Here is a 54,707-nt window from a genome sequence, read left to right on the forward strand (position 1 = left end):
CGCCAACGACAATGCGCCGAAATGGTACGATGCCTCGTGGGTTTCGATCGCTGCGCGCAACGGTTCGGCCCTGCTGATCGCGCTGCTCGTCTTCTTCGGCATCGCCAAGCCGCTGATGAAGCGCGGCGGCGTGGGTGGCGGCAAGGCGGCCAAGGGTGCGAAGGCCGCCAAGGGCGCGGCCGGCTCTGCAGCCGGTGCCGGCGGCACGCTCGACACGTCGACGCCGCCGAGCCCCGAAATCCAGCGCGAGATCGCCGCCGCCATCGCCTCCGAGGCGGCCGGCGACCCCAGCCGCCCGGTGACGCTCGACATGATCGAATCGGCCCCCGGTTACTCGGATCGCGCCGCCCTGATCCGCAACTTCGTCCGCCAGGATCCGGCGCGCGCCGCGCTCGTTGTTCGTGATCTCATCCGCGCCGACATGCCCGGCGCCGCGCAGAACGGATAAGAACGATGGCCGAACCCCAGGGACAGCCGCTCGCCTTCGGCTCCGACAAAGGCACGGGCCCCGCGCCGGCCAACACGCCGACCGGCAGCCAGGCCGCCGCGATCCTGCTGATGCTGCTGGGCGAGCAGGAAGCCGCCGAAGTTCTCGGCCGGCTCGATCCGCCCGAGGTGGAGCATCTGGGCGGGGCGATGTTCCACGTCGCCGACGTCTCCGAGCGCGAAGTGAACGGCGTGCTCGACGAATTCGTGAACCGCGCCAAATCGCGCACCACGATCGGCTATGCCGCCGACACGCAAATCAAGGCGATGATGGAGCGCGCACTCGGCCCCGAGCGCGCCGGCACCATCCTCGACCGCATCACGCCGCCGACGCGCGGGCCTTCGCTCGACGCGCTGAAGTGGATGGATCCGATGACGATCGCCGCTCTGATCGACGGCGAGCATCCGCAGCTGATCGCGGTGGTGCTGGCGCATCTGGAGCCGCCGATCGCGGCCGACGTGCTGCAGCAGATGCCGGAAGACATCCAGCCGCAGCTGATCCACCGCGTCGCCACGCTGGGGCCGATCAGCTCGGAAGCATTGGAAGATGTCGAGCGCCTGCTGCTGCGCCCCGTCTCGCAGCCCAAGTCCGGCGCCGCCACGCGCCGCGGCGGCACCAGCGAGGCCGCGCAGATCGTCAACAACAGCCGCAAGGCCGCCGAGAGCCGCATCCTGAAGGCGCTGCAGAAGCTGGACAAGAATCTGGCGCGCGTGATCGAGGACGAGATGTTCGTCTTCGACAATCTCAACGCGCTGGACGACAAGAGCCTCGGCACGCTGCTGCGCTCGGTCGACAGCGACATCCTCGTCGTCGCGCTCAAGGGAGCCGAGGAGCGGCTCAAGGCCAAGATGTTCGGCTGCATGTCCAGCCGCGCGGCGCAGTCGATCCAGGATTCGATCGCGGATCGCGGCCCGATGCGTCTGGCCGAAGTGCAGGAAGCGCAAAAGGAAATGCTCTCCATCGCCCGCCGCCTCGCCAGCGACGGCACGATCAACCTGGGCGGCAAGGACGACGATTATGTCTGATCTGGCCGGTCTGTCCGATCTGTCCGGGGCCTTCGGCGCCTCCTTCTTCGCCGACGCGCAGGCCGTGCCGGTGTGGACCAAGCCCAAGGCGACGCAGTTCGTCGCGCGGCCGACGGCGATGGGCGGCACCTTCTCCGCCTGGGCCAGCGAACCGGCGGCGCCGTCGCAGACGCCCGAGCCGCAGGCGGGCAGCGACATCGACGAAATCGAGGCGATGCGCGCGGAAGCCTATGCGGCAGGCTTCGAGGAAGGCCATCGCACCGCGCTGACCGCGTATGAGAGCGAGCATGCCGCGTTCGATCGTCTGGCGGCCGCGCTCGCCGGTATCCAGCCCGAGGCGCCCGCCGATCTGGCGGCTCTGCTTTCCGAAACCGTCTCCCGCCTCGTGCGGCAGGTGGTGGGCGAAGCGGCCGCAATCGACGGCGAGCTGCTGCTGGAGCGCACCCATGCGGTCGCCGCGCTCGTCACCGAGGATAGCGGCCCCGCGCGCCTGCGCCTGAACCCTGCCGACGCGGCGCGCATCGACGGCCTGCGCCCGGACCTGAAGCTGATCGCAGACCCCGCCATCGCCGAGGGATCCGTCGTGGCGGAGACCGCCAGCGGCTGGATCGAGGACGGCCCCGCCATCCGCATGGAAAAGCTGCGCACCCTGCTGGATGCGATGAGCAGCCGCCGCTGAGTGCATCGGTGCGGCCCGGTTCGAGCAAAACACCGGACGGTTCGTGGCGATGCCCCCACATTTTTCATCCTATAATAGGCTCACGTTAACCGCCTACTAGTCAGGAGCGGGGTAATCTGGTTCGCGCTGGGATCGTCAGCCTGCCTTGGATTATCGCCCAAAATGTTGCCGCAAGCCGTTTTGCCCCTGCTGATGAACACATTGCTCGGGGCGATGTTCGCGGCGAGCTTCCTGGTGATCGCCTATCTGAACCCTTCGGTCCGCGGCACCCGGTGGATGGCGCTCAGCTACGGCTTCGGCATCATGGAGCCGGTGTCGCATCTGGCGGTGGTGCTGGGCGCCGATGTCGCGACGATGAAGATCGTGGCACCCTGCACCTTCCTGACCGGCCTGGCCTTGATGGCGCCGGCCTTGTCCATCTTCCATCGCAAGCGGCCGATGTGGCGGATGTGCGCCGCGATCATCCTGTGCGGCCTGTTTTACTACGGCTTCGTCCCGAGGGGGCCGACGGACTCGTTCTGGCATGAGCTCTCGTTCCAGTCGTTTTGCGCGGCCAGCATGTTTCTGTGCGCCGCCACGGTGCGACGCGACGCGCCCGGAACCCGGATGAACAAGGCCCTGACGATCGTGTTCATCGTCGCCGGGCTCCATTTCCTCGTGAAGCCGGCCGTTGCCGCCACCGTGGGAACAGACGGGATTGACGAAAATTACGCCGCGTCGCTCTACGCCGTCTTCTCGCAGTCGAGCGGCGGCGTCTTGCTGGTGGCGGCCGGATTGCTCATCCTGATCTCCGTGCTGCAATCGGTCGTGCAGGCGAACCATGCTCAGGCGCACACCGATCCATTGACCGGACTGCCCAATCGCCGGGCGCTCTACGAAGCGTTCCAGTCGCTGAGCGGAAAACCCGATGTGCCAGCTCTTTCGATCGCGATCGTCGACATCGATCGCTTCAAGGCGATCAACGATCAGCTGGGCCATGATCGGGGCGATGAAGTGCTGCGATCGGTTGCGGACTGCCTTCAGAGGACCTGCCTTTCGCCGGCCATCCCGGCCCGGCTCGGCGGCGAGGAATTCGTGGTGCTGCTGCCCGGCTGCGATGGGGAGAAGGCCATGCTGGTCTGCGAATGCATCCGCCTGTCCATCTTCCGCCTGTCCATCCACGATCTGGCGGCCATCTCCGTCAGCATCGGCCTGACGGGCGTGTTGAAGGGCGAGGATCTGACGGACGCCCTGCGCCGGGCCGATCGGGCCCTGTACGACGCGAAACATTCAGGCCGGAACCGGTGTGTCTCCGTGCCGATGGAAGAGAAAGACGGGGATCGCATGCCCCCCGCCCTCCGGAAGACCCTGCGACCGGTGTGACGCGCTTTCGCATTCCGGGTCCCGAACGCTCGGAAAACCAGCCTTAATTCGCCTTAACCCTCTTTTTAAGGATTTGCCGTCACAAGCGAATCCGCATGCAAAGCTCCCTCGCCCCCACCGGCCCCGCCCTCACCGGCATCGCCGCCAAAGCCGCCCAGATCCTGGAAGGGATCGACATCGGCCATATGAGCCCGCGCCGGATCGGCCGGCTGGCTTCCTATGACGGGCTGATGCTGGAGGCGACGGGCTTTCAGGAGCCGGTCGGCTCCAACGCCCGCGTGATCGATGCGGACGGCCGCGCGGCTCTGGCCGAAGTGGTCGGCTTCCGGGGCGACCGCACCCTGCTGATGGCGCTCGACGCCGACGCCCCCCATTCGGCCGGCGCACGCGTGGAGCCCGATCGGCGCGGCACGACGGTGGACGTGGGCGAAGGCTTGCTCGGCCGCGTCGTCGATGCGCTCGGCAATCCGCTCGACGGGATGGGCCCGATCATCACCAAGGGCCGCTGGCCGCTGGCGGGCACGCGCGCCAATCCGCTCGACCGCGCGCGCGTGACCGAGCCGTTCGACACCGGCGTGCGCGCGATCAACGCCTTGCTCACGGCGGGCGTGGGCCAGCGTATCGCGATCGTCGCGGGCTCGGGCGTCGGCAAGTCCGTGCTGATGGGCCAGATCCTCGCCGGCGCCGAAGCCGACGTGATCGTCGTCGGCCTGGTCGGCGAGCGCAGCCGCGAAGTCTCCGACTTTCTCGAAACCAAGCTGGGTGGCGAAGTCCGCAAGAAGACCGCCGTGGTCGCGGTGCCCGCCGATCATCCGCCGATCCTGCGCCTGCGCGCCGCGATGCGCGCCACCGCCATCGCCGAATATTTCCGCGATCAGGGCAAGCGCGTGCTGCTGCTGATCGATTCGCTCACGCGCGTCGCCCATGCCCAGCGCGAGATCGGCCTGTCGCTGGGCGAGCCGCCGACGATGAAGGGCTATCCGCCCTCCGCGCTCGGCCTGATCCCGCGCCTGTGCGAACGCGCCGGCGCGGATTCGCGCACCGGCGGATCGATCACCGCGCTTTACACCGTGCTGGCCGATGGCGACGACACAACCGACGATCCCATCGTCGATACCGCGCGCGCGATCGTGGACGGGCATATCGTGCTGGCCCGCAGCCTGGCGGAGCAGGGCGTGTTTCCGGCCATTCATGTCGGCAAGTCACTGTCGCGCGTGATGTCCGACATCACCCCGACCGAACAGCAGGAGGCCGCGCGCACGCTGCGCCGGCTGTGGTCCACCTATGACGAGAATCGCGACCTGATCCTGATGGGCGCCTATCGCCAAGGATCCGATCCGATGATCGACGCGGCGATCGCGCACATGCCGCTGATCCTGGAATTCATCCGGCAGGGGCAAAAAGAACTCATTACGCTTAACGACTCGGTTACTACATTGACGGCAAACTTCGGCTCATGAGCTCCCTAGCCGATCGCCGCGCCCGAATCGCCCGAGTCCGTCGCGTCCAGCACCTCCAGGCCGTCGGCGCCGCCGCCACCGCCGAGAGCAAGCTCGTGCAGCTGGAGGGCAATGCCCAGCGCCTGCAGGGCCTGCGGAACAGTCTGTCCGGCCAATCCGGCCACACCAGCGGCGCCGCGCTCAGCAATGCGGGCGAGCTGGCGATGCGGCTGGATGATGTGCGCCACGGCCTCGATCGCGCGATCGGATCGGCCAAGGAAGCGGTTGAGTTGCGTAGCCGGGAGCGGATCGGCGCCCACATCGCGCGTGAAAGCGCCGAACGGCTGCAGGTGCGCGCCGTCGCCGAAATGCACAAGATGATCGAGGAGCGGATGGCCGCGAGCTTCCGCCCCCGCCGCAAGGAAGCCGACAATGCCTGATATCGCCGCCGCCCTCGCTTTGCCGACCGCTGCCACGACCGCCGCCGCCAAGCCCGGTGCGATCGCCGGCGTTCTGGGAGCCGCCGCCGCGAAGACGGAAAGCGACGCCGCCGCCTCCGATCCGTTCGCGGCGCTGCTGGCCGCGATGACGCCCGGCAAGGATGCGGAGACGACGACGACGCCCGTGCCGACCGTCGTCAATCCGGCTGCAGCCGCCGCTGCGGCCGCAGGCGCCCTCGCCACGAATGCCGCCGCCCCCACCGAGGAAACGGCCGTTGCCGAACAGGATGGTGACGGGACGGGGGACGCGCCCAAGGACGAGGACGGCGGCGATACGGACAAGAGCGAGGATCCCGTTCTGGCGATTATGCTCGCGCTCGCCCCGCCGCCGGCCCTGCCGACGCCGGTCGCGCTGACGGCGACCGCCGCTTTGCCTTCCGATCCCAAAACGGCTGACGCGCCGGTCGCGGCCGTCGGCACGGGTACGGTCGCTCGGCGCGCCGCCAACGCGGCCGCTCCCACCGAGGCGCAGGAGCCCGAAGCCGCTGCCAGACAAGCCGGCGACGCCGCGCAGGCCACACAGGCCGCCCCCGTCTCATCCCGCTTCGCCTCGCTGGCCGCGCGCCTGTTCGGCAGCGCATCCCCGGCCACGCCCGCAACCACCGACGCGGCCACGGCCAAGCCCGCGCCCGATGCGACACAGGGCACCGCCACGGTGATCCCGCAGCATCTCGCCGCGCTCCGCAATGCGGCGCAGCGCGAGGCGACGGCGGCACCCGCCGCGCCGTCGCTGCAGGAGGCCGCGATTGCGATCGATCGCCCGCGCGCCCGCACCGAATCGACCGATCCGATCGCCTCGCTGCTCGCCACGCCGGCCACGCAGCACGCGGCGCAGACCCAGGATGCGACGGCGGCCACCGCCACCGCCACCGCTCCTGCCGCCGACGCGCACGTGACGCGCGAGCTTTCGATGGCGCACGACGGCCAGTGGCTCGACACGCTGGCGCGCGACATCGCCGCCACCGCCGGCAAGGACGGGCAGCTGAGCTTCCGCCTCGATCCGCAGCATCTCGGCAGCCTCACCGTCCATATCAGCCACTCGGCCGAGGGCGCCTCGATCCGCATGACCGCGGACACCGAGTCGGCGCGCGCGATGCTGGCCGACGCACAGCCGCGACTCGCCGCCGAAGCGCGCGCCCAGGGCCTTACCCTGCGCGATTCGAGCGTGGACATGAGCGGCTCCAACACCGGATCGCAGCAGCAGCAGGCGCAGTCTTTCGCGGGTCTGGCCCAGGGCCAGTCGCAGCATCGCAATCCGGCGCCGGATCAGACATTTGTTAACCTTAATGCGCGAGAAGCGGAGGATGCGGCGCGCGGCCCGGAGGCCGACGCCAGGTCCGATCTTTACGCGTAAGGGGTTGATCGATGAGCGATGCGGCGGCTGAGCCCGCGCCCAAGAAGAAGGGCGGTCTCGTCAAGAAGCTGGTGTTGTTCGGCGTGTTGCCGCTCCTCCTGATCGGCGGCGGCGCCGGGGCGGGCCTGTGGGCCGCCGGGCGCGGCATGGCCGGCAGCGCGCACGAAAAGAAGGAAGATCCGAATCGCCCGAAGCTGATGCTGAAGAGCGAGGACGGCCATGGCGAAGCCGCGGCCGAAGGCGGCCACGAAGGCGGCGGCGAGAAGAGCAACATCTCCGGCGGCGGCGGCACGCCCGATACGGGTCCCGAGCCGTCCAATCCCGATCCGTCGCAATATCAGGCCACCTATTACGCAATGGAGCAGCCGTTCACGTCCAATCTGGTCGATACGGACGGCTTCCTTCAGGTCGGCATCGGCGTTTCCACCTTCTATGACATGAAGGTGATCAACAATCTGAAGGCGGCGGACATGCCCGTCCGCTCGGCCATCCTGCAGGTGCTTTCGCAGCAGCAGGCGGAAGTGCTGAACACGCCGCAGGGCAAGACCGAGCTGCGCAAGCAGCTGCGCGACGCGATCAACACCTCGCTGAAGCAGAATCAGGGCTTTGGCGGCGTCGGCGACGTCTTCTTCACGAGCTTCATCATCCAATGACGGGAGCCGACGCCGGCGATCCTTCGGGACTCGAAAGCGGCGACATCCTGAGCGAAGGCCTGGAGCAGGCGATCGCGGCGGCCACGGCGGCGCGTCCGGCGGCGGAGGTTCGCGCCTTCGCACTCGGCAGCGACAGCTTCCGCCCGGCCGAGCGCCTGACCGGACTGGAGCGGATGGGCGAGAAGATCGCCCGCTCGCTCCGCACCGTGATCGAGCCGTTCGTGCAGGTCCGCACGCAGGTGACGGCGGTGCCGCTCTCGACGCGCTCGTTCGACGACTGGCTGGAGGCGCAGCCCAACCTCATCAGCCTCAGCCATTATCGGCTGCAGCCGATGAAGGGCGGCATGCTGATCGCCGTGCCCGCCGATTTCGTGGCGGCGCTGATCGAGCGTTTCTATGGTGGCCAGAGCGGCCCGCAGCCCAATGCCGGCAAGCGGCTGGAATTTTCGGCGAGCGAGGAATTGCTGCTCGCCCGCCTGCTGGAGAAGGTCTCCTCGATCATGGTCGAGGCATGGCGCGACGTGATGCCGGTGGAAGCCAATCTCGCCCAGCGCGAGACGAGCCGCTTCCACATCCGCTTCGTGCGGCCGGACGATCAGGTGGTCATCCAGAATTTCACGATCACACCGACCGAGGGCACGCCCGCCACGATCACCGTCCTCTATCCGCTCGCCATGCTGCGCCCGATCGAGGAACAGATGTCGAAGCGCGTGGTGGACGAGGCGCCTTCGGGCAACAGCGCGTGGAAATCGATGCTGGCGGCCTCGCTGGCCGAGGTGCAGCTGCCCGTCCGCAGCATCCTCGCGCGGCCGGAAATCTCGCTCGCGCAGCTGATGAGCCTGAAGGCCGGCGACGTGATCCCGATCCAGATCCTGCCGCGCACGCCCCTGCTGATCGCGTCGCGCACCGTCGCGGAAGGCCAGATCGGCGAACAGGACGGCCGTGCGGCCATGTTGATTGAAAGAGTAGGCTGAACCCGATGAGCGACATGATGGAAGCCCCGATGCTGAGCAGCGACACCAATCTCGCGGGCCGCAACTATCGGCTGCTGGCCGATATTCCGCTGCGCCTGTCGGTGGAGGTCGGTTCGACCAGCCTGAAGCTGGCCGAGCTGATGGATCTGGCCGAGGGCTCCGTGGTGGAGCTGGACCGCGCCGCCAACGAGCTGCTCGACATCCTCGTCAACGGCACGCTCGTCGCGCGCGGCGAGGTGGTGACTGTGGGTGGCAAGTTCGGCATAAGGGTCGTCGATGTCGTGGCCGCCGAGGCGCGACTGGGAGGACTCGAACGCCGGAAATGATGCTGGAATACCTGGCCCGGCTGTTGCTGCTGGTGCCTCTGGTCGGCGGTCTCGCCTTCCTTTCCTTGTGGCTTTACCGCCGTTTCCAGCCGGGCCTGCCCTTCGGCCAGCGCGAACGCGCGATCCGCGTGGTGGATGCGATGCCGATGGGGCCGATGAGCCGGCTGGCGGTCGTCGAATTCGCCGGCAAGCGCTATCTCCTCGCCGTGTCGCGCGGCCGCGTCGACAAGATCGCGGAAGTCGAGGCGCCCACCTTCGTGGTGCCGGATGGGGAATAGAACCCTCCGCTGGGTTCGAGCAGCATCGAGCGAAGTCGAGATGCGACCGTCGAGAACTCTTCTCGACTACGATCTCGACAAGCTCGATCTCCGCTCGAAGCGAACGGTTCGATACTGTATCGGGATCGCCCTCGCCTTCCTTCTCGCGCTGATCCTCGCGCACCCCGCCTTCGCGCAGGCCGCGCCGGCCGCCGCGCCCGTGCCCCCGCCAACCCCTCGGGCGGGCTCGATCGCGCGATGCGGACGATCGGCGGAACGGGCCAGCCGCTGTCGCTGAGCCTCCAGATCCTGCTGCTGATGAGCCTGCTGACGGTGCTGCCGTCGCTGGTTCTGATGATGACGAGCTTCACGCGCATCATCATCGTGCTTTCGATCCTACGCCAGGCGCTGGGCCTGCAGCAGACGCCGCCCAATCAGGTGCTGGTCGGCCTCGCCCTCTTCCTCTCGCTCTTCGTGATGCGGCCGGCGGTCGATCAGATCACGGCGACCGCCTATCGCCCCTATGGCGCGGGCCAGATCCCGATCGAGGAGGCGATCGCGCGGAGCGCCAACGTGTTGCACGGCTTCATGATCAAGCAGACCCGCCAGACCGATCTCAAGCTGTTCGCCGACATGGCGGCCGCCGGCGATCGCCGCGCGGGCGCGCCGGCGGGCCCCGTGAAGTTCAACCGGCCGGAGGACGTGCCCTTCTCGATCCTGCTGCCCGCCTTCGTCACGTCCGAGCTGAAGACGGCGTTCCAGATCGGCTTCATGATCTTCCTGCCCTTCCTGATCATCGATCTGGTGGTGGCGTCCACGCTGATGGCGCTGGGCATGATGATGCTGTCGCCCTCGATCATCTCGATGCCGTTCAAGCTTCTCCTGTTCGTGCTGGTGGATGGCTGGGCGCTGACGATGGGCAGTCTGGCCGCGAGTTTCCAGACGTGATTGTTGGCCTCTTCTCCCCTCCCGCATGCGGGAGGGGTCGGGGGTGGGCTTCCGCGCTCGCCCCTTGGATGTTGCCCTCGTTTGCACGGTCGCTGGCCCACCCCCAGCCCCTCCCGCAAGCGGGAGGGGAGCAAGGCTGATGGAATCCGCATCGCCCGATTATTTCATCGGCGTGGCCCAGCAGGCCCTGTGGATCCTTGCGCTCGCGGCCTCGCCGATCCTGATCCCGGCGTTGGCGGCGGGGCTGATTCTCGGCATGATCCAGGCCGCCACCTCGATCAACGAGCAGACCCTGTCCTTCGTCCCCAAGCTGATCGTGGTGGGCGTGTGCCTCACGCTGTTCGGGGGGGCGATCCTCTATCTGATCGCGGACTTCACCCGCGACATCTTCGCCCGCATCCCCGATCTGGTGCGATGAGGGCGCTCGGCTCCCTTTCCTCTGTGCGCCTCATATACCCGTTCGTCCTGAGCGAAGTCGAAGGACGTGTTTCACGCGCTCGGCTCGCCTCCCGTCCTTCGACTTCGCTCAGGACGAACGGGGAAATTGACTATCCCGCGCGCGGCTCCCGCTAGCCATGTTCCCCGCAGGCTTCGAACATGTCGAGGATCAGCTCTGGCTGTGGCTGGTGGCGATGATCCGGCCGGGCGCGGCCTTCTTCGCGGCGCCGATCTTCGGCATGGCGGCCGTGCCGGTGCAGTTGCGCCTGATCGTCAGCCTCGCGGTGGGCATGGCGGGGCTCTCCGCCGTGCCGTTCCAGTTGCCGCCGGACGGCGTCACCTCCGTGGCCGGCATCGTGCTGGTGCTGGGCGAGGTGATGGCCGGGATTGCGCTGGGCTTCGCCGTCCAGATCGGCTTCTCTTCGGCGCTGCTGGCGGGCGAGACGATCGGCAACACGATGGGCCTCGGCTTCGCGCAGATGATCGATCCGCACTCGGGATCGTCCAGCCCGGCGCTCGGCCAGTTCCTCTCGATCATCGCCACCTTCCTGTTCCTCTCGATCGGCGGGCATCTGAGCCTCGCCACGATCATCGTCGACAGCTATCGCGCGCTGCCCGTGGGCGCGGCGATGCCCGCTTCGTCCAGCATCCGGGGCCTCGTGATGTTCGGGGGCGATCTGTTCGCGGCGGGGCTCGCCATCGCGCTGCCGGTGGGATTCGCGCTGATCCTCGTGCAGATCGTGATGGGGATGCTCTCCCGATCGGCGCCGGCGATGAACCTGTTCGCGGTCGGCCTGCCCGCCACATTGCTCGCGGGCCTCGTCCTGATGGCGATCGCCTCTCCCAGCATGGGCGACGGCATCGTCGCGTCGATCAATGCGGGTCTGGACGAAGCGCGGCGGATCGCGGCGGGGAAATAGACGCTCCGTTTCTTACAGAGCCCTTTAGCCCAAAGGCCCGTAATACTCGCCGTTCGTCCTGAGCGAAGTCGAAGGACGGGCTTCAGGCGCAGCGCTTGCCTCCCGTCCTTCGACTTCGCTCAGGACGAACGGGGCCTTTTGGATAGTCCTCAGGATGAACAGGCCGGGACACAAAAAAGGGGCGGCCCGGAAGCCGCCCCCTCTTCTGTTTCCATCGGCCAGCCGATCAGGCGTCGACGGTCGCCGTCTCGGCCTTGGGCTTGCGCGGCGCGCGGGTGCGGCGCGGGCGGGGTGCCTCGACCTCGCCGGTCTCACCCTGCTCCGCGACGGCGGGCTCGGCCGGAATGGTCGAGAAGCCCAGCGGCAGGCGATCCGCCTCGATCCGCTCCGCAACCTCCTCGGCCGCTTCGGCGCGCGGGGTGCGGGCGCCACGGCCCTCCCCGGCAGCGGCACCGCTGGTGCGCTCGCGACGCGGGCGACGCTCGGCGCGGGGCGCGGCGTCTTCGGTCGCGGCGGCGGACTGGTCCGCGCCCTCGGCCTGCGGCGCCTGCTCGGCGCGCTCCTGACGCTCGAAGCGACGGGGGCGCTCCTGCCGGTCTTCGCGGCGCGGGCGCTCCTGGCGCTCCTCGCGGCGGCTTTCCTGGCGGGGCTGCTCGTCCTCGCCTTCGTTCCAATTGCCCTGGCTCTCGCCGCGCGGATCGAAGCCGTTCTGGCCGTCCTGCTCGTCGTCGCCATCCTGGCCGAATTCGTCGCGGAAATCGTCGCGGCGCGCCGGCTGCGGGCGCTGCTCCTCGAAGCGGCTGCGGCTCTCGGCCAGAACGCGGAAATAATGATCCGCGAACTGGAGATAATATTCGGTGTTCACGCGGTCGCCCGCCATCTGCGCGTCCCGCGCAAGGCTCTTATACTTCTCCAGAAGCTGGGCGGCGTTGCCGCGCGCGCGATTGTCGATGCGATTGCCGCGATCCTGGCTACCCGGCTGACCATTGCGCGTCTGCTGACCGCCACGGCCGCGCCGGCGACCGTTCTGACGATTATTCATCAACTTGGTCTGATCCTTCAGTCACTGGTGATTGATCACCACTCCACTCCGGGCCCTTCCCGGACGATCGGAACCGGGCATCCCGCCCGGATTGAAACCCCAAAACCCAACCGGTGGCGAACCCAGAGGCCACCACGATCTCTCATACTGCCGAGACGCCGGTATGACGGCCTAGCCTGAGGTTTGGGGTTGAGGAGAGCGGCGCTGCACGCTGCCAGCTCACCTATGTCCTGCCCTTCCATGTAGTGGCTCATAACAGCTCTGCCAAGGGGAAACAGGGTTAACGCTGCGTAATGTGCAACGATTCGCCGCAATGCGGCAGGAATGGATCAGCGCGTGACCACCAGACAGCGATTTCGCCCCTCCAGATCACACCGCACCGCAACGATGAAGCCACAATCCCGAAAAAGAGCCGCTGCCGATTCGCCCTGCCCCATGCCGATTTCGATCACGGCGACGCCGCCGGGCGCGAAATCCAGCAGCGGCGCGATCGCGCGATACGCGTCCAACCCGTCCGCTCCGGCCCAGAGCGCGCCCGCCGGTTCATAATCGGTGACGCCCACGGGAAGCACTTCGTCCGTGCCGATATAGGGCGGATTGCACAGGATCAGATCCGCCTGAGGATCCCCGCGCCAGCCGCCCTCGACGAAGGACGCGCGCGCGCCGAGCCCCAGAGACTCGGCATTGCCCCGCGCCACCGCCAGCGCGGCGGGCGAGATGTCGACGCCCACGCCCTCCGCCTCCGGCCATTCGGACAGGGCCGCCAGCAACAGCGCGCCCGATCCGGTGCCGAGATCGAGGATATGCTTCGGCGCATCACGGCCCGCGAAGTGATCCAGCGCCGCCTCGATCAATGTCTCGCTGTCCGGCCGGGGAATCAGGACATCGGGTGTCACGCCGAGCGTGATCGTCCAGAAATCGCGCTCGCCGGTGATGTAGGCGACGGGCTCCTGCGCGAGCCTGCGGTCGACCAGCGCGGCGAAGCCTTCGGGCGGGGGCCCGCGCCGATCGCCCAGCAGCAGGGCTTCGCGCCCGACGCCCAGCGCGTGCGCCATCAGCATCTCGGCATCCAGCCGCGCGGTCGGGCTCATGCCGCTTAGTCGGGTGGCGGCGGCGCGCAGCGCCTCGTCGACGGTGAGAGGCGGCGTCACCGGCCGGACGCGTCGGCTTCCGCCGCCTCGCGCAGCGCCCGCTGGCGGCGCTTCCAGTCCCCCCAGGCGCGATAGTCGCGCATCGCACAGCCCGTGCCCGCGCCGATACCGACCGCGCTGCACGATCCGAAGCCCCCGTCGCCCGTGCCCTCGAACGCGTCGGCGGGCTTGCGGAGCTTCGGATCCGATTGGGCGAAGCGCGGATCGAGCTTGGGCAGGCGAAAAGATTCGGCGATGCCGCGATCCTTGGAGCAGACCACGATCTCGTCGCCCTTGGTTTCTGGGCAGTTGCGGATCGCGGTGACCACCTTCTGGTGGATATCGGCCGCCCCGGCGGCGGCGGCGGCCTCCGCACTGGGCGGTTGCTCCGCCGGAGGCTCCGCCAGCGCCAGCGCGAGGATCAGGAAAAGAGACACGGTCCCGTCGCTTTCACGCCACCGTGTTCCCGCGAACGCGGGAGCCCAGAGCTGCGGAGCGAACCGCATGCGGCCCTGGATTCCTGCGTCCGCAGGAATACGGAAACACGCTCACGCTCATTCCGACAGCAAAGCCAGCCGCTCGGCCTCGTCCTCCGCGATCAGCGCGGAGACGAGTTCCTCCAGCCCGCCGCCCTCGAGGATTTCGGGCAGGCGATGCAGCGTCAGGTTGATGCGATGATCGGTCACGCGGCCCTGCGGGAAATTGTAGGTGCGGATACGTTCGCTGCGATCGCCTGAACCCACCATGGATTTGCGGGCCCCCGATCGCTCGTTCGCCAGCCGCTCGCGCTCCGCCTCATACAGGCGGGCGCGCAGCACCTTCATCGCCTTTTCCTTGTTCTTGTGCTGCGATTTCTCGTCCTGCTGGATCACGACCGTGCCGGTGGGCAGATGGGTGATCCGCACCGCGCTGTCGGTGGTGTTGACCGACTGGCCACCGGGACCGGACGAGCGATAGACGTCGATCCGCAGATCCTTGTCGGCGATCTGCACATCGACCTCCTCGGCCTCCGGCAGCACGGCGACAGTGGCGGCGGAGGTGTGGATGCGCCCGCCGCTTTCGGTGACGGGTACGCGCTGCACGCGGTGCACGCCGCTTTCGAACTTCAGCTTGGCGAACACGCCCGCACCCGTGATCGCGGCGACCACTTCCTTGTAGCCGCCCATTTCGGCGGCGGAGGCGGACATCAGTTCCACCCGCCAGCCGCGATCGTCGGCATAACGCTGATACATGCGGAACAGGTCGCCCGCGAACAAAGCCGCCTCGTCCCCGCCCGTGCCGGCGCGGATTTCGAGGATGGCGGAACGCTCGTCGGCCGCATCCTTGGGCAGCAGCGCCAGCGCCAGCCTGCGGTCGGCGGCGACGAGCTTGTCGCGCAGATCGGCCAGTTCCTCGCCCGCCATCGATTTCAGCTCGGGATCGGCTTCCTCATCCTCGATCATGTAGGAGAGGGCATCCAGCTCCTGCCGATAGCGCCGCACTTCGCCGGCGGCCTGCGCCACCGGCTCCAGCTCGGCATAATCCTTGGAGAGCTTCACGAACTGATCGGCCGCGAGATCGCCGCGCGACATCTGCGCCGCGAGTTCGTCGCGCCGCGCCTCGATCTGGCGGATGCGTTCGAGTGGGATGGTCGGCGTGCTGCTCATCCGGCCACGACGCCGTTCAAAAGAACTTCGTCATCCCGGCGAAAGCCGGGATCCATGGAGGCGACGCAGCCAGTGGCGCACGCACCCTCCAACGAATCGAAACCATGGATCCCGGCTTTCGCCGGGATGACGGGAGAGGGTGTCATGCGTTGCTCCCGCTCGCAGCGAAGGGAAATGCACCGCGGAAGGCAGCAATAACAGCAGAACGAACTTCGTCCTGCGCTGAAGGGTCGGTATCGAAATACGAAACGTGCGTACCGCCATCCGCTTCGGGCTCACCACGCACAATCACTGCGGCACGAAGGCCTCGCTTTCTAGCAAGCTCGACCTGCCGCTTGGCATTCCCCTTGTAGGCATTGTCGATAGCGATGCCAAAAGCGCGCAGCCGCTGCGTCACCCGTACGGCGGCGTCAGCCAGTTCTGGCTTATCAGGCACGACAGCCAGCACGAGCGGCTGCACCGGCGCCTCGATCAGCATCGCCAGCCGCTCGATCCCGGCCGCCCAGCCGACGGCCGGCGTGTGCGGGCCACCCAGCGTCTCGATCAGCCCGTCATAGCGGCCGCCGCCCAGCACGGTGCCCTGCGCGCCCAGCCGATCCGTCACGAACTCGAACGCGGTGTGGCGATAATAATCGAGCCCGCGCACCAGCCGCGCATTGCGCTGGAACGTCACGCCGGCCGCATCCAACCCCTTCGTCACCGCCTCGAAGAAGGCGCCCGCCTCGCTCGACATATAGGCGTCGATCTCGGGCGCCGCGTCCGCCACGGGGCGGTCGCGCGGATCCTTGCTGTCGAGGATGCGCAGCGGATTCTTCTCCAGCCGGGCGACGCTCTCTTCGGACAGCGCATCCTTCGCGCCCTCGAAATGCGCGACCAAAGCCTGGCGCCACGCATCGCGCGTCGCCGAATCGCCCAGGGTGTTGAGCTGCAGCGTCACGCCGTCCGCCACGCCCAGCTCGTGCAGAAGCTGGTCCGCGAAGGCGAGCAGTTCGACATCGGCGGCGGGCTCGGCCGCGCCGATCACTTCGGCGTCGAGCTGGTGGAACTGGCGGAAGCGCCCCTTTTGCGGGCGCTCGTAGCGGAACAGGGGGCCGTGTGTGGCCACCTTCAGCGGCGCATATTGCTGCCAGCCCTCGGTGAGGAAGGCGCGCGAGATGCCCGCCGTGAATTCCGGCCGCAGCGTCAGCGAATCGCCGCCGCGATCCTCGAACGTGTACATCTCCTTGGAGACGACATCGGTGGTTTCGCCGAGGCTGCGCGAGAAGACGGCGGTCGCCTCGAACACGGGCACTTCGACCCGGCCGAAGCCATACAGCCGGCGCACGCGCTCGAACGTCTCCACCACTTTGGTGAAGCGCTGCGCCTCTTCGCCCAACATGCTCTGGGTGCCGCGAACGGCCTTGGGTGTCTCGATCTTCGCCATAAACGCGCGCGCTCTAATGGATACGGGGGCGAGCGTCACCTGCCCAGCCGCAAACATGGTTACCAGCCCGCAACAGAAGCGGCTTGCTCCTGTTGCGGCGCACCATTACGACCCGGTCTGCTATGAACATCGATCTCATCCCCACCGGGGCCAATCCGCCACACGAACTCAACGTCGTGATCGAAGTGCCCACCGGGGGCGAGCCGATCAAGTATGAGTTCGACAAGAAATCCGGCGCCCTGTTCGTCGATCGCATCCTGCACACGCCGATGCGCTATCCGGCGAATTACGGCTTCGTGCCCCACACGCTGTCGCCCGATGGCGATCCGCTGGACGCGCTCGTCATCTCGCGCTCGCCCTTCATTCCGGGCTGCGTCGTCCGCGCGCGCCCGATCGCGGTGCTGAAGCTGGAAGACGAGGCCGGCGGCGACGAGAAGCTCGTCTGCGTGCCCACCGATTCCACCTTCCCTTATTATCACGACGTCGAGGAAAAGGGCGATCTGCCCGAGATCGTGATGCAGCAGATCGAGCACTTCTTCACCCATTACAAGGACTTGGAGAAGAAGAAGTGGGTCCGCATCGGCGCCTGGGGTGATACGGCCGAAGCCAAGCAGATCATTCTCGAGGCGATCGAGCTCGCCGCGAAGAAGAAGGCCGAGACCGGCACCGACGCCGGCGCCAAGCAGCTTTGATCCGGCATCCCCGTTCGCGCTGAGCCTGTCGAAGGGCGGTCCTTCTTCGATACCTTGGGGTGAGGAGTAAGGGCCGTGCTTCGACGGGCTCAGCACGAACGGAAATGGGGGCTCTCGGCGGCGGTCGCCGCGCTCCTGTTGTCCGGTCCGGTTTCTTCGGCCGCTCCTCCTCCCGGCCCGGCCGAACGCGCAACCGGAGAGGCTCTCGCCGGCATCACGCGCGATAACTCCCAAACCAACGCCGTCCTGGCGACGAACCCTGACGCGATCATGCAGGCCCGTGCGCTCGATCGCATGCGGCGCGCCCGCGGACCGCTGTTCGGCCGCCCGATCCTGATCAAGGACAATATCGAGACCGCCGACCAGCCGACCACGGCGGGCAGCCTCGCTCTGGCCGACAACGCCACCGGCCGCGACGCGCCGATCGTGCGGGGCCTGCGCGCTGCGGGCGCCGTGATCCTCGGCAAGACCAATCTCAGCGAATGGGCGAATATCCGTTCGACCGCGTCCATCTCCGGCTGGAGCGCGGTGGGCGGGCAGACGCGCAATCCGCACGATCCCGCGCGCAGTCCCGGCGGCTCATCCGCCGGAAGCGGCGCGGCCGTCGCGGCGGGGCTCGTCGATCTGGCGATCGGCACCGAGACGGACGGATCGATCACCGGCCCGGCCGCCTTCAACGGCGTGGTCGGCTTGAAGCCCACGGTCGGCCTCGTCAGCCGCGCCCATATCGTGCCGATCAGCCATTCGCAGGACACGGCCGGACCGATGACGCGCACGGTGCGCGATGCGGCGCTGGTGCTGTCTGCCATCGCCGGCAACGACCCCGCCGATCCCGCCACCGCACAGGCCGATGCGCACCGCAGCGATTATGCCGCCACGCTCGATCCGAACGCGCTGCAAGGCGTCCGCATCGGCGTGATGCGCTTCGACACAGGCTTCTCGGCGGGCACCGATGCGGTGTTCGAAAAGGCCCTGGCGGCGCTGCGCGCGCACGGCGCGATCCTTGTCGAGATCCCCAAGAGCGACTTCGATCCCACGATCGGCGCGGACGAGCATATCGTGCTGATGACCGAGCTGAAGGCCGATCTCGCCACCTATCTCGCCAGCGCCGCGCCCGCCGTCTCCGCCCGCACGCTGGCGGACCTGATCGCGTTCAACACCGCGCATGCGGACAGGGAAATGCCGCTGTTCGGACAGGAAAGCTTCGTCGAAGCCGAGAAGACCAAGGGGCTCGACGATCCCGCCTACATCGCCGCGCGCGATCGGGCGAAGCGGCATGCCGGGCCCGAGGGAATCGACCGGCTGCTGCGCGAAAACGACGTTGCCGTGCTGATCGGCCCCACGCGCAACCCGCCCCGCTGATCGACAGCATCAACGGCGACAGCGCCCGGCGCGGCCCCGGTACGGGCAGCATCGCGGCGGTGGCGGGCTATCCGCACCTCACCGTGCCGATGGGAGACGTGAAGGGGTTGCCCGTGGGCCTCAGCTTCATCGGCCCGGCCTGGAGCGAGGCGAAATTGCTCGCGCTGGGCGCCGCCTATGAAGCCGCGCGCGGGCCGATTCGCTGATCGAAAACGGCGTGGATCGGGGTTAAAAGAGCCCCTTCGAACACGGTTACCAACTCTTAACTTTCCTGAACGACAATAGACGCGAAGCCATGTGGAGCCTTCGCGTACCGTGTCGATCAGCCGTCTGCCCTCCAGTATCGAAAGCGCGCGCGATGACGTGCGTTCCGCGATCGGCGCAGCGGCGCAGCGCACGGGCGTCGATTTCTCGTACCTGCTCGCACAGGCTAAGAGCGAGAGCGGGCTGAACCCCACCGCCAAGGCGGGCAACAGCAGCGCCACCGGCCTCTATCAGTTTCTCGACCAGAGCTGGCTCGCAGTGGTGAAGCGCCACGGCACGGAGCATGGCTTCGGCTGGGCGGCGGATGCGATCACCCCGAAAGCCGGCGGCGGCTTCACCGTCGCCCCGCAATATCGTCAGGCCGTGATGAATTTGCGCGAGCAGGCGGGCCCGGCGGCGCTGATGGCCGCCTCCTATGCCAGCGACAATGCGCAGAGCCTGAACCGCTCGATCGGCCGCGATGCCACGTCGACCGATCTCTACATGTGCCATTTTCTGGGCCTCGGCGGCGCGACGCGCTTCCTGCAGGCCTGCAACTCCGCGCCCAATGCGAGCGCGGCATCGCTCTTCCCGCGCGAGGCGCAGGCGAATCGCTCGATCTTCTACGATCGTTCGGGCGGGGCGCGCAGCCTCTCCGAAGTCTATTCGCTGATGGGACAGAAGCTCGCCAACAATGGCGCCGACACGGTCGGCGGCGCGGCGGCGGCCGGCGGCGCATCGTCCTTCGGCGTGGAAGCGGGCGATCTCGTCAGCGCGCCGCCGACGACCGGCACCAACGGCTTCCGCCTCGCGGTGGACGACACGATCGCGACCGATCCCTCCACCTCCGGCGATATCGCCCAGACGCTCGCCGCGCTGGAACAGGGCCGGATGAACGTGCTGCGCCCGACGCCGGCGCAGGCGAAGCTCGCCTATCTGATGCTTTCGATGCCGCTCACCTGAGCGGGTTTCTTCCTTTACCCCTCTCCGTTTGGTTCGAGCTTGTCGAGAACGCTCAGGGATCGAGCGGAGCCGAGCGCCCGTGCTCCGTATCCCGGCTTCTCGACTTCGCTCGAAGCCTCGCCAGTTCTCGACAAGCTCGAACCAAACGGGATTAGGAAAGAGCGGGAGAGCAAAGCGGCATCCTCATCGCCCGCCCCCCCCTTCACGCTCAATGCGCCGGCACCGCCTCGGGCTTCGGCGCGCCCGCCGTCATCGGCACGTCCGCGCCGGTCGCATTGTCCTCGCCGCCCTCGGGCTTGTCCGGATTGCCGCCGTCCATATAGGCCAGCGTGATCGACATGCGGCGGTTGCGCGGATCGTAGCGGTCGCCCGGAATATAGGGCTCGCGATCGGCGACGCCCTCGATCCGGTAGAAGCGGCCCTGCGGCACGCCCGCCAGAGCGAGCGCCTGGCGCGTCGCATCGGCGCGGCCGCTGGACAAGGTCCAGTTGTTCACCGTGCGATCCCGCGCATACGGCAAGGCATCGGTATGGCCGCGCACGATCACCGGGTTGGGCGCCGCCATCACCAGCTCCGCCACCTGCGCCATCAGGGCGCGCGCATCCGGATTGAGCATCGTGGTGCCCACCGCGAACATCGAGAAATCGGACTTGTCGACCAGATCGATCCGCAGCCCTTCGCGCGTATCGGTGAAGCGGATGTTCTGCGCGAATTTCTTCAGCGCCGGATCCTTCTGGATCTTCTCCATCAGCATCTTCACGAGAACGCCGAAGCGGCGCTTCTCCTTGACGCGCTCCGCCTCGGAGGGGCCGCCGATCGCGCTCTTGGGCACGGTCAGGCTCTTGCTGCCGGTCTGCCCTGCACGGTGCGGATAATGGTCCACCGACGTGATCGAATCGCCGCCCATGAAGCCGTTGGCACCCGCGCTCTTCTGCTTGAGCGTGATCATCGTCGGCGCGAAATAATCGGCGATGCCCTTGCGCTGCTTCTCGGTGGTGGCGCCGAGGATCCACATCAGCAGGAAGAAGGCCATCATCGCCGTCACGAAATCGGCATAGGCCACCTTCCAGGCGCCGCCATGATGGCCGCCATGCCCTTCCGCGATGATCTTCTTGACGATGATCGGCCGGGGTTCGGGTTCGTTCTTCCCCCTTTTCGCTGGTGCCGGCATGAGTGGTTATCCTTCGTTCTTTGTTTCGCTGGCGCGAAACCCGCACCGGCCCACACCCCCACCCGACCGCCCATCTAGGATATTCTGCATGGGCGGCCGGGTGGGGGTGTGGGCCGGTGCGGAATTCCAGAACAATTACCGTCCGCGCATGCCGTCGAACACGTCGGCGAAGGCCGGCTGGTTCGCATGGGTGATGCCGGAGCGCGCCGCCTCGATCACCAGCGGCAGCGGGTGGCCATGGAGCGAGGCGATGATGATCTGCTTGACCACGCCGTAGATGGCGGCATCCCCCTCGATCACCTGCTTGCAGCGGTTCGCGAAGGGACCGACGACACCATAAGCGAGCAGAATGCCCATGAAGGTGCCGACGAGCGCCGAGCCGATCATCGCGCCCAGGATGGCGGGCGGCTTGTCGATCGAGCCCATCGTCTTCACCACGCCGAGCACGGCGGCGACGATGCCCAGCGCCGGCAGCGCGTCGGCCAGATTCTGCAGCATGTCCGCCGGGCGGATGTCGTCGTGGTGGTGCGTCTTCAGCGCATTGTCCATCACGTCCTCGACCGCCATCGGATCCAGCGTGCCGGACGAGATGACGACCAGGCGCAGCGTATCCGTGATCATGTGGATCAGCGTGCTGTCCTTCAGCAGCTTCGGATATTCGCCGAACACCGCCGAGGACTTCGGATCCTCGATGTGGGGCTCCAGTGCGACCGGGCCGTCCGTGCGCAGCATCTTCATCAGCTTCGACACAAGGAAGATCGTGTCGAGATAATCCTGCTTCTTGTATTTCGGGCCTTTGAAGACCTTCGCGAAGCCGCCGCCGAACTGCTTCAGTTCCTTCATGGAATTGCCCGCGACGATGGCGCCGATCGCGGCGCCGCCGATGATGATCATCTCGTGCGGGATCGCTTCCATCACGGGGCCCAGGGAGCCGCCGGTGAAAGCGAAACCGCCGAACACCATGGCGAGGAGGACGACCAGGCCGATTCCTGCGAACATGTAAAGCTTCCCCCGGCGTTGGATCGACAGATGCGGGATTGTCCCGCCTGTTATGATTAACGTCCCGGAATCCCTGCCTTTATGGTTGATGCGGCATTAACCGCAATTTCAACCGAGCAGATCGAACAGGGTGCTCTTGTGCGTTTGCGCGAACATCGTCTGCGCCGCCTGCAGCGCCAGCTGCTTCGCCTGGAAGCTGGTGACGGCGGCGGTGGTGTCCGTATCCTCCAGCGAGGAACGCTCGATCTTCAGATCGTCATTGCCGCTGTCGATCAGCGATTTGGCGTCGTCGAACCGCTGCGCGCGCAGGCCCTGCTCGGTTCGGGCGGTGCCGATATGATCGTCGGCCGCATTGATCGAGGAGACGCTGAAGGTCAGCGCCTCGGCGCGCGTCATCGTCAGCGGATTGCCGTCGACGTCCGTCGTTTCGCCATTCGCGTCGGTATAGGGAATCTTGTCGTCGACCTTCGCCTCCAGCGCCGTGGCCGCGAAATTGATCACGTCCGTGATCGATTGCGTGCCATGCTCGGTCGTGACCGATCCGAAGATGTCCTTCGCGGACGAGGTCGCGGCGATGCTCTGGCCGTTGGCGACCGGGATCAGCAGGGGGCTGCCGGTCGGGAAGAGCGGCTGCCCGTTCGGATCCTTGGCATTGCTGAGCGTGGTGATCTCGTCCGCGATCGAGCGCAGTTCGGCCGCGATCTGCGTGCGATCGACATTGGCGTTCGTGTCGTTCGCGCCCGCAATGATCAGCTCCTTGGCGCGCTGGATCGTGGTGGACAGCGTCGACAGCGCCGTATCGGCGGTCGCGGCGATGCCGGCGCCGGTGGTGATGTTCTTCAGCCAGGTCGCATTGTTCGACTGGATCTGGCGGATATCGGACACGCGCGCGGCCGCCGCCGGATCGTCCGACGCCGCCGACATGCGCTGATTGGTGGAGATGCTCGTCTGAAGCTTCGAAATCTCCGCAGCGAGATTGCTCTGCCGCTGGATCTCGAGGCTGGACTGATAGCGGGTCGCGCCGATCATCGATCAAATCCTCAGAACAGGTCGAGAATGGATTGCATGGTTTCGCGCGCCGTCTGGATCACCTTGGCGGACGCGGAATAGGCCTGCTGGAAGCGCAGCAATTCGGCCGCCTCATTGTCCAGGCTCACGCCCGTCGTCGCGTCGAGCGCGCTGTAGGCGGTGTCCTTGCTGGTCGAGGCCGCGCTGTCCTGCAGCTTGGCGGACGACACCTGCAGCGCCTGATCCGTGACCATCGATTTCCAGCGCTGCTCCAGCCCGTCCGAACCGCGCGAATTCGCGACGAGCGAGAGCAGATTGCCGTTGGCCACGCCGATCTGCACCGGCGTGGGCGTCACCGGCGCGTTCGGATCGGGAGCCGGCGCATTGGGATCGGGCGCGGGCGCGTTCGGATCGGCCGGGATCGCGGCGCCCGGCGTCGCCGCGGCGATGTCCGCCACGGTGATCGGCGGATCGGTCACGGCCATGCCGATCGAGGCCGCATCCGTGCCCGTCACCAGATCCCGGCCCGGAATCCCCGCATCGGTGACGCCGTTGGTCTGGAAATCGTGCAGCATGGTGACGAAGTCGGTCGCCATGCCGTTCAGCTGCCGCGTGCGATCGGCGGCGGTCGTCGCCGCGCCGACCAGACCCGCGAGCGTGCCGCCCGTGGGGATCGCCGTCTGGACGAGATTGTCCTCGCCACGCACCGAAATCTGCAGCTGCCCGTCGCTCGCCGACTGCAGCTGGACCTGCGACGGGATCGTGGACTTGCTGGAGACGAGGACCGGCCCCGTCGAATTGTTCATGCGCACCGTGACGGACCCGTCCGCCTCGAAGCTCGTGTCGATCGCCATCGAGCCGGAGAGCGTGCCCAGGATATTGTCGCGCTGATCCTCCAGCTGCGCGCGCGCCGGCGAATTGACGGCGGCCAGCTTCAGCGAGAGGTTCACCTTCGCCAGCGCATCCAGCGCATTGTTGGTCTGATCGACCTGCACCCGCGCCTGCGTGCCGATCGTGTTCGAAAGGCTGCTCAGGTTAGACGCGGTGGTGCGGAAGGCGGTGGTGACGTCGTTGATCGCGCCCAGGAAAGCCTGGCGCAGGCTGGGATCTGCCGGGTTGGCCGAAAGCTGCGTGGCCGCGGTGAACACCGCCGTCAGCCGCGTGCCGACACCATTGTTGGTGTCGTTCATCATCGTCTCCATCGTGGAGAGATACTGAAGGCGCGTGCTGGCGTTGCTGGAATCGCTGTTCGTGGCCCAGGCGTTGGCGGCCTTGTACTGATCCCACACGCGCTGGACGCCGGCAGCCTGCACGCCGCCGAACGCGCTCGCCGAACGATTGAGGCTGAATGCGCCCGAATAGGTCGACTGCTCCTTGAGCACGACCGAGCGGCGCGAATAGCCCGCCGTATCCGCGTTGGTGACGTTCTCGCCGATCGTCTGCAGCGCGCCCTGATAGGCGAGCACGCCCGACCGGCCGATCGAAAGAAGATCGCTCATTCGCTCTCACCCTTCGTTGATGCGGCAGCCGCCCCCGGCAAGGCATTGCCGGTTGCCGGAGCGGCATTGCCGGCGGCGGTGGCGGAGGTGGCGGCGCTGCCGGACAGCGTCGCGCCGAACTGCTTCACCAGCAGCTCGGCCACGTGCAGCACGCTCTTGTCGGCCATGCTGTCGGCCAGCTTGGAGTCGCTCATGTCGCGAAACTGCTGCGTCGCGCTCGAATCGAACATGCCGTCGCTCAGCGAAGCGGATCGCATCGATCCGATCATCTGGCGCAGGAACACCGCCTCGAACTGCTTGGCGACGGTCTTCAGCTTCGCGTCCGCCTTGCTGGCAGCGGTCGAGGCGCCCGTCGCCGCCGACGAGACCGGCGAGGAGAAGGAGGAGAGAGGATCGGTCACAGGACCACCAGATCCGCCTTCATCGCGCCCGCCTGCTTCAGGGCCTCGAGGATGGCGACCAGATCGGCCGGCGACGCGCCGATGGCGTTCACGGCCTTGACGATATCGGCCAGGCTCGCGCCGGGGGCGAAGCGGAACATCGGCTTCTTCTCCTCGTCCACGGTGATGCCGCTCTTGGGCACCACGGCGGTCTGGCCCTGGCTGAAGGGCTCGGGCTGCGAGACGCGGTAATTCTCGTTGACCTTCACGGTTAGCTTGCCGTGGCTGACGGCGGCCGGCGCGATCCGGACGGCGCCGTTGATCACGACCGTGCCGGTGCGGGCATTGACGATCACGCGCGCCGGGGCGTCGGCCGGATCGACCAGCAGATCCTCGATCTCGCCCATCAGCGCGGTGCGGATCTCGGCACCCTGCGGCGCCTGGATCGCGACCGTGGCGGCATCGATCGCGCGCGCCCGGCCCATGCCGAACTTCGTGTTGATCGAGGCGGCGACGCGACCCACCGTGGTGAGATCGGCTTCGGACAGGTTGAACAGGATTTCGGGCGTGGTGGCGAAGCCCGCGTCCACCGCGCGCTCTACCGTCGCCCCGCCGGGAATACGGCCGGCAGTCGGCACGTTGACGGTCACCTTCGATCCGTCGGCCGCATCGATGCCGAGGCCGCCGACGGCGAGATTGCCCTGCGCCATCGCATAGACCTGGCCGTCGGCGCCCTGCATCGGCGCCATCAGCAGGGTGCCGCCGCGCAGCGACTTGGCCTTGCCCAGCGCCGAAACGGTGATGTCCAGCTTCTGGCCGGGCTTCGCGAAGGCGGGCAGATCGGCGGTGACGATCACGGCGGCCGCATTCTTCAGCGCCGGATTGATGTTCGCCGGCATCGTCAGGCCGAAGCGCGAGGCGACGCCCTTCATCCCCTGCACCGCATAATCCAGGCTGTCGTCGCCCGTGCCGGCGAGGCCGACGACGATGCCGTAGCCGGTCAGCTGGTTGGTACGCAGCCCCTGGAAGGTGCCGAGATCCTTGATGCGCTCGGCCTGCGCGGGCGCGAACCCGGCGAGCGCCGCGGCGACGAGGAGGATCAGGATGCGGATCGGGCGAAACATCATCATCGGTCCTAGAAAGGGCTCAGCATCGAGAAGAACTTGTTGAGCCAGCCCTGGCGGCTGGCACGGGCGATCTCGCCCTTGCCGGTGTAGGTGATGCGGGCATCGGCCACGCGCGTGGAGAGCACGCGATTGTCGAAGCTGATGTCGGCCGGGCGGATGATGCCGGAAATCTGGATCATCTCGTCGCCGCGGTTGAGCGTGAGCATCTTCTGCCCGCGCACCAGCATCGTGCCGTTCGGATAGACCTGCGCGATCGTCACGCTGATCTCGCCCGAAAGCGCGTTGGACTGCGCGGCATTGCCCTTGCCGGCAAACGTGCTGCCGCCGGAAATGTCGATGTCGGTCTTCTTGATGAAGTCCAGCGGGCCGGTCGGCGGCGGCGTGATGCTGATCGATCCGTTGCGGTCGGTCGACGCGCTGTTGGCCTTCACGGCCTGCGTCTTCTCGACCAGCGTGATCGTCACGACATCGCCCACCTGCGCGGCGCGCATGCCGGCGATCAGCGGCGCATAGCCGTAAGCCGCGTGATAGATCGCGCCGTCGGCGACGGGCGCGGCCGTGCTGGGCGCATAAGCCGGGGCATAGGCCGCGGCCCTTTCCGCTTTCTGCTGTTTGCTGGGGCCGAGCAGACCCGCACTGGCCGGCGCAGAAAGCGCGAGGATCGCGGTGCCGGCGGCGAGGCCGGCGATGAGGGCGAGGGTGATGCGCATGGCGATCAGAGCTGCTGGTTCGCGGTCTGGAGCATTTCGTCCGTCGCCTTGATCAGCTTCGAATTCACTTCGTAGCCGCGCTGGGTCTCGATCATGTCGACCAGCTCTTCCACGACGTTGACGTTCGAGGATTCGAGGTTGCCGGAGCGCACGGTGCCGCGCCCGTCGACGCCGGGATTGCCCACCTGCGGCGCGCCCGAGGCGGGCGTTTCCACCAGCATATTGCTGCCCACGGCCTGCAGGCCGGCGGGGTTCATGAAGCGCGCGGTCTGGATCTGGCCCAGCACGGTCGGCGCGGTCGCGCCCTGCATCGTGGCGGAGACGGTGCCGTCGGCGCCCACGGTGATCTGCGTGGCGCCGTCCGGCACCTGGATCTGCGGGGTCAGCGGCATGCCGTCCGACGTGACGATCGTGCCCTGATCGGACAGCTGGAAGCTGCCGTCGCGGGTATAGGCCATCGTGCCGTCCGGGCGCGTGATCTGGAAGAAGCCGCCGCCCTCGATCGCCATGTCGAGCGCATTGTCCGTCTGCTGGAGCGAGCCCTGCGAGTCGCTGCGCGAGGTGGCGGCGATCGAGACGCCCGATCCCAGATTGAGGCCGGTCGCGTACTTGTTGTCGGCCGACGATGGCGCGCCGGGCGCCGTGATCGACTGATAGGCGAGCGTCTCGAACTGGGCGCGCTCGCGCTTGAAGCCGGTCGTGTTCACGTTCGCCAGATTGTTGGCGATCACGCGCATGCGCTCGTTCTGCGCATCGAGCCCGGTGCGGGCGACGTGGAGGGCGGCGTTGGTCATCTCTGTCTATCCTTCGGGTGCCGGCTCAATCGGGCAGGCGCATGAGGTCGGCGGCGGACTTGTCCATGTCCTGGGCGGTCGTGATCATCTTCACCTGCGTCTCCCAGGACCGGCTGGCGTCGATCATGTCGATCAGCGCCGAAGAGGCGTTGACGTTGGATCCTTCCAGAGCCCCGCCGCGCACCTTCGCATCGGGATCTGCAGGAAGCGTGCCACCTGAAGTTTCCCGGAAAAGTCCGTCCAATCCCTTGGCGATCTGCGATCCGGCGGGGCTGACCAGCTTCAGCCGGTCGACCACCTGCACGTCGTTCGGATTGCCGCCGGCGGGCACGATCGAGATCGTGCCGTCCTTGGCGATCGAGAGCTTGTCGTAGGGCGGCAGCGTGATCGGGCCGCCCTCACCGACGACGGGCTTGCCGTCGCCGGTGGTGAGCAGGCCGGTGTCGCTCATCATCAGGTCGCCGCGGCGGGTATAGGCCTCCGATCCGTCGGCGGCCTGCACCGTCAGCATCGCATCGCCATCCACCGCCACGTCCAGGCTGCGGCCGGTTTCGGAGACGGTGCCGGCACTCATGTCCGCGCCTGACACCTCGCCCGAAACCGTGGCGCGCGTATCGAGCCCCTTGCCGGAGAGCCACATCGCCTGGGCGTGCGTCATCTCGCCACGGAAACCCGTGGTGTTCACGTTGGCGAGATTGTTGCCGATCGTCGCCTGTCGCGACATCGCGCCCCGCATCGCCGCCAGCGATGAATAGATGAGCCGATCCATGGCCTAGCTCCCCGTGACCGCGCTTACGACCGCAGGTTCACGATCGTCTGCGTCATGTTGTTCGCAGTTTCGATCGCCTTGGAATTGGCCGAGAAGTTGCGCTGCGCGGTGATGAGCGCGACCAGCTCCTCGGTGATGTCCACATTCGCCTGCTCCAGCGCGCCGGACTGGATGAGCCCGGCCGAGCCCGAGCCCGCCTCGCTGACGATCGCCTCGCCCGAAAGTCCGGTCGATCCCCAGCGCGCGTCGCCCAGCTGGCGCAGGCCATTGGGGTTGGCGAAGTTGGCGATCATGATCTTGCCGAGCTTGCTGGTCGTGCCGTCCGAGAAGGTGGCGGTGATCAGACCGTCCGAGCCGACCGCGACATTGTTCAGCTGGCCGGCGGCCTTGCCGTCCTGGTGGAAGGCGCCGGGCGTGAAGGTGGAGGCGGCCTGACGCGTCGAGGTGTTGTAGCTCAGGTTGATGCCGATCGGCTCCGACGCGCCCGAAGGCAGCACCGACGAGAACTGGATCGCCGCCGAAGGCGAGGTCAGCGAGCCGTCCGCCGCGAAAGTCAGCTCCAGCGGCGCGGGCGGATCGGTGATGGGGAGGCCGTCGGCGCTCGCCTGCTGATCGCCGACGAACAGGCGGGCTTCCCACTTGCTGGTGGTATCAGTCGCGGTCGGCGCCGAGACTCGCGTGTAATAGATCGTCGCCTGCTGCGGGTTGCCGGCGCTGTCATAGACCGTGGTCGCGCTGGAATAATTGTAGCTCTGCGAGTCGTAGCGATCGAACTTGTAGGGGAAGGTCGCGGTATAGGCGCTGCGATTGGCCGGCAGGTCCGCGTCGCTGGGGAAGGTCGCGGACAGGTCCAGCGCGCTGGTCGCCTTCGGGCGGCCGGCGGAGAGCGGCACCTGCAGATTCTGCGCGGACGAGATGCCCGTCGCGGTCACGGCACCCGACGTATCGACCGGCAGCACCTGCACATAGGCGCCGTTGCTGTCGACCAGATAGCGGTTCTCGTCGACCGAAAAGGAGCCGTTGCGCGTGAAGCTCATCTGCGAGCCGGTCTGCGTCACGAAGAAGCCCTGGCCCGAAATGGCGAGATCGAGCGCGCGATCGGAGGTCTGGAAGCCGCCCTGCGTGAACTGCTGGCTGATCGACTTCAGGCGCGTGCCCTGGCCGGCGACGTTGCCGGACTGCAGCGGCGAGGCCGAGATCAGATCGCCGAATTCCGCGCGGCTCTTCTTGAAGCCGATCGACGCGACGTTCGCGACGTTGTTCGAAATGACCGCGAGGTCCGACTGGGCGCCCTTGAGCCCCGAAAGCGACGTGAAGAAGGACATGGGTTACTCCTGGAAAACTGGGTTCGGGGAAGGGTTCAGGAAACGGCCTTGATGTCGGACGGCGCGTAATTGCCGAGCGCGGTGATCAGCTTGGTCGATCCGCTCACCGGCGACTGGACCGAGGCGATCTCGGTCCACACGGAATTGGTGGCGGTGACGCTGCCGGTGCCGGTGGCCGCCTTCGCGGTGGTGATCAGCTGCACGGGGCCGGCGACGGCGTTGCCGCTGTCGTCCTTGCCGTCCCAGCTCCAGTTCACGGCGCCGGCCGAGTGCGCGCCCAGATTGGCGCTGTGCACCACCTGGCCGCTGCTATCGACGAGCGTGAGCTGCAGCGCGCTGGCATCGGACGGCAACGTGATCTCGCCGGCATAGGCGCCGTTCGAGGCGGCCGCCGCGATATCGGACGAGACGAGCGCGGCATGGCCGACCCAGCTGGAGGCGCTGCCGAAGCGGCTGGCGGCGATGTCCGACGCCATCGAGGTCAGCGTCTGGTTCATCTGGGTCGTGCCGGCGACCTGGCTGAAGGTCGCCATCTGCTGGACCATCTGGTTGTTGTCCATCGGCGCGGTCGGGTCCTGATTGGCCATCTGCGCGGTCAGCAGCTTGATGAAGCCGGACTGGTCGATCGTCTGGTTCGATTTGGTCGCGGCCGCGCCCGCCGAGGACGAGGCGTTCGTGAGCGAGTCCAGATAGGAGTTGCCGGAGGATATGGTCATTTCTCGAGCCTCAGAGTGTCGAGGGTCAGCGACTTCGCGGTCTGCAGAACCTGGACGTTGTTTTGATACTGGCGGGACGTCTCCATCATCTCGACGAGCTCGGCCGCGCTATCGACGCCGGCTTCCCAGACGTTGCCGTCCTTGTCGGCGAGAGGATTGTTCGGATCGTGCCGCTGCGTCGGCTCGGTCTGGCTGGCGACCACCTGCGTGACGCCCACCGTGGCCGTGCCCTGCTCGCCGCCGATCGTCTTGAAGACGGGCTTCAGCGCGCGGAAGGCATCGGCCTTGTTGGTCGCGACCGAGCCGGCATTGGCGAGGTTCGACGCGCTCGTCGAAAGCCGCACGAGCTGCGCCGACATGGCGCGACCCGAAATGTCGAAGACGGAAAAGTTGTTGGCCATGCCTTATTCTCCCTTCAGCGCCGTCATGACGGTGCCGATCCGGCCCTGGAGAAAGGAGAGCGTCGCCCGATACTGGACGGCATTCTCGGCGAAGAGCGTCTGCTCGGTGGAAAGCTCCACCGTATTGCCGTCCAGGCTGGCCTGCAGCGGCACGCGGTAGCCCGTCGCGCCATCCACGGCGCTGTCGAGGCTGGCGCCCGTGTCGCCGCTCGTATTGTCGGCACTGGCGGCGGCGAGGGCCTTCTGGAAATCGAAGTCCTTCGCCTTGTAGTTCGGCGTCGCGGCGTTCGCGATATTGGACGCCAGCATCGCCATACGCTGCGAGCGGAGCGCCAGTGCGTTTCCGTGGACGCCGAAAAGCGGATCATCGGCCATCTTTGTCCCTTCCTTCGCTAAAGACCGGCGCCAACCGGTCGTGAATAACAGTGGCCAAAGCGGCCCCGCAGACAGCGATGCAAACGGCGTGCCAGTTTGGCGACGGAGGCTTCCATCTCTCTTTGCGGGCGCCAATTCGGGCCGGCCGGCAAGATTTTGCCGCTGCCGGCAAAGTTTTGCCGGGCGGGAGCGAGCGGTGCGTAAAGGGATGGTGCGTTGACGATCCTGGCCTGGCTGGACCCGCTCGCCTTCGCGCTCGTGGTGGGCGGCGCGCTGCTCGTCGCGAGCCTGCGCGCGACCCGTCGCGAGATCGAGGGCGCGTTCGCCGCGCTCCGCCCGCTTCTGCGCGCCGATCCGGAGGCCGATGCCGCCGTCGCGCGCGCCGCCGTTTCGCGCGTGCATGCGATCGTGGAGACCAAGAGCATCGTCTGCGTCGATCGCGTCGCCACCACCGGCCGCTTCCTGGCCGAGGCGATCCGCCGCCTGTCCGATGCGCGCTCCAGCCTGGAATTCACCGAATGGGCCGATGAAGCGCTGGACGCGCGTCGCCGCCGCCATGCCGGCGTGGTCGCCTTCTGGCGCGCCATGGCCGATACCGCGCCCGCCATGGGCATGATCGCCACCGTGATCGGTCTGATCCGCATGTTCCGCCAGATGGCCGACGCCACGCAGATCGGAGCGCCGATGGCGAGCGCGCTCGTCGCCACGTTGCTGGGCCTGATCGTCGCCAATCTCTTCGCGGGCCCGATCGCCGATCGGCTGGAGCGCCTGTCGGAAGCCGAACTGGCCTGGCAGGAGCGCACCCTCATCCATTTCAAGAGCCTCGCGCGCGCCGAGCTGGATCAGGCGATCGGCCTGCAGCGCAGTCTCGCGCGCAGCCTGTCCCGATGAGGGCGGTCCGCGCCCGCTGGGCCATCAGCTTCGCCGATCTCTGCCTGCTGATGCTGGGCTTCCTGATCCTTGCGCAGGCGAAGCCGGACAAGACGAAGCTCGCCGCCGGCCTTCCCGATGCGCCCCAAGAGCATGCGCCCGAAATCGCCTCCCAGCTCGTCGCCGCCCGCCTGTTCGAGCCGGGCGAGGCCGTGCTGACGGGGGATGGCCGGCGCCAGATCGCCGCCTTCGCCGCGCGCGTGCCCGCCGGACGCGGGCGCATCCGCCTCGAAAGCCTGGGCGCGGATCGCGCGACCAGCCGCCTCGATGCGTGGGAGCTGGCCGCCGCGCGCGCCGCGTCCGTCGCACGCGCGCTCGTGGCGCAGGGTATCTCCGAAGATCGCGTCCTGCTCGCGATCGATCGGACCGAGGGCCGCCCGCAGCGCCTGTCGCTGGTGGCCGAATAACCGCTCCTTCTCCTGCTTTGTCATGCTGAACTCGTTTCAGTACCCATGAACCGCCCTCTACGCTTGGTGCGACGGTCGGGCCCTGGACCCTGAAACAAGTTCAGGGTGGCAAGTCTGGGATAAACCATTCCGAAGTCGCTTCGACCTCTTCCACATCGAGCCCAGCTCGCCGACAGGTTACCAAATTGTTGGCACATCTGTTGCATGGCGGCGGATATGAAACCTGTAACGCTTCTCCTTCCGCTTCTGGCGATGGCATCGCCGGCTGCAGCTGCGCCCTTCCAGAATCTGGATGCGCTGGAGGCTCGTCTGATCAACGCGCTCGGCGCGGGCATCGGTGAGCCGGGTGGCCCCGCCAGCCCGATCGATCGTCGCATGAAGCTGGCCACCTGCCAGCAGCCGGTGACGATCGATCCGCCCGCACTGGGCGCGGTGGCGCTGCGCTGCCCGTCGATCGGCTGGCGCATCCGCGTGCCGATCCAGCGACTGCAGACCACGTCGACCGTTTCCGCCGCCGCCTATAGCGCGGCCGCGCCGATGCCGATGAAGGTGGAGCCGGTCGTGCGGCGCGGCGATCCCGTGGATCTGGTCGCCGATACCGGCGGTTTCAGCGTCAGCGTGTCTGCGACCGCACAGGAAGACGGCGCGCCGGGAAAAAGAATTCGCGTGAAAACTGAACAGGATGGCAAGCCGCAGGGCCAGATCGTGTTCGCCGAAGTGGTCGAAGCGGGTCGTGTGAGATTACCAGGATTTAACTGATTGCGTTTGGTGCCGTTATCCTGATCGTAGAGTAGAGAGCGGTCGGGCTGGCGATGCGAAAGGAAGTGACGATGATTTCTGCGATCGGCCCCACGGGCACGCAGCGTATGATCGACATGGTCCGCACCACCGGCGCGAAGTCGGGGGCGCCGATCAGCTCGACCGCCGCCGCCGAAGAGACCGTGCCCGCCAGCCCGGCAGCGATGCTGGCCGCCCAGGGCGCGCCGATCGATACCGACAAGGTCGCCTCGATCAAGGCGGCGCTGGCCGCCGGCACCTATCAGATCAATCCGCAGGCGATCGCCGATCGCATGATCGCGATCGATCTGCCCGGCACCTCCAAGTGACCGCCGAAGCCCTCGACGCGCTGATCGAACGCGAAGCGGCTCTGGTCGCCGCGCTCGATGCCGGCGATCTCGGCCAGATCGAGAGCCTGACGCACGGCATGGCCGGCGCGATCGCCGCCGTCGCCTCGGCCGGCGGCTGGCGCGAGCGGGCCGATCTGCGCGATCGCGTGCTCCAGGCGCTGCGTCTGAGCAGCGAGGCGAGCGGCCGCATCAATTATCTGGCGGACGACACCCGTCGCCGCATGGAGCGGCTGCACACGCTCGCCGGCCGCACCACCAGCGGCGCCTATGGCCGCTCGGGCCGGATGGCCTGACCCGGCAAAATCCGGCAAATGCTTGCCGGCAGCCTCTTGCCGGTTCCTGATTTTCCCGACTTTCCAGCGCTTTCCTAAGACCTCGGCCACCACCTGCGCACGGCGCTTGATTGCCGCCATCCCGCCGGTCCGGCAGCGGGGCGGCAAACCCCTGCCTCCAATCCCCGTTCGCACTAAGCCTGTCGAAGTGCCGCTCTTCCTGCCGGGCCAGCGCTTGCAGCAAGAAAGACGGTGCTTCGACAGGCTCAGCACGAACGTTTTCGGGAAAAACGGGGACATTTTGGGCCACCCGTAAAACAGCCCCTAAACTTTCCACACGACCAGCCGTTACCGCTCCGCCGCAACTGGCACGCCCCTTGCTACGATGATTGCGCAAGTAAGAGGGTAAGAATGGCGACCACGGCGATCAACAAACGGCTCTGGCTGGGTTCGGTGAAAGGCGCGATCCTTCCGCTGGCGACGCTGATGCTCGTCGGGCTGATGATCGTGCCGGTGCCGAGCATCGTGCTCGACATGGGCTTCATCGCCAACATCATGATCAGCCTGGCCGTGCTGATGGTCGCGCTGAATGCGGAGAAGCCGCTCGACTTCTCGGCCTTCCCCACCGTCCTCCTCTTCGCCACCCTGCTACGTCTGGCGCTGAACGTCGCCTCCACCCGCGTCGTGCTGGTCAACGGCCACACCGGCGCGGCGGCCGCAGGCCATGTGATCGAAAGCTTCGGCGAATTCCTGATCGGCGGCGATTATGCGGTCGGTCTGTTCGTGTTCGGCATCCTGATGATCATCAACATGGTCGTCATCACCAAGGGCGCCGGTCGCGTGTCCGAAGTGTCCGCGCGCTTCACCCTCGACGCATTGCCCGGCAAGCAGATGGCGATCGACGCCGATCTGAACGCCGGCCTGATGACGCCCGAGGAAGCGAAGCTGCGCCGCCAGGAAGTGGCGACCGAAGCCGATTTCTACGGTTCGATGGACGGTGCGTCGAAGTTCGTGAAGGGCGATGCCGTCGCCGGCGTGCTGATCCTGGCGATCAACATCCTCGGCGGCCTCGTCCTCGGCGTCGTCAATCACAAGATGGCCGTCGGCGAAGCCGCCTCCACCTATATCCAGCTGGCGATCGGCGACGCGCTCGTGGCGCAGGTCCCCGCGCTTCTGCTTTCGATCGCCGCCGCCGCGATCGTGACCCGCGTGTCCTCGCCGCTCGATCTGTCCAACCAGATCACCAGCCAGTTCGGCTCGGCCAAGGCGTGGACGCCGGTCGCGGGCATTCTCGGCTTCCTCGGCATCCTGCCGGGCATGCCGCACTTCATCATCCTGCCGGCCGCCGGCCTTGCCGGTTTCGTCGCCTGGAAGCTGAAGGGCGCCAAGCCCGCCACCGGCGCCAACGCCACCCCGGACACCGCCGCCGAGGCCGCAGCCCCAACCAATCCCGCCGCGATCGGCTGGGACGAGGTGTCGGACGGCGCCGCGCTGAGCCTGGAACTGGGCTATGGCCTGATCGGGCTGGTCGACGAGCGCAAGGGCGCCCCGCTGATGGCCCGCATCACCGGCATCCGCCGCCAGCTGTCGCGCGAACTCGGCTTCGTCGTGCCGCTGGTGCGCGTCCGCGACAATCTCTCGCTCGGCCCCAACCAGTATCGCATCAGCGTCGCCGGTGTCGTCGTCGGCGAGGATGAATGCTGGCCGGACGATCTGCTCGCGCTCGACAGCGGCGATCTGCAGGCCACGGTCGAGGGCCGCGCCGTCAAGGATCCCAGCTTCGGGCTCGACGCGATCTGGATCCGCCCCGAGCAGCGCGGCGCCGCCGTCGTCGCGGGCTATACGGTGGTGGACGGCGCGACCGTGATCGCCACGCATCTCAACCAGCTCGTCGCCAATGCCGCGTCCGATCTGTTCGGCATGGACGAGATGCAGAAGCTCCTCGATGCGCTCAAGGAAAGCGCGCCGCAGCTGGTGGCGGGCCTCACGCCCAATCCGCTCAGCCTGGCGCAGCTTGCCGCCGTCAGCCGCGGCCTGCTGTCCGAGGGCGTTCCGCTCAAGGATTTCCGCCGCATCGCCGAAGCGATCGTCGACTCCTCCCGCGAGACGACCGACTCCGTCGCGCTCGTCGAGCAGGTCCGCAGCCGCATCGGCGCGCTGATCGTGCAAACCGTCGTGCCGGTGCGGATGCCGCTCCCGGTCATCACTCTGGACGCCGAGCTGGAAGGCCTCCTCGCCAACGCCGTGCGCGTCGGCGGCAATGCCCAGCATCCCTTCGAACCCGCTCTGGCCAGCCGCATCGTCGGTGCGGTCGGCCAGGCGGCGACACCGTTCATCAACACCGCATCGCGCTTTGCGATCGTTACCTCGCCGCTGGCGCGTCGCGCGCTGGCCCGTTTGCTTAAACCTCACCTGCCGGAGACGCCGGTGCTGTCATTCCTCGAAATCCCCGACGGCAAGCCCGTCGAAGTCGTCGCGATCGTCGGATCGGGTAACAACACCCAGGCCAGCGGCCAGCTGACCCAGCAGCCGGAGATGGCACGATGATCCCCGCCCCCCGCCTCACGCATGAGGATCCGGTGCCGCTGACCACCTATCAGCGCCGCCCGGCCAAGCTCGACACGGGGCATCTCGCCCGCGCGCACATGCCGCTGGTCCGCAAGATCGCCTGGCACGTCCATGGCCGCGTCTCGTCCGCGATCGATATCGAGGATCTGGTGCAGATCGGCATGGTCGCGCTGGTGGAGGCCGCGAACAGCTATGAGGATCGCGGCCACGCTTTCTCGACCTATGCGTCGATGCGGATCCGCGGGAACATGATCGATCATCTGCGCCGCCACGCGACACTCTGCCGATCGGCCATGGCCAAGCGGCGCGAGCTGGGCGCGCAGATCGCCAAGCTGGAATCGCAGCTCGGCCGATCCCCGAGCGAGGCCGAGCTGGCCGATGCGATGGGCCTGTCCGCGGCCGAATTCCGCGAGCTGGCCGACAGCACGATCGCCGTGCGCCAGGAATCGCTGGACGAAGTCTATTCGGATCAGTCGATGTGGTTCGCCGATGTCGAGGAGCGTGTCGACGAGACGCTGGAGCGCGAGGAGCTGGGCCGCCTGCTGGCCAGCCGCATCGGCGAGCTGCCCGAGCGCGAGGCGCTCGTCCTGCAGCTCTATTTCGTCGAGGAGATGAACCTGGACGAGATCGGCCAGGTGCTGAACGTCGGCGCCGCGCGCATCTGCCAGATCAAGAAAGCCGCGCTCGACAAGCTCCGCAAGGCGCTGGCCGACGATCTGGAGGATTGAGGGAGAGGCCAGCCGAGAATCGTACGGGCTAGCCAACTTTCCGTTCGTGCTGAGCGCAGTCGAAGCACGTGCTCCAGCTGTCACCGCCCATAGCCCGTCCTTCGACTGCGCTCAGGACGAACGGATCTGGAACCGTATCGGGCGCCGAACTTCCCCGAAAACCAAATCGGCCGGCCGGCTGCGCGCCGGACCGGCCGAGGAAGGGACGGGCATTGGGGGCGACCGTCCCGGTGCCGCCACCCCTGGCGAGAAACGCCGGGGCGGGGCTTGAGGCAGGCGCTCCGCTTAGCGGACCGCCGTGACCGTGCTGCCCTGCGCGGAGGCGAGGCGCTGGTTCAGCTGCTGCTTCGCGCCGCGCACCGCATCGGTGTAGCAATCCAGATAGGCGATCGGCGAACGGGTATTGTCCACGTTCTTGCCGTCGCACACGTCGCTCGCCGCGAAACGGACGCGCTGGTTCAGCGTCGCCCGGCCCTCGGCGGTCGAAAGATCCAGATCGCCGTAGCGGACCTGCTGCTGCATGGTGATACGGGTCTGTGCCGCAGCCTCAGGCTGCACGATCACCGTCGTTTCGGCCAGAGCCGCACCGGTGAACAGGCAAGTCGCCGCAAGACCCAGCGCGCCCTTGGCAAACGCCGAGCCGAAGCTCTTCCGATTGTTCATGATCATTCCTTCGCTCCTGCGCGTCTGACATGTTTCTGTCATGACACATTCATCTTGATGCAGTGCAATAACTTCGTATTGCACTGCAATAACAGACATTCGAACCGGGGATTGTTCGCGATAGTCTGCCGTCTATACTTAGAAGGATTGCAATAGTTCCACAAGCAAGGCAAAATGGCGCGCGACAAAATCCCGCAAAAGCGGCCCTCCCCGGCGAAGGGGATGCGGATTTCGCTACGGAAAGCGGGTTTGGCTAGCGATCCAGACGGCGCCCGAGCGCTACGAAGCCGGTTATCAGCCACGGCACGAGTATGATCGACAGCACCACTTTCGTCAGCATCTGCCCCGCCATCAGCCCCATGATCGGCCGTTCGCCGTAAAAGGAGATGGTGATGAACAGCACCGTATCGACGATCTGGCTGACGATCGAGGCGATCATGCCCCGCAGCCACACCAGCCCGCCAGCACCACCCGCGCCGCGCAGCTTGGAGAAGATCAGCACGTTCAGCGTCTGCGAGGTGCCATAGGAGATCAGCCCCGCGATCATCATTCGCGCGCCCTGCCCCACCACGATCGGGAAGGCATCGACGGCGGGCGGATACATGCCCGGATCGGTCGGCAGCTTCAGCACGAGCTGGATCAGGCAGGCCGACACGATCAGCGGCAGGAAGCCCCAGCGCACGATCGCATCCGCCGTCGCGCGGCCATGCAGTTCAGCCGTGGCGCTGCCCATCGCGACGAGCAGCAGGAAGGCGAAGATCCCGGCCTCCACCGCGAGCGGCCCGAACGCCACCTGCTTCACCCCCAACACGCCCGCAATCACCACCATGCCGCCATAGAGCAGCGAGAAGACGAACAGAGAGCGGCAGAGAGGCGGCGAAGCGGAAGGCGTGGTCATCGCCGGAATCTAGCGTCCGCCCCGAACCTGTCACGCGGAAAGATGGGCGGGGCAGAACATGGTCTATCCGCCACGCACCCTCGCTCCACCCGCCGCGTCATCCTGAACTTGTTTCAGGATCCATCGCCCAACTTCACTTCACGCGGCTCGGTCGTAGAGGACTCCCGGATCATGGATCCTGAAACAGGTTCAGGATGACGGACGGACAAAAAAGGGAGCGCGCCCTCCCTCTTCGTCATTCCCGCGAAAGCGGGAACCCAGTCCGACGGTCGCCGCTGGGTTCCCGCTTCCGCGGGAATGACGGCAAAAGGGATCAGGGCGCCACCGGCTCCGCGCGTGCTTCCGCCAGGAACAGCGAGAACTTCCCATCCGCATCCGGCCATTCCCGGATCGGGCTCCAGCCGCCCGCCGCCAGCAGCTGGCGCGCGCTGCGCGGATCATATTTGTGGCTGTTCTCGGTGTGGATCGTGTCGCCCGCCTGCATCGCGAAGCGCCGGCCCGCGATCGTGAAGGACAGATCCTCCGTCGCCACCAGATGCATCTCGATCCGCGCCCACAGATCGTTCCAGCGGGCCTGATGGCGGAACAGATGCACCGGCACGTCCGCCCCCAGCTCGCGGTTGATCCGCTCCAGCAGGTTGAGGTTGAACGCCGCCGTCACGCCCGCCGCATCGTCGTAAGCGGGCACCAGCACGTCCTCGCCCTTCACGCGGTCCATGCCGATCAGCAGCATCGCGCCGAGCCCAAGAGTGTCGATCATGCTCCGCAGCAGATTGACCGCGCTCCTCGGCACGAGATTGCCGATCGTGGAGCCCGGGAAGAAACCCAGCTTCGCTTTGCCCGCAATCTCCTGCGGCAGCGCGACCGGCCTCATGAAATTGGCCTCGACCGGGAAAATCGGCAGCCCCGGAAAGGCCTGGGCCAGCCCATCCGCGCTCTCGCGCAGGAAATCGCCCGAAATATCGATCGGCACATAAGCGGCGGGATCGATCGCGCGCAGCAGGTGCGGAGTCTTCAGGCTCGATCCCGACCCGAACTCCACCACCGCGCGCCCGGAGCCGGTGATCCGCCCCACCTCGGCGCTGTGCATCTCCAGCAGGCCCGTCTCCACCCGCGTCGGATAATATTCGGGGAGCTTCGTGATCTCCTCGAACAATTCCGATCCGCGCCGATCGTAGAACCACCGCGCCGGGATCGCCTTGGGCTCCTGCGCAAGTCCCGCCAGCACATCGGACAGGAAAGCGGGATCGGCATGTGGCACCGTATCGGCCGGCTCGTCGAGCAGCAGCATCGTCAGAGATCCTTCGCCAGCCGCACGCCGGTGAACTGCCAGCGCTGATGGGGATAGAAGAAATTGCGGTAGGAGGCGCGCGAATGGCCGCGCGGCGTGGCGCAGCTCGCGCCCTTCAGCACGGCCTGCCCGCTCATGAACTTGCCATTATATTCGCCGACCGCGCCTTCGGCCGTCTTGAAGCCGGGATAGGGAAGGTAGGCGCTGCCGGTCCATTGCCAGCAATCGCCGAACATCTGCGCGGGGCTGCCCGATCGGCTTGCCGCGCGCGGGCGCACGGGTCCCGCCGCATCCAGCTGATTGCCCGCCGTGGGATCGAGCCCTTGGGCGGCGCTCTCCCATTCGGCCTCGGTGGGAAGCCGCACGCCCGCCCAGCGTGCATAGGCATCTGCCTCATAATGCGAGACATGCGTCACGGCGGCGGCCGGATGGAGCGGATGCAGTCCATCGAGCCCGAACTGGACCCAGCCGCCCCCAGCCCGTCGCCAGTAAAGCGGGGCCTCGATCCGCTCGCGCCTCACCCACGCCCAGCCGTCGGACAGCCAGTGATCGGGCCGCTGGTAGCCGCCGTCCGCCATGAACGCCTGCCATTCGGCATTGGTGACGAGCCGATCCGCGATCGCATGCGGATGGAGCATCGCGGCATGGCGCGGCCCCTCGCAGTCGAACGCGAAGGCGCCTTCTTCACCCGACGCGTCATGGCCGATCATCACCGGCCCGTCGCGCCCCTCGATCCAGCCCATCGCGCCGGGCACGGGTGCGGGCGTCGGCCGGGGATGCTCCCAGATGGCGGGCGCGATCGGATTTTCGGCGAAGGTCGCCAGCAGATCGGTGAGCAGCAATTCCTGATGCTGCTGTTCGTGATTTACGCCCAGCTCGATCAGGTCGCGCACCGCGCATGGCAGATCGTCGATCACGGCCGCCATCTGCTCATCCACCGCCGCGCGCCACGCGAGAATCTCGGCAAGCGAGGGTCGGCTCAGCATGCCGCGATGCGCGCGCGGATGCCGCTCGCCCTCGGCCTCGTAATAGCTGTTGAACAGGAAGGCGAAGCGCGGATCGAACGGGCGATGCCCCGCCACATGATCGCGCAGCACGAACGTCTCGAAGAACCAGGTGGTGTGCGCCAGATGCCATTTGGCCGGAGACGCGTCGGGATGCGGCTGGATCGTGGCGTCCGCATCGGACAGCGGCGCCACCAGATCCACGCTCAGCGCGCGCGTCGCCGCGAAACGCGCAGCAAGGTCGGTCCCGCCGATCAGGCGTTCAGCACATGCAGCCATTGGTCGGAAACTCCTCCCCGCCGGAGAAGAACATATAGGGGCCGAAAAGGTTTCGCCAAGATTGGAAAGGCGTTTTCCTCATCTCTCCCGTCATCCTGAACGCGTTTCAGGATGACGAGGCGCGCGCGATCCTCAGCGGCTCTTGCCGGGCACCCACAGCACTTCGCCGCCGCCGGCCGCCGCCACCAGCCGCGCCAGCACGAACAGATGATCCGACAGCCGGTTGATATAGGCCAAAGCCTGCGGGTTGAGCGAAACCCCTTCCGCGGCCGCCACCATCGCCCGCTCGGCCCGCCGCGTCGTCGCGCGCGCCATATGCAAGGCGGCCACCGCCGCCGATCCGCCGGGCAGGATGAAGGAGCGGAGCGGCTCCAGCGCCTCGTTCATCCGGTCGATCTCCGCCTCCAGCCGCGCCACCTGCGCCGCCGTCATGCGGAGCGTCATCTCGCCGGGCTCGAAGCTCTCGCCCGGCGTCGCGATATCCGCGCCCAGATCGAACATCTCATTCTGGATCAGGCCGAGCATCGTCGCCTCGGGCCCCTCGCCCAGCAAGGCGATGGCCATGCCGATCGCGCTGTTCGCCTCGTCCACGTCGCCGATCGCGGCCATGCGCGGATCGGCCTTGGACACGCGCGATCCGTCGACCAGCCCGGTCGTCCCGGCATCGCCGGTGCGCGTGTAGATACGATTGAGCTTTACCAAATCAGCCCCGCAGATCAGCCGGCATGGCCGCGCGCGACGAGCAGGAACAGGATCACGAACACGATCGCCACCGCCTGAAACTGGATGCGCCGCCACATCATCCGGTTCTGCTTCAGCCCGCTCTCGCTCGGCTGGCCGGTGCGGATCTCCTCATGCTGGGTCTGCAGGAAATAATAGACGCCCCGCCCGACCGACACGACCGCACCCAGCGCCGCCAGCAGGATCAGCACGAAGAGAAAGGTCTGCATCGGCTTGTCCTACGCCTTCGCGGGCGCCTCGTCATCCTTGCGCCGCAACATGACGAGCAACGCCTGCGGATCGGCGCCCTCCGCGCGCAGTTCGGTAAGGCTTTTCGCCCCGTCGCGTTTCGCCAGCCGTCGCCCGTCCGGGCCGGTCAGCAGAGCATGGTGATGATAGAAAGGCGTCGGCAGTTCCAGCAGCGCCTGCAGCAGCCGATGCACATGCGTGGCCTCGAACAGGTCCGCGCCCCGCACCACATCGGTCACGCCCTGCGCGGCATCGTCGACCGTCACCGCCAGATGATAGGAGGTCGGCGCATCCTTGCGCGCCAGCACGACATCGCCCTGCAACTCGGGCACGGCCCGGACCCGGCCGACAAACTCGTCCTGCCACCAAAGGCCCACCTCACCCGTCATCCCGGCCTTGAGCCGGGATCCCGCTTCTTCCTTCTCCTCCGATGCCGGCGAGGCAGCGGGACCCCGGATCCAGTCCGGGGTGACGGACGGAAGAGACGCCATCGCCCTCCCCATATCCAGCCGCCAGCAATGCGGCTGCCGCGCCAGCCGCTCCGCATCCAGGGGCAGCCCCCGACAGCTCCCCGGATACACCGGCGTCGCCCCATGCGGCGCAGCCGCGCTTTCCGCGATCTCAGCCCGCGTGCAGAAGCAGGGATAGACCAGCCCCCGCGCTTTCAGCCGCTCCAGCGCCTCCGCATACAGATCCAGCCGCTGTGACTGGCGCACCACAGGCCCGTCCCAATCGAGCCCCAGCCAGCGCAGATCCTCCTCGATCCCCGCGACATGCGCCTCGCGCGATCGGCCCGGATCGATATCCTCGATCCGCAGCAGAAAATGGCCGCCTTCCGCGCGCGCCAGATCGTGCGCGCGCACCGCCGAGAAGGCGTGCCCCAGATGCAGGCGCCCCGTCGGGCTGGGGGCGAAGCGAGAAATCACCATTGACAGGTCGAAGGACTCTTGACCGCGAATCGGGAGCCTGCTGCAATGCGGTTGTCACGCTTCGCTGGCAACGGGGATGACAACGGAGACGCGGCGGCCGACTGGCCCGGCGTTCCGGGTGCGACGGGACGGCGAAGCTTGTTCAGGATGCCAAGGCTCCGTGCAAACGGAGGCCTGGTCGTTCCATGTACCATCCCGATCTCATTCGCCATCCGGACGGGTGCCCCGCCCTCGTCCTGAACGCGGATTATACCCCGCTCTCTTATTATCCGCTCAGCGTCTGGCCGTGGCAGACGGCGGTGAAGGCCGTGTTCCTCGAACGCGTCGACATCGTCTCGCATTATGAGCGGGAGGTGCGCAGCCCGAACCACAGCATCAAGCTACCCTCGGTGATCGCGCTGCGCCAATATGTGCGCCCCTCGGCGCATCCGGCGTTCACGCGCTTCAACCTGTTCCTGCGCGATCGCTTCGCCTGCCAATATTGCGGCTCGCCCAGCGATCTCACCTTCGATCATGTCGTGCCGCGCGCCCAAGGGGGCCGCACGACGTGGGAGAATGTGTCGACGGCGTGCGCGCCCTGCAATCTGCGCAAGGGCGGCCGCACTCCCCGGCAGGCGGGCATGGCGCTGGCCGAATGGCCGTTCCGTCCGACGAGTTGGCAGCTGCAGGAAAACGGCCGCAGCTTCCCGCCCAATTATCTCCACACCAGCTGGCGCGACTGGCTGTACTGGGACATCGAGCTGGAGGCGTAGGACCGTTCCGTTCGGTTCGAGCAGCTTCGAGCGCAGTCGATAAGCGACCGTCGAGAACCCTTCTCGACTGCGGTTCTCGACAGGCTCGAATCTTCGCTCGAAGCCACCGGATCGGGCTAGGAAGCCTCCCGGATCACGCCCTGCTGGGCCAGCGCCGTCACCACATGGCGCAATTTGTCCGGGTTGCGCATCATGTAGATCGCCGCGACCTTGCCGTCGCGTATCTCCAGCGCGGTCGTCTGCAGCACGCCGCCGCGATCGTGCGTGATATATCCCGGCAAGCCATCGATCTCGACCTGCGCCAGCATCACCGGCTTGTCGCGAAACTTGCGCGCGATGCCCGCGAACAGGCGCAGCACCTTCTCCATGCCCCGGATGATGTTGAGGAAGGCGATCACCTTGCCGCCGCCGTCCGACCGCACGATCACGTCATCGGCCAGCATCGCGCGCAACGTCGCCACATCGCCATCGCGCGAGGCGGCGAAGAAGGCGCGCGCGATCCGGTCCGCCTCGGCCTGCTCCACCTTGAAGCGCGGTTTGGCCGCGTGGACGTGCGCGCGGGCCCGCACCGCCAGCTGGCGCACCGCCGCCGGATCGCGGTCCAGCGTCGCCGCGACATCGCCCAGCGCCTCGCCGAACACGTCGTGGAGCAGGAAGGTCGCGCGCTCCAGCGGCGAGAGTCGTTCCAGCGCCAGCATCAGGGTCAGCGTCAGGTCGTCCGCCCCTGCGTCCTCCTCCTCGCGCGGATCGAACGCGCCCACCAGCGGATCGGGCAGCCACGCGCCGACATAGGCCTCGCGCCGCACCCGCGCCGATTTGGCATGATCCAGGCACAGCCGCGTCATGATCCGCGTGAGATAGGCGGCGGGCGCCTCCACCGCCTCCTCCGTGCGCGCCCAGCGCAGCCACGCCTCCTGCACCAGATCCTCGGCCTCGGCGAGCGAGCCCGTCATCCGATAGGCGAGACGCCGCAGCCGGGGCCGCTGCGCCTCGAAATCGGCGAGGAGGCTGTCGGGCCTCACTTATGCTCGATCGGATGGGCGAAGCGGAAGCTGATCGCCAGCCGGTTCCAGGCGTTGATCGCGCCGATCGCGAAGGTCAGCCTCACCTGTTCCTCCTCGTTGAATTCCGCCTTCAGCGCTTCGTAATCCGCATCCGGCACGCCCGTCTGGCTCACCAGAGTGACGGCCTCGGCCCAGCCGAAGGCGGCGCGCTCGCGGGCGCTGTAATAACCGGATTCGCGCCACGCGGCGAGGACGTGGAGCTTCATGTCGTCCACGCCCATCTTGCGGAGGTCGCTGCTGTGCATGTGCAGGCAGAAGGCGCAGCCGTTGATCTGCGACACGCGCAGCTTGATCAGCTCGAGCAGGTCCGGTTCGAGGCCGGACGTCTTGAAGCTCTCCTCCAGCGCCATCATCGCGGCGAGCTGATCGGGCGCGAGCTTATAGGCCTGGACGTTGCGAATGCGGGGCGTCGTCATCGTCTGTCTCCTCGGGAAGAGCGCGCAACCTGCGCGTCTGAGGATTTGACGAGGCGGCCGTGCCCGGTGTGACATGGCCCGCAATTTTTTCTCATCCGTTCGCTTCGAGCAGCATCGAGCTTGTCGAGATGCGACCGTCGAGAAGCCGGTGTGAGACTTCTCGACTACGATCTCGACAGGCTCGATCTCCGCTCGAAGCAAACGGGGGAGGGATTACCCCAGGCTCTTCGAAACCTGCTCGAACACATCTTTCGAAAGCCCCGGCGCGGCCAGGATCCGCTCCAGCTCACCGCGCATCAATGTCGCCCGCACCGGCTCGTAGCGGCGCCAGCGGCCGAGGCTCGGCACCAGTCGCGCCGCCGTCTGCGGATTGAGCCGGTCCACGCCCAGGATCATATCCGCCACGAAGCGATAGCCCCGCCCCGACACATCGTGGAACGCGCGCTGGTTCACCGCGAACGCGCCCACCAGCGAGCGCAGCCGGTTGGGATTGGCGATCGTGAAATCGGGGTGGCGCGCCAGCGCCTCCACCTTCTCCGGCGTATCCAGCCGCGTGGACAGCGCCTGCGTGGTGAACCATTTGTCGATCACCAGAGCATCGCCCGCATAGCGATCGTGGAAATCGGCCAGCGCCCGCTCGCGCTCCACGCCCTCATTGTTGGCCAGCACGCCCATCGCGCCCTGGCGGTCGGTCATATTGTCCGAATCCCGATATTGGGCGAAGGCCAGCTCGGCCCAGTCGGGCGCCTTGGCGGCGGCGATGAAGCCCAAAGCCACCGTCCGCAGCCGCCGCAGCCCCTTGGCACTGGGGCTGTATTCGTAGCGATTGGCCTGCGCGCGCGCATAGGCATCGCGCCACAGATCGAGCAGTTCGGTGCCCAGATCGTTGCGCAGCGCCTCGCGCACCACCGCGACCTTCTCGGGGTCCACCACCTCCAGCTGATCGCCGATGAACGCTTCGGACGGCAGCAGCACCGCCTCCGCCACGAACGCCGCGTCCAGATGCGGATCGGTCAGCGTGTTCCGCACCGCATCGATCACGCCGGCATGATCCACCGTCTGCCCGCGCGCGGCAGCGACGAGCGTGTCCAGCATCAGCTGCTGCATCGCCTCATAGCGCGCGAACGGATCCTCGTCGTGCGCCGACAGGAACGCCAGATCGGCCGGCCCGCGATCCGTCTCCAGACAGATAGGCGCGGAGAAGCCGTGGTTGATCGAGAGGATCGGCGCCTCGGTCAGCCCGTCGAACAGCACTTCCTTCTCGGCCTCGTCGAGGATCACGAGCTGCTCGCCGCCCATCGCCTTGCCGCTCGCGGCGCCCAGCAGGGCGAGCTTGAGCGGGATCGGCATCGGCAGTTTCTCGGGCTGGCCCGGCGTCGGCGGCACGGTCTGCGTGAGCAGCAGGCGCGCGCGACCGCCCGGCGCGTCCGTCTCCAGCACCGCCTTCACGCGCGGCGTGCCCGCCTGCGTATACCAGAGGCGGAAGCGCGAGAGATCGGCCCCCGACGCATCCTCCATCGCGACGATGAAATCCTCGCAGGTGGCGGCGTGGCCGTCATGCCGGTCGAAATAGAGATCGGTGCCCGCGCGGAAGCCCTCGTCGCCCAGGATCAGCTTCATCATGCGGATCACTTCGGCGCCCTTGTTGTAGATGGTCGCCGTGTAGAAGTTGCTGATCTCGATATAGGAATCCGGCCGGATCGGATGCGCGAGCGGGCCCGCATCCTCCGGGAACTGGGCCGCGCGAAGCGCGCGCACATCCTCGATCCGCTTGACCGCCGGGCTGCCCTGATCGGCCGAGAATTGCTGGTCGCGCAGCACCGTGAAGCCCTCCTTCAGGGAGAGCTGGAACCAGTCCCGGCAGGTGACGCGATTGCCCGACCAATTGTGGAAATATTCGTGCGCGACCACGCCCGCAATCGCATCGAAATCCGCATCCGTCGCCGTATCCGGATCGGCGAGGATGTAGCGCGAATTGAAGATGTTGAGGCCTTTATTCTCCATCGCGCCGAAGTTGAAATCGGAAACGGCGACGATGTTGAACACGGCCAGATCATATTCGCGGCCGTAAACGCGCTCGTCCCACGCCATGCTGGCCTTCAGGCTGGCCATCGCATGTTCGGTCTTGGCCAGATCCGCCTCGCGCACCCAGATGCCGAGATCGATCGTGCGGCCGCTGCGCGTGACGAAGCTGTCCGCGTTGCAGGCCAGATCGCCCGCTACGAGAGCAAACAGATAGCAGGGCTTGGGGAAGGGATCGCGCCACAAAGCATAATGGCGCCCGCCCGGCAGGTCGCCCGCATCCATATGATCGCCATTGGAAAGCAGCACCGGATAGCGCGCCCGCTCCGCCTCCATCCGCACCGTGTAGCGGCTCAGCACATCGGGCCGATCGGGGAAGAAGGTGATGCGGCGAAAGCCCTCCGCCTCGCATTGCGTGCAGAGCAGGCCGCCGCTTTCATAGAGGCCCATCAGCGTCGAATTGGCCGAGGGCGCGATCTGCACCTCGGTCTCGATCAGATGGTCCGTGCCCGGCAGATCGATCACCAGCTGATCGCCGTCGAGCCGCCAGGCGTCGTGCAATTCCTCGCCATCGATCGAGACGCTGATCGGGGTCAGCCCGCCGCCGCCGTCCAGCCGCAGCGGGCGCGCATGCGTGCCCTGCCGCCGCACCGTGAGCTTCGCCTTCACGCGCGTCGCATCGGCGCCCAGCTGAAAATCCAGCGCGATCTCCGGCACCAGCCAGTCGGGCGGCCGATAATCCTCCCGGCGAATGACGGGCGGCGTGGCGGAAACGGGGGCTGCGGCATCAAGCATCCGGAGGATGTATGGCGATGCGGCAGGGGATGGAAGGCCCTAAGAAAGGCGAACTCTCAACCTATCGCGTCGCAGGCTTACAGTCCGTTTACTTCGAACGAAGGTTCGAGCGTGCCGAGAACCGAAGTCGAGACGCGGTTTCGACAGGATCGAACCAAACCGAATGACAGTTTAGGACAGCATCATGCGACTGATCCTCTTCGGCCCCGGCTACACCGGCGCGCGCATCCTCACCGCCGCCGAGGCGCAGGGCGCGATCGTGATCCCCTTCGGCCGCTCCGCCGATCCGAACGAGGTCCGCGCCGCGCTCGCCGCCGCCACGCACATCCTCTCCACCGTCCCGCCCGAAGGCGAGGCCGATTCGATCCTTTCGGCCTATGCCGCTGAAATCGCACGTGTGCCCTGGATCGGCTACCTTTCCTCCACCGGCGTCTATGGCGACACGGGCGGCGCGTGGGTCGATGAGAGCGCGCCGCTCGCCGGTCGCCGCGGCCCGCGCATCATCGCCGATCTGGCGTGGCAGGCGATCGGCGCGCGCGTGTTCCGCCTGCCCGGAATCTACGGCCCCGGCCGTTCGATCCTCGATCGCGTGGCGGCGGGGCAGGCGCACCGGATCGACCTGCCCGAACAGGTCTTCAGCCGCGTGCATGTCGACGACATCGCGAGCGCGGTGATGCTGGCGACCACCAGCGGCGCGCCGGGAGTAACTAATCTCGCCGACGATCTGCCCGCTCCGCAAAATGCGCTGGTGGAGCTGGCCTGCGCCGCGCTCGGCCTGCCTCTGCCCCCGCTGCAGACGCTGGAGCAGGCGAATCTCTCGCCCGCCGCGCGCGCTTTCTATGCCGAGAATCGCCGCGTCGCGAACGGCAAGGCCCGGCGCGAACTCGGCTGGCGGCCGCTTTACCCCACCTATCGCGCGGGGCTGCGCGCCCTCATCGCCACGAGCAATCCGGCCAGCGCGAGCGTGGCGCCCGCCGCCGCCGTCGCGGTCCAGCGATAGCCCTCGAACATCGTCGAGAGCGCCATCGCCACCACCGGGATCAGCACGCCGACATAGCCCGCCCGCGCCGGGCCGACGCGCCGGATCAGCCCGAAATAGAGACTGAAGGTGAGCGCGGAGCCGATCAGCGCCAGATACAGCACGCCCGCGATATAGGCGGGTGCGAGCGGAAAGCGCGGCGGCCAGTCGGTAAGGCAGGCGAGCGCGACATCGATGACCGCGCCATAGGCCATCGACCAGGCCAGCAACGTCGGCGCGGGCAATGCGCGCGCCCGCTGCGTCGCCTGCAGCACGTTGGCGGTGGAGGCCGACATCACGCCCCCCAGCGACAGCGCCACGCCCAGCAGCACGCGGCCCCGGTCGGCCGCATCGCGCCCCAGTTCATGCGCGAACAGCAAAGCCAGCCCGGCAATCGCGACCGCCGATCCGATCAGGAAGCGCCGCGACACCGCCTGCCCCAGAAAGGCGCGCGCGAACAAGGCGTTGGGCACCAGCAGCAGCGCCGAGACGATCGCGACGAGGCCCGAGGCGATCTGCGCCTCCGCGCCATAGACGAACAGGTAATTGACGACGAACTGGGTGACGCCCACCACCAGCGCCAGCCCATGCGCGGCGCGCGGCAGCAGCAGGGGCGCGCGCATCGCCGCCGCCACCCCGAACATCGCCACCGCCCCCAGCAGGAAGCGCCACGCGATCGACCAGGCGGCCGGCGCATAGGCCAGCTGGGTCGTGATGACGAACCACGTCGATCCCCACACCAAGGTCGAGATCAGGAAGGGCAGCGCCACCCCCGCCTGCACCTGCGCGGGCAGCGGCCTGCCCCACCTCATAACGCGCCGATCGCGGCGGCCAGCGCCGCCACCTCGCCCGTGTCGCTGGCCCAATGGGTGACGAGGCGGATCTCGCCCTCGGCCCAGTCGTAAAAGTCGAAGCCCTTCGCCCGCAGCGCCGCCGCCTCGGCCGCCGTCGCCTTCAGGAACACCTCGTTCGCCTGCACCGGATGCAGCAGCCGCGCGCCGGCGGCTTCCGCCAGCATCGTCGCCGCCGCATTGGCCGAACGCCCCGTCTCCAGCCACAGATCGCCGTCCAGCATCGCGTGAATCTGCGCCGCCAGATAGCGGCCCTTGGACAGCAGATGCCCCGCACGCTTGCGACGGCGCTTCGTATCCTCGACCAGCTTCGTATCGAAGAAAACGAGCGCCTCCGCCGAAAGCCCGCCCGTCTTCACAAAGCCGAAGCTCAGCACGTCCACGCCTGCGTCGCAGGTCAACTCGGCCGGCGAGCAGCCGAGCGTGGCGACCGCATTGGCGAAGCGCGCGCCATCCATATGGAAGCCCCAGCCGCGCTGCCTGGCCAGCGCGCCCAAGGCCGCCACCTCGTCCGGCGTATAGACGCAGCCATATTCGCTGGCATTGGTGATCGAGAGCGCATGCGGCTGCACGCGGTGCACGTCGTTCGCGATCGCATCCGCCGTCGCCTTCACCGTCTCGGGCGTCACCTTCGCCCCCGCCCCCTCACACAGCAGCAGCTTCGCGCCATGCGTGAAGAATTCGGGCGCGCCGCATTCGTCATTCTGGATGTGCGCGTCGCGGTGGCACAGCACGCCGCCGAAGGGCGGGCAGAGCGCCGCCAGCGCCAGCGAATTGGCCGCCGTGCCGGTGGGGATCCAGATCGCCGCCACCTCCCGCCCGAACACATCGGAGAAGCGCGCGTCCAGCGCCTTGCTCAGCGCATCGCCGTCATACGCGGTATCGACCGCGTCGGCGGCCTGCATCGCGGCGAAGACGGCGGGATGGACGGGGGCGGCATTGTCGGAAAAGAAGCGCATGCCGCCGCTTGTGGCGTCACCGCCCTCCAAGTCAACAAAGCGGCAGACCATTTGCGGCAACGCCCCGCGCGTTCCGGCGTTTTCGTCGCAGCACGCGATGGAGATCCGCCATGCCGCAGGGTGACAAGAGCGCTTACACCGACAAGCAGAAGCGCAAGGCCGCGCATATCGAGGAAAGCTACGAAGCACGCGGCACCCCGAAGGCGGAGGCGGAGGCCCGCGCCTGGGCGACGGTGAACAAGGAATCCGGCGGCGGCAACAAATCGGGCTCGGGGCGCGGCAAGCCCGACACGCACGTCTCCTCCTCGCGCGGCGGCAAGGCCCACGCGTCCGGCTCCGCCGAACAACGCTCGGCCGCCGCGCGCAAGGGCTGGGACACGCGGCGGCGCAAGGCGGCGGCGGGCTGATACTCCCTCCCTCGTCATCCTGAACTTGTTTCAGGATCCATGACCCGGGAGCCTGCCACAGCCGGGCCGCTCGAAGCGAAGCACAGGCGATGGATCCTGAAACAAGGCGCGGAGCCCAAGCGAAGGGTTCACCCCCCGCCCCTCTCCCGCTAAGGGGCGGCGCATGAGCAACCACGCCCCGAATCCCGATCTCCTCGCCAAGGCCGAGACGCTGGCCGAGGCGCTGCCCTACATGCAGCGTTATGCCGGCCAGACCTTCGTGGTGAAATATGGCGGCCACGCGATGGGCGATGCCGAGGCGGCGACCGATTTCGCCGAAGACGTGGTGCTGCTGAAGGCGGTCGGCATCAATCCGATCGTCGTCCATGGCGGCGGGCCCCAGATCGGCGCGATGCTGAAGGCGCAGGGGATCGAGAGCCGCTTCGTCGATGGGCTGCGCGTCACCGATGCCGCCACGATGAAGACGGCCGAGATGGTCCTGTCCGGCGCGATCAACAAGGAGATCGTCTCCTGGATCAGCCGCGCAGGCGGCCGCGCCGTCGGCATTTCGGGCAAGGACGCCCGCCTCGTCACGGTCGAGAAGGTCAAGCACCCAACCGACGATCTCGGCTTCGTGGGCGAGCCCGACGATATCGACATCCGCGTGCTGGATACGATCTCCAAGGCGGGCATGATCCCGGTCGTGGCGCCGATCGGCGTCGGCCCGGACGGCGAGACCTACAATATCAATGCGGACACGATGGCGGGCGCGCTCGCCATCGCCACCGGGGCCGAGCGTCTGTTCCTGCTGACCGACGTGGCCGGCGTGCTGGACAAGGAAAAGAACCTGATCCCCGATCTCACGCCCAGCCAGATCAGGATGCTTCGCGTGGACGGCACCATCTCCGGCGGCATGATCCCGAAGCTGGAAACCTGCATCGATGCGGTGGAGGGCGGCGTCGACGCCGCCGTCATCCTCGACGGGCGCGTGCCGCACGCGATGCTGATCGAAATCTTCACCAAGCAGGGTGCGGGCACCTTGGTGCGGCAGGGGTGAGAAACCGGATGCATCCCCTCCCTGCAACGGGAGGATGCTTTCGTCTCTGGAATTACCCTCCGCCGCTTCCGATGTTATAGCGCGCTAACACACTCACTCGAACGCCGGATCCCGACCCATCATGATCATGCTCCTCCAGATCCTCGATCTGCTGCTCTCGGTGTTGATGTGGATCATCATCATCCAGGCGGTCCTGTCCTGGCTGGTCGCGTTCAACGTCGTGAACACGTCCAACGATTTCGTCCGGCAGGTGCTGTTCGCGCTCGGCCGGATGACGGAGCCTTTCTATCGTCCGATCCGCCGCATCATGCCCGATTTCGGCGCGCTGGATTTCTCGCCGCTCGTCGTGCTGCTGATCATCCAGATCCTGCGGAATATCGTGATCCCGCGTCTGGCGATGTCGCTGGTGGGGCTGGGCTGAGGCGATCATGAGCGCGACGATCATCGACGGCAAGGCCTTCGCCGCCTCCCTGCGCGAGCGTGTCGGCGCGGTCGCGGCCGATTTCGCCAGGGCCGCCGGCCGGCAGGCGGGCCTCACGGTGGTGCTGGTGGGCGAGGATGCGGCCAGCAGCGTCTATGTCCGCTCGAAGGAGCGCGCCTCGATCGCGGCCAACATCGCCGGCACCGTACACCGCCTGCCCGCGACCACCACGCAGGACGAGCTGCTGGCGCTGGTCGCCACGCTGAACGCCGATCCCGCCGTGGACGGTATCCTCGTCCAGCTGCCGCTCCCGAAGCAGATCGACAGCCACGCCATCATCGCCGCGATCGATCCGGACAAGGATGTGGACGGTTTCCACCCCGTCAATGCCGGCCGCCTCGCCAGCGGACTGCCGGGCTTCGTGCCCTGCACACCGCTCGGCTGCCTGATGCTGCTGAAGGACCGGCTCGGCTCGCTCTCCGGGCTGGAGGCGGTCGTCGTCGGCCGCTCGAACATCGTCGGCAAGCCGATGGCGCAATTGCTGCTGGCCGAGAGCTGCACCGTCACGATCGCGCACAGTCGCACGCGCGATCTGGCCGCCACCGTGGGCCGCTCCGACATCGTCGTGGCCGCCGTGGGCGTGCCGGAACTGGTGCGCGGCGCCTGGATCAAGCCCGGCGCCACCGTGATCGACGTCGGCATCAACCGCGTCACGCTGGCGGACGGCACCTCGAAATTGGTCGGCGACGTCGCGTTCGAAGAAGCCGCAGACGTCGCGGGCGCGATCACGCCCGTGCCCGGTGGCGTCGGCCCGATGACGATCGCGGTCCTGCTCCGCAACACGCTCGTCTCCGCCTATCGCCGCGAGGGACTCGCGCTCGACGAGAGCGCGCTTTGATCGGACTGCTGCTCGCGGGCGAGATCGCCGCGAGTCAGCCGGTCGAGGCCGCCGAACGCGCCTTCGCCTCGGCGGCGCAGACCGAAGGCCAGTGGACCGCCTTCCGCCGCTTCATGGCGCCCGGCGCGCTGATCCTCGTGGACGGCCCGGTCGATGCGGCCCGGTTCCTCGCCCCGCTCAAGGATCCGCGCGTCGCTTTGATGTGGTGGCCCGCACGCACCGTCACGTCGTGCGACGGCAGCCTCGCCCTCTCCACCGGCCCCTGGCGCTCGGCCAAGGCGAATGGCCGCTTCATCACGATCTGGCAGCGCCAGCCCGACGGCCAGTGGAAATGGATCTATGACGGCGGCGGCGCCGACGATCCGGGCGGCAGCACCGCCGGGGACATCACCTTCGCCACGCGCGGCCTGAAATGCCGCCGCCTGCCGGCCCCGCCCGCAGCGCCCGGCGCGCTCGCCGGCGGCGCCTCGCCGGATGGCTCGCTGCGCTGGAGCGTCGCCAGGGACGGCACCTCTTATCGGATGCGCGTCCTCGCCTCCGTCACCGGACGATGGGAAACCGTCGTCGATCGCATCGTAGGCACATGATCACGCTCTATATCTCCGCTTTCGTCACCTTCTTCCTCGTGATCGATCCTCTGGGCTGCGCGCCCATCTATGCGGGCCTGTCGCGGGGCGCGGGCCCGGCGCAGCGACGGACGATGGCGGTCCGCGCGACGGTGATTGCCGGCGCGATCCTGATCGTGTTCGCGATCGTCGGAGAGCCGCTGCTCCGCGCGCTCGGCATCAGCCTCGATGCGTTTCGCGTGGCCGGCGGGATCATGCTGTTCCTGATCGCGCTGGAGATGGTGTTCGAGAAGCGCACCG

The 54,707-nt window shown here is 67.4% G+C and carries 62 protein-coding genes and 1 pseudogene (2 of these 63 running past the window's edge); 33 read left to right on the forward strand and 30 right to left on the reverse strand.

What is annotated here, in order from left to right; translation table 11 throughout:
- The 14 genes and pseudogenes from fliF to fliR form a co-directional block, all read left to right on the forward strand.
- Window positions 1-448, forward strand: partial view of a flagellar basal-body MS-ring/collar protein FliF gene (fliF, locus tag HL653_RS02730; protein ID WP_171743152.1) — the final stretch only. 1,331 nt of this gene lie to the left of the window's left edge; the window shows 448 of its 1,779 coding nt (coding positions 1,332-1,779); its start codon lies beyond the left edge, outside the window; it ends in the stop codon at window positions 446-448.
- A 110-nt stretch (window positions 449-558) separates the two neighbouring features.
- Complete coding sequence (fliG, locus tag HL653_RS02735) at window positions 559-1,512, forward strand: flagellar motor switch protein FliG (RefSeq protein WP_253718214.1); 954 nt, start codon at window positions 559-561, stop codon at window positions 1,510-1,512.
- Window positions 1,505-2,191, forward strand: coding sequence for a FliH/SctL family protein (locus HL653_RS02740; protein ID WP_171743154.1), 687 nt, complete (start codon window positions 1,505-1,507; stop codon window positions 2,189-2,191). The genes fliG and HL653_RS02740 overlap by 8 nt, the downstream gene beginning before the upstream one ends.
- 192 nt (window positions 2,192-2,383) lie before the next feature.
- Complete coding sequence (locus HL653_RS02745) at window positions 2,384-3,553, forward strand: GGDEF domain-containing protein (RefSeq protein WP_171743155.1); 1,170 nt, start codon at window positions 2,384-2,386, stop codon at window positions 3,551-3,553.
- Window positions 3,554-3,648: 95 nt separating this feature from the next.
- Window positions 3,649-5,013, forward strand: a complete 1,365-nt coding sequence (locus tag HL653_RS02750) for a FliI/YscN family ATPase (protein WP_171743156.1) — start codon at window positions 3,649-3,651, stop codon at window positions 5,011-5,013.
- Complete coding sequence (locus tag HL653_RS02755) at window positions 5,010-5,432, forward strand: hypothetical protein (protein WP_171743157.1); 423 nt, start codon at window positions 5,010-5,012, stop codon at window positions 5,430-5,432. The genes HL653_RS02750 and HL653_RS02755 overlap by 4 nt, the downstream gene beginning before the upstream one ends.
- Window positions 5,425-6,846: a flagellar hook-length control protein FliK gene (locus HL653_RS02760; protein WP_171743158.1), complete on the forward strand. Its 1,422-nt coding sequence runs from the start codon at window positions 5,425-5,427 to the stop codon at window positions 6,844-6,846. The genes HL653_RS02755 and HL653_RS02760 overlap by 8 nt, the downstream gene beginning before the upstream one ends.
- Before the next feature lie 11 nt (window positions 6,847-6,857).
- Window positions 6,858-7,499, forward strand: a complete 642-nt coding sequence (gene fliL, locus HL653_RS02765) for a flagellar basal body-associated protein FliL (RefSeq protein WP_171743159.1) — start codon at window positions 6,858-6,860, stop codon at window positions 7,497-7,499.
- Complete coding sequence (locus HL653_RS02770) at window positions 7,496-8,473, forward strand: flagellar motor switch protein FliM (protein WP_171743160.1); 978 nt, start codon at window positions 7,496-7,498, stop codon at window positions 8,471-8,473. Before fliL ends, HL653_RS02770 begins: the two co-directional genes overlap by 4 nt.
- A gap of 5 nt (window positions 8,474-8,478) precedes the next feature.
- A complete protein-coding gene (gene fliN / locus HL653_RS02775; protein WP_171743161.1) occupies window positions 8,479-8,799 on the forward strand; it encodes a flagellar motor switch protein FliN in 321 nt (106 codons plus the stop codon).
- Window positions 8,796-9,077: a flagellar biosynthetic protein FliO gene (locus tag HL653_RS02780; RefSeq protein WP_171743162.1), complete on the forward strand. Its 282-nt coding sequence runs from the start codon at window positions 8,796-8,798 to the stop codon at window positions 9,075-9,077. The genes fliN and HL653_RS02780 overlap by 4 nt, the downstream gene beginning before the upstream one ends.
- Window positions 9,078-9,117: 40 nt before the next feature.
- Window positions 9,118-10,004: pseudogene (gene fliP, locus HL653_RS02785) on the forward strand (flagellar type III secretion system pore protein FliP).
- Between the two features lie 139 nt (window positions 10,005-10,143).
- Window positions 10,144-10,422, forward strand: coding sequence for a flagellar biosynthetic protein FliQ (locus HL653_RS02790; protein WP_171743164.1), 279 nt, complete (start codon window positions 10,144-10,146; stop codon window positions 10,420-10,422).
- Window positions 10,423-10,579: 157 nt separating this feature from the next.
- A complete protein-coding gene (gene fliR / locus HL653_RS02795; protein WP_171743165.1) occupies window positions 10,580-11,362 on the forward strand; it encodes a flagellar biosynthetic protein FliR in 783 nt (260 codons plus the stop codon).
- 226 nt (window positions 11,363-11,588) lie between these two features.
- Here the strand turns inward: fliR and HL653_RS02800 are convergent, their stop codons facing one another.
- The 5 genes from HL653_RS02800 to hisS form a co-directional block, all read right to left on the reverse strand.
- On the reverse strand, window positions 11,589-12,404 hold the full coding sequence (locus HL653_RS02800; RefSeq protein WP_171743166.1) for a DUF4167 domain-containing protein: 816 nt from the start codon (window positions 12,402-12,404) through the stop codon (window positions 11,589-11,591).
- A 329-nt stretch (window positions 12,405-12,733) separates the two neighbouring features.
- A complete protein-coding gene (gene prmC / locus HL653_RS02805; RefSeq protein WP_171746740.1) occupies window positions 12,734-13,495 on the reverse strand; it encodes a peptide chain release factor N(5)-glutamine methyltransferase in 762 nt (253 codons plus the stop codon).
- Between the two features lie 56 nt (window positions 13,496-13,551).
- Window positions 13,552-13,971, reverse strand: coding sequence for a hypothetical protein (locus tag HL653_RS02810; RefSeq protein ID WP_171743167.1), 420 nt, complete (start codon window positions 13,969-13,971; stop codon window positions 13,552-13,554).
- A 117-nt stretch (window positions 13,972-14,088) separates the two neighbouring features.
- On the reverse strand, window positions 14,089-15,180 hold the full coding sequence (gene prfA, locus HL653_RS02815; protein WP_171743168.1) for a peptide chain release factor 1: 1,092 nt from the start codon (window positions 15,178-15,180) through the stop codon (window positions 14,089-14,091).
- A gap of 142 nt (window positions 15,181-15,322) precedes the next feature.
- The gene (hisS, locus tag HL653_RS02820; RefSeq protein WP_171743169.1) at window positions 15,323-16,603 is read right to left on the reverse strand and encodes a histidine--tRNA ligase; all 1,281 of its coding nucleotides are present in this window, start codon (window positions 16,601-16,603) and stop codon (window positions 15,323-15,325) included.
- A gap of 122 nt (window positions 16,604-16,725) precedes the next feature.
- On the opposite strand from hisS, the gene ppa reads away from it, so the two are divergent.
- The 4 genes from ppa (at window position 16,726) to HL653_RS02835 (ending at window position 19,863) form a co-directional block, all read left to right on the forward strand.
- Window positions 16,726-17,295, forward strand: coding sequence for an inorganic diphosphatase (ppa, locus tag HL653_RS02825; RefSeq protein WP_171743170.1), 570 nt, complete (start codon window positions 16,726-16,728; stop codon window positions 17,293-17,295).
- A 75-nt stretch (window positions 17,296-17,370) separates the two neighbouring features.
- Window positions 17,371-18,657 (forward strand): amidase, encoded by a 1,287-nt coding sequence (locus HL653_RS02830; protein ID WP_367613587.1) that lies wholly within the window; start codon window positions 17,371-17,373, stop codon window positions 18,655-18,657.
- Window positions 18,658-18,716: 59 nt separating this feature from the next.
- Window positions 18,717-18,863 carry a hypothetical protein gene (locus HL653_RS24550; RefSeq protein ID WP_367613588.1) on the forward strand — a complete coding sequence of 49 codons (147 nt, stop codon included), beginning with the start codon at window positions 18,717-18,719 and terminating at the stop codon, window positions 18,861-18,863.
- A 109-nt stretch (window positions 18,864-18,972) separates the two neighbouring features.
- Window positions 18,973-19,863 carry a transglycosylase SLT domain-containing protein gene (locus HL653_RS02835; protein ID WP_253717480.1) on the forward strand — a complete coding sequence of 297 codons (891 nt, stop codon included), beginning with the start codon at window positions 18,973-18,975 and terminating at the stop codon, window positions 19,861-19,863.
- Window positions 19,864-20,071: 208 nt separating this feature from the next.
- On the opposite strand, the gene HL653_RS02840 is transcribed toward HL653_RS02835, so the two are convergent.
- The 13 genes from HL653_RS02840 to flgB form a co-directional block, all read right to left on the reverse strand.
- Window positions 20,072-21,034 carry a flagellar motor protein MotB gene (locus HL653_RS02840; protein WP_171743171.1) on the reverse strand — a complete coding sequence of 321 codons (963 nt, stop codon included), beginning with the start codon at window positions 21,032-21,034 and terminating at the stop codon, window positions 20,072-20,074.
- 135 nt (window positions 21,035-21,169) lie between these two features.
- Window positions 21,170-22,033 (reverse strand): flagellar motor stator protein MotA, encoded by an 864-nt coding sequence (motA, locus tag HL653_RS02845; protein ID WP_171743172.1) that lies wholly within the window; start codon window positions 22,031-22,033, stop codon window positions 21,170-21,172.
- Window positions 22,034-22,141: 108 nt separating this feature from the next.
- A complete protein-coding gene (locus HL653_RS02850) occupies window positions 22,142-23,062 on the reverse strand; it encodes a flagellin (RefSeq protein WP_171743173.1) in 921 nt (306 codons plus the stop codon).
- 11 nt (window positions 23,063-23,073) lie between these two features.
- On the reverse strand, window positions 23,074-24,540 hold the full coding sequence (flgK, locus tag HL653_RS02855; protein WP_171743174.1) for a flagellar hook-associated protein FlgK: 1,467 nt from the start codon (window positions 24,538-24,540) through the stop codon (window positions 23,074-23,076).
- Window positions 24,537-24,854, reverse strand: a complete 318-nt coding sequence (locus HL653_RS02860; protein WP_253718216.1) for a rod-binding protein — start codon at window positions 24,852-24,854, stop codon at window positions 24,537-24,539. The genes flgK and HL653_RS02860 overlap by 4 nt, the downstream gene beginning before the upstream one ends.
- 83 nt (window positions 24,855-24,937) lie before the next feature.
- Window positions 24,938-26,044 (reverse strand): flagellar basal body P-ring protein FlgI, encoded by a 1,107-nt coding sequence (locus HL653_RS02865; RefSeq protein ID WP_171746743.1) that lies wholly within the window; start codon window positions 26,042-26,044, stop codon window positions 24,938-24,940.
- An 11-nt stretch (window positions 26,045-26,055) separates the two neighbouring features.
- Window positions 26,056-26,757 (reverse strand): flagellar basal body L-ring protein FlgH, encoded by a 702-nt coding sequence (locus tag HL653_RS02870; RefSeq protein ID WP_171743175.1) that lies wholly within the window; start codon window positions 26,755-26,757, stop codon window positions 26,056-26,058.
- Window positions 26,758-26,762: 5 nt separating this feature from the next.
- Window positions 26,763-27,551 (reverse strand): flagellar basal-body rod protein FlgG, encoded by a 789-nt coding sequence (gene flgG, locus HL653_RS02875; protein WP_171743176.1) that lies wholly within the window; start codon window positions 27,549-27,551, stop codon window positions 26,763-26,765.
- Window positions 27,552-27,576: 25 nt separating this feature from the next.
- Window positions 27,577-28,320 (reverse strand): flagellar basal-body rod protein FlgF, encoded by a 744-nt coding sequence (gene flgF / locus HL653_RS02880; RefSeq protein WP_171743177.1) that lies wholly within the window; start codon window positions 28,318-28,320, stop codon window positions 27,577-27,579.
- 23 nt (window positions 28,321-28,343) lie between these two features.
- The gene (locus HL653_RS02885; RefSeq protein WP_171743178.1) at window positions 28,344-29,645 is read right to left on the reverse strand and encodes a flagellar hook protein FlgE; all 1,302 of its coding nucleotides are present in this window, start codon (window positions 29,643-29,645) and stop codon (window positions 28,344-28,346) included.
- A gap of 35 nt (window positions 29,646-29,680) precedes the next feature.
- Window positions 29,681-30,361: a flagellar hook assembly protein FlgD gene (locus tag HL653_RS02890; protein WP_171743179.1), complete on the reverse strand. Its 681-nt coding sequence runs from the start codon at window positions 30,359-30,361 to the stop codon at window positions 29,681-29,683.
- Window positions 30,358-30,762: a flagellar basal body rod protein FlgC gene (gene flgC, locus HL653_RS02895; RefSeq protein WP_171743180.1), complete on the reverse strand. Its 405-nt coding sequence runs from the start codon at window positions 30,760-30,762 to the stop codon at window positions 30,358-30,360. The genes HL653_RS02890 and flgC overlap by 4 nt, the downstream gene beginning before the upstream one ends.
- 3 nt (window positions 30,763-30,765) lie before the next feature.
- On the reverse strand, window positions 30,766-31,137 hold the full coding sequence (gene flgB, locus HL653_RS02900) for a flagellar basal body rod protein FlgB (protein ID WP_171743181.1): 372 nt from the start codon (window positions 31,135-31,137) through the stop codon (window positions 30,766-30,768).
- 216 nt (window positions 31,138-31,353) lie between these two features.
- Here flgB and HL653_RS02905 point away from each other — a divergent pair, with 216 nt between their 5' ends.
- The 7 genes from HL653_RS02905 (at window position 31,354) to HL653_RS02935 (ending at window position 37,169) form a co-directional block, all read left to right on the forward strand.
- Entirely contained in the window at window positions 31,354-32,028 is a 675-nt protein-coding gene (locus HL653_RS02905; RefSeq protein ID WP_171743182.1) for a MotA/TolQ/ExbB proton channel family protein, read from the forward strand.
- A complete protein-coding gene (locus HL653_RS02910) occupies window positions 32,025-32,474 on the forward strand; it encodes an OmpA family protein (protein WP_171743183.1) in 450 nt (149 codons plus the stop codon). Before HL653_RS02905 ends, HL653_RS02910 begins: the two co-directional genes overlap by 4 nt.
- Before the next feature lie 216 nt (window positions 32,475-32,690).
- Window positions 32,691-33,233 (forward strand): flagella basal body P-ring formation protein FlgA, encoded by a 543-nt coding sequence (locus HL653_RS02915; protein ID WP_171743184.1) that lies wholly within the window; start codon window positions 32,691-32,693, stop codon window positions 33,231-33,233.
- Window positions 33,234-33,304: 71 nt separating this feature from the next.
- Window positions 33,305-33,580 (forward strand): flagellar biosynthesis anti-sigma factor FlgM, encoded by a 276-nt coding sequence (gene flgM, locus HL653_RS02920; protein ID WP_171743185.1) that lies wholly within the window; start codon window positions 33,305-33,307, stop codon window positions 33,578-33,580.
- Window positions 33,577-33,894, forward strand: coding sequence for a hypothetical protein (locus tag HL653_RS02925; protein WP_171743186.1), 318 nt, complete (start codon window positions 33,577-33,579; stop codon window positions 33,892-33,894). The genes flgM and HL653_RS02925 overlap by 4 nt, the downstream gene beginning before the upstream one ends.
- A 390-nt stretch (window positions 33,895-34,284) precedes the next feature.
- On the forward strand, window positions 34,285-36,420 hold the full coding sequence (flhA, locus tag HL653_RS02930) for a flagellar biosynthesis protein FlhA (protein WP_171743187.1): 2,136 nt from the start codon (window positions 34,285-34,287) through the stop codon (window positions 36,418-36,420).
- 98 nt (window positions 36,421-36,518) lie between these two features.
- Window positions 36,519-37,169 carry a FliA/WhiG family RNA polymerase sigma factor gene (locus HL653_RS02935; protein WP_253718219.1) on the forward strand — a complete coding sequence of 217 codons (651 nt, stop codon included), beginning with the start codon at window positions 36,519-36,521 and terminating at the stop codon, window positions 37,167-37,169.
- Window positions 37,170-37,454: 285 nt separating this feature from the next.
- Here the strand turns inward: HL653_RS02935 and HL653_RS02940 are convergent, their stop codons facing one another.
- The 7 genes from HL653_RS02940 to gluQRS all read right to left on the reverse strand — a co-directional run bounded on the left by HL653_RS02940 (window position 37,455) and on the right by gluQRS (window position 43,202).
- A complete protein-coding gene (locus HL653_RS02940; RefSeq protein ID WP_171743189.1) occupies window positions 37,455-37,832 on the reverse strand; it encodes a UrcA family protein in 378 nt (125 codons plus the stop codon).
- Window positions 37,833-38,085: 253 nt separating this feature from the next.
- Window positions 38,086-38,730, reverse strand: coding sequence for a queuosine precursor transporter (locus HL653_RS02945; protein WP_171743190.1), 645 nt, complete (start codon window positions 38,728-38,730; stop codon window positions 38,086-38,088).
- A gap of 313 nt (window positions 38,731-39,043) precedes the next feature.
- Complete coding sequence (gene egtD / locus HL653_RS02950; protein WP_171743191.1) at window positions 39,044-40,021, reverse strand: L-histidine N(alpha)-methyltransferase; 978 nt, start codon at window positions 40,019-40,021, stop codon at window positions 39,044-39,046.
- A 2-nt stretch (window positions 40,022-40,023) separates the two neighbouring features.
- Window positions 40,024-41,304 carry an ergothioneine biosynthesis protein EgtB gene (gene egtB, locus HL653_RS02955; protein WP_171743192.1) on the reverse strand — a complete coding sequence of 427 codons (1,281 nt, stop codon included), beginning with the start codon at window positions 41,302-41,304 and terminating at the stop codon, window positions 40,024-40,026.
- Between the two features lie 132 nt (window positions 41,305-41,436).
- Window positions 41,437-42,006 (reverse strand): cob(I)yrinic acid a,c-diamide adenosyltransferase, encoded by a 570-nt coding sequence (locus tag HL653_RS02960; RefSeq protein ID WP_171743193.1) that lies wholly within the window; start codon window positions 42,004-42,006, stop codon window positions 41,437-41,439.
- 14 nt (window positions 42,007-42,020) lie between these two features.
- Complete coding sequence (locus HL653_RS02965; protein ID WP_171743194.1) at window positions 42,021-42,254, reverse strand: HIG1 domain-containing protein; 234 nt, start codon at window positions 42,252-42,254, stop codon at window positions 42,021-42,023.
- A gap of 9 nt (window positions 42,255-42,263) precedes the next feature.
- Window positions 42,264-43,202 carry a tRNA glutamyl-Q(34) synthetase GluQRS gene (gluQRS, locus tag HL653_RS02970; RefSeq protein ID WP_171743195.1) on the reverse strand — a complete coding sequence of 313 codons (939 nt, stop codon included), beginning with the start codon at window positions 43,200-43,202 and terminating at the stop codon, window positions 42,264-42,266.
- Between the two features lie 185 nt (window positions 43,203-43,387).
- On the opposite strand from gluQRS, the gene HL653_RS02975 reads away from it, so the two are divergent.
- Window positions 43,388-43,954: an HNH endonuclease gene (locus tag HL653_RS02975; protein ID WP_171743196.1), complete on the forward strand. Its 567-nt coding sequence runs from the start codon at window positions 43,388-43,390 to the stop codon at window positions 43,952-43,954.
- A 116-nt stretch (window positions 43,955-44,070) separates the two neighbouring features.
- Here HL653_RS02975 and HL653_RS02980 read toward each other — a convergent pair whose 3' ends face one another.
- From HL653_RS02980 to pepN, 3 genes are all read right to left on the reverse strand, one after another.
- Window positions 44,071-44,976, reverse strand: a complete 906-nt coding sequence (locus tag HL653_RS02980; protein WP_171743197.1) for a sigma-70 family RNA polymerase sigma factor — start codon at window positions 44,974-44,976, stop codon at window positions 44,071-44,073.
- A complete protein-coding gene (locus HL653_RS02985; RefSeq protein ID WP_171743198.1) occupies window positions 44,973-45,434 on the reverse strand; it encodes a carboxymuconolactone decarboxylase family protein in 462 nt (153 codons plus the stop codon). The genes HL653_RS02980 and HL653_RS02985 overlap by 4 nt, the downstream gene beginning before the upstream one ends.
- 213 nt (window positions 45,435-45,647) lie before the next feature.
- Window positions 45,648-48,251, reverse strand: a complete 2,604-nt coding sequence (pepN, locus tag HL653_RS02990) for an aminopeptidase N (protein ID WP_171743199.1) — start codon at window positions 48,249-48,251, stop codon at window positions 45,648-45,650.
- Between the two features lie 184 nt (window positions 48,252-48,435).
- Here pepN and HL653_RS02995 point away from each other — a divergent pair, with 184 nt between their 5' ends.
- The gene (locus tag HL653_RS02995) at window positions 48,436-49,251 is read left to right on the forward strand and encodes an SDR family NAD(P)-dependent oxidoreductase (protein WP_171743200.1); all 816 of its coding nucleotides are present in this window, start codon (window positions 48,436-48,438) and stop codon (window positions 49,249-49,251) included.
- Here HL653_RS02995 and HL653_RS03000 read toward each other — a convergent pair.
- Together HL653_RS03000 and HL653_RS03005 are read right to left on the reverse strand one after the other, a co-directional pair.
- The gene (locus HL653_RS03000) at window positions 49,161-50,081 is read right to left on the reverse strand and encodes a DMT family transporter (protein ID WP_171743201.1); all 921 of its coding nucleotides are present in this window, start codon (window positions 50,079-50,081) and stop codon (window positions 49,161-49,163) included. The genes HL653_RS02995 and HL653_RS03000 overlap by 91 nt on opposite strands.
- A complete protein-coding gene (locus HL653_RS03005) occupies window positions 50,078-51,079 on the reverse strand; it encodes a low specificity L-threonine aldolase (RefSeq protein ID WP_171743202.1) in 1,002 nt (333 codons plus the stop codon). Before HL653_RS03005 ends, HL653_RS03000 begins: the two co-directional genes overlap by 4 nt.
- A gap of 110 nt (window positions 51,080-51,189) precedes the next feature.
- On the opposite strand from HL653_RS03005, the gene HL653_RS03010 reads away from it, so the two are divergent.
- The 6 genes from HL653_RS03010 to HL653_RS03035 all read left to right on the forward strand — a co-directional run.
- Window positions 51,190-51,486 carry a plasmid stabilization protein gene (locus HL653_RS03010; RefSeq protein WP_171743203.1) on the forward strand — a complete coding sequence of 99 codons (297 nt, stop codon included), beginning with the start codon at window positions 51,190-51,192 and terminating at the stop codon, window positions 51,484-51,486.
- Window positions 51,487-51,649: 163 nt separating this feature from the next.
- Window positions 51,650-52,522 carry an acetylglutamate kinase gene (gene argB / locus HL653_RS03015; protein ID WP_171743204.1) on the forward strand — a complete coding sequence of 291 codons (873 nt, stop codon included), beginning with the start codon at window positions 51,650-51,652 and terminating at the stop codon, window positions 52,520-52,522.
- A gap of 121 nt (window positions 52,523-52,643) precedes the next feature.
- The gene (locus HL653_RS03020) at window positions 52,644-52,943 is read left to right on the forward strand and encodes a YggT family protein (protein WP_171743205.1); all 300 of its coding nucleotides are present in this window, start codon (window positions 52,644-52,646) and stop codon (window positions 52,941-52,943) included.
- A 7-nt stretch (window positions 52,944-52,950) separates the two neighbouring features.
- Window positions 52,951-53,841 carry a bifunctional methylenetetrahydrofolate dehydrogenase/methenyltetrahydrofolate cyclohydrolase FolD gene (gene folD / locus HL653_RS03025; RefSeq protein WP_171743206.1) on the forward strand — a complete coding sequence of 297 codons (891 nt, stop codon included), beginning with the start codon at window positions 52,951-52,953 and terminating at the stop codon, window positions 53,839-53,841.
- Window positions 53,838-54,428, forward strand: a complete 591-nt coding sequence (locus HL653_RS03030; protein ID WP_171743207.1) for a hypothetical protein — start codon at window positions 53,838-53,840, stop codon at window positions 54,426-54,428. Before folD ends, HL653_RS03030 begins: the two co-directional genes overlap by 4 nt.
- Window positions 54,425-54,707: the start of a MarC family protein gene (locus HL653_RS03035; RefSeq protein WP_171743208.1), read on the forward strand. Its footprint extends 350 nt past the window's final position; 283 of the gene's 633 nt are visible here — the first part of the coding sequence; it begins with the start codon at window positions 54,425-54,427; its stop codon lies beyond the right edge, outside the window. The genes HL653_RS03030 and HL653_RS03035 overlap by 4 nt, the downstream gene beginning before the upstream one ends.

The organism is Sphingomonas sp. AP4-R1, assembly GCF_013113735.1.
In the GTDB taxonomy this organism is placed as follows: Bacteria; Pseudomonadota; Alphaproteobacteria; order Sphingomonadales; family Sphingomonadaceae; genus Sphingomonas_I.

Coding starts and splice junctions, on each gene's coding strand:
- fliG (WP_253718214.1), top strand. CDS start 559: ATGCTGCTGGGCGAGCAGGAAGCCGCCGAAGTTCTCGGCCGGCTCGAT.
- fliR (WP_171743165.1), top strand. CDS start 10,580: ATGTTCCCCGCAGGCTTCGAACATGTCGAGGATCAGCTCTGGCTGTGG.
- HL653_RS02840 (WP_171743171.1), bottom strand. CDS start 21,034: ATGCCGGCACCAGCGAAAAGGGGGAAGAACGAACCCGAACCCCGGCCG.
- HL653_RS03005 (WP_171743202.1), bottom strand. CDS start 51,079: ATGCGCTTCTTTTCCGACAATGCCGCCCCCGTCCATCCCGCCGTCTTC.
- HL653_RS02750 (WP_171743156.1), top strand. CDS start 3,649: ATGCAAAGCTCCCTCGCCCCCACCGGCCCCGCCCTCACCGGCATCGCC.
- flgB (WP_171743181.1), bottom strand. CDS start 31,137: ATGGCCGATGATCCGCTTTTCGGCGTCCACGGAAACGCACTGGCGCTC.
- HL653_RS02850 (WP_171743173.1), bottom strand. CDS start 23,062: ATGATCGGCGCGACCCGCTATCAGTCCAGCCTCGAGATCCAGCGGCAG.
- flgK (WP_171743174.1), bottom strand. CDS start 24,540: ATGAGCGATCTTCTTTCGATCGGCCGGTCGGGCGTGCTCGCCTATCAG.
- HL653_RS02995 (WP_171743200.1), top strand. CDS start 48,436: ATGCGACTGATCCTCTTCGGCCCCGGCTACACCGGCGCGCGCATCCTC.
- HL653_RS02890 (WP_171743179.1), bottom strand. CDS start 30,361: ATGACCATATCCTCCGGCAACTCCTATCTGGACTCGCTCACGAACGCC.
- HL653_RS02865 (WP_171746743.1), bottom strand. CDS start 26,044: ATGTTTCGCCCGATCCGCATCCTGATCCTCCTCGTCGCCGCGGCGCTC.
- HL653_RS02910 (WP_171743183.1), top strand. CDS start 32,025: ATGAGGGCGGTCCGCGCCCGCTGGGCCATCAGCTTCGCCGATCTCTGC.
- ppa (WP_171743170.1), top strand. CDS start 16,726: ATGAACATCGATCTCATCCCCACCGGGGCCAATCCGCCACACGAACTC.
- egtD (WP_171743191.1), bottom strand. CDS start 40,021: ATGCTGCTGCTCGACGAGCCGGCCGATACGGTGCCACATGCCGATCCC.
- HL653_RS02760 (WP_171743158.1), top strand. CDS start 5,425: ATGCCTGATATCGCCGCCGCCCTCGCTTTGCCGACCGCTGCCACGACC.
- HL653_RS02770 (WP_171743160.1), top strand. CDS start 7,496: ATGACGGGAGCCGACGCCGGCGATCCTTCGGGACTCGAAAGCGGCGAC.
- HL653_RS03020 (WP_171743205.1), top strand. CDS start 52,644: ATGATCATGCTCCTCCAGATCCTCGATCTGCTGCTCTCGGTGTTGATG.
- HL653_RS02945 (WP_171743190.1), bottom strand. CDS start 38,730: ATGACCACGCCTTCCGCTTCGCCGCCTCTCTGCCGCTCTCTGTTCGTC.
- motA (WP_171743172.1), bottom strand. CDS start 22,033: ATGTTCGCAGGAATCGGCCTGGTCGTCCTCCTCGCCATGGTGTTCGGC.
- HL653_RS02975 (WP_171743196.1), top strand. CDS start 43,388: ATGTACCATCCCGATCTCATTCGCCATCCGGACGGGTGCCCCGCCCTC.
- flgF (WP_171743177.1), bottom strand. CDS start 28,320: ATGGATCGGCTCATCTATTCATCGCTGGCGGCGATGCGGGGCGCGATG.
- flgG (WP_171743176.1), bottom strand. CDS start 27,551: ATGACCAACGCCGCCCTCCACGTCGCCCGCACCGGGCTCGATGCGCAG.
- fliN (WP_171743161.1), top strand. CDS start 8,479: ATGAGCGACATGATGGAAGCCCCGATGCTGAGCAGCGACACCAATCTC.
- gluQRS (WP_171743195.1), bottom strand. CDS start 43,202: ATGGTGATTTCTCGCTTCGCCCCCAGCCCGACGGGGCGCCTGCATCTG.
- egtB (WP_171743192.1), bottom strand. CDS start 41,304: ATGGCTGCATGTGCTGAACGCCTGATCGGCGGGACCGACCTTGCTGCG.
- folD (WP_171743206.1), top strand. CDS start 52,951: ATGAGCGCGACGATCATCGACGGCAAGGCCTTCGCCGCCTCCCTGCGC.
- HL653_RS02740 (WP_171743154.1), top strand. CDS start 1,505: ATGTCTGATCTGGCCGGTCTGTCCGATCTGTCCGGGGCCTTCGGCGCC.
- HL653_RS03010 (WP_171743203.1), top strand. CDS start 51,190: ATGCCGCAGGGTGACAAGAGCGCTTACACCGACAAGCAGAAGCGCAAG.
- HL653_RS02935 (WP_253718219.1), top strand. CDS start 36,519: ATGCCGCTGGTCCGCAAGATCGCCTGGCACGTCCATGGCCGCGTCTCG.
- argB (WP_171743204.1), top strand. CDS start 51,650: ATGAGCAACCACGCCCCGAATCCCGATCTCCTCGCCAAGGCCGAGACG.
- HL653_RS02985 (WP_171743198.1), bottom strand. CDS start 45,434: ATGACGACGCCCCGCATTCGCAACGTCCAGGCCTATAAGCTCGCGCCC.
- HL653_RS02885 (WP_171743178.1), bottom strand. CDS start 29,645: ATGTCCTTCTTCACGTCGCTTTCGGGGCTCAAGGGCGCCCAGTCGGAC.
- prmC (WP_171746740.1), bottom strand. CDS start 13,495: ATGAGCCCGACCGCGCGGCTGGATGCCGAGATGCTGATGGCGCACGCG.
- HL653_RS02965 (WP_171743194.1), bottom strand. CDS start 42,254: ATGCAGACCTTTCTCTTCGTGCTGATCCTGCTGGCGGCGCTGGGTGCG.
- flhA (WP_171743187.1), top strand. CDS start 34,285: ATGGCGACCACGGCGATCAACAAACGGCTCTGGCTGGGTTCGGTGAAA.
- flgM (WP_171743185.1), top strand. CDS start 33,305: ATGATTTCTGCGATCGGCCCCACGGGCACGCAGCGTATGATCGACATG.
- flgC (WP_171743180.1), bottom strand. CDS start 30,762: ATGGCCAACAACTTTTCCGTCTTCGACATTTCGGGTCGCGCCATGTCG.
- HL653_RS02870 (WP_171743175.1), bottom strand. CDS start 26,757: ATGCGCATCACCCTCGCCCTCATCGCCGGCCTCGCCGCCGGCACCGCG.
- HL653_RS02755 (WP_171743157.1), top strand. CDS start 5,010: ATGAGCTCCCTAGCCGATCGCCGCGCCCGAATCGCCCGAGTCCGTCGC.
- HL653_RS02790 (WP_171743164.1), top strand. CDS start 10,144: ATGGAATCCGCATCGCCCGATTATTTCATCGGCGTGGCCCAGCAGGCC.
- prfA (WP_171743168.1), bottom strand. CDS start 15,180: ATGAGCAGCACGCCGACCATCCCACTCGAACGCATCCGCCAGATCGAG.
- pepN (WP_171743199.1), bottom strand. CDS start 48,251: ATGCTTGATGCCGCAGCCCCCGTTTCCGCCACGCCGCCCGTCATTCGC.
- fliL (WP_171743159.1), top strand. CDS start 6,858: ATGAGCGATGCGGCGGCTGAGCCCGCGCCCAAGAAGAAGGGCGGTCTC.
- HL653_RS02800 (WP_171743166.1), bottom strand. CDS start 12,404: ATGAATAATCGTCAGAACGGTCGCCGGCGCGGCCGTGGCGGTCAGCAG.
- HL653_RS02745 (WP_171743155.1), top strand. CDS start 2,384: ATGAACACATTGCTCGGGGCGATGTTCGCGGCGAGCTTCCTGGTGATC.
- HL653_RS02915 (WP_171743184.1), top strand. CDS start 32,691: ATGAAACCTGTAACGCTTCTCCTTCCGCTTCTGGCGATGGCATCGCCG.
- hisS (WP_171743169.1), bottom strand. CDS start 16,603: ATGGCGAAGATCGAGACACCCAAGGCCGTTCGCGGCACCCAGAGCATG.
- HL653_RS02940 (WP_171743189.1), bottom strand. CDS start 37,832: ATGAACAATCGGAAGAGCTTCGGCTCGGCGTTTGCCAAGGGCGCGCTG.
- HL653_RS02780 (WP_171743162.1), top strand. CDS start 8,796: ATGATGCTGGAATACCTGGCCCGGCTGTTGCTGCTGGTGCCTCTGGTC.
- HL653_RS03000 (WP_171743201.1), bottom strand. CDS start 50,081: ATGAGGTGGGGCAGGCCGCTGCCCGCGCAGGTGCAGGCGGGGGTGGCG.